A 55,239-nucleotide genomic window follows, 5' to 3' on the forward strand; every position below is an offset into this window, starting at 1 on the left:
CGCTGCGCGGGCCTTCCAGTCGATGCATAACTTGCTGGACGAAGTGTTCAAGGGCTAAATCTTCAGCGCCTGTTCCGGTTTCATCGGGGGCAAGCCCCCTCCCACATTTTGACCGTGTGAATCCAATCAAGTGTGGGAGGGGGCTTGCCCCCGATAGCTATCTCATAGGCAACTCAATTCTTTCAGTTTCACCCGGCACCGTCGGCCAATCCCCATCGGCCCAGCGCTGCCTGGCCTGCTCGATCTTCAGCGGATCGCTAGCGACAAAATTCCAGTTGATCCGCCGCGGTCCATCCAGTGGTGCCCCGCCAAACACCACCACGTGGCAATCGCTTTCGGCGAATAGGGTCATTTCCTGCCCGGCCGGCAATACCACCAGGCTGTGCACCTCAAGCCGCTCACCCTCCAGCTGTACTTCACCCTCCAGCACATACACCGCGCGTTCCTCGTGCTCGTCAGGAATCAGCAGGGTCGTGGCCGTTTGCATGTGCACATCTGCATACAACGTAGGCGACAGCACCGGCACCGGTGATTTGAGGCAGAAGCCACTGCCGGCGATCAGGCGAATCCGCACGCCCAGGTTGTCACTCACCGGCAGGCTCGCCGCAGGGTGATGGCTGTAATGCCCCGGCCCCTCTTCGTGGTCCTTGGGCGATGCCAGCCACACTTGCAGGCCATGCAGGGTGAAACCATTGGCCTTCAGTGCCTCGGGTGTGCGCTCGACATGGGCAATCGCGCTGCCGGCGGTCATCCAACTGACGTCCCCGGCCTCTACCACTTGGTCGGAACCCAGGCTGTCCTTGTGCTGCAGTACGCCTTCAAACAAGTAGGTGAGGGTGGACAGGCCAATATGCGGGTGCTGGCGGATATTCATGCCGCTCCCCGGTGCATAACGGGTGGGCAGCATATGATCGAAGAACACGAACGGCCCGACGCTGCGGCATTCGCGCGAAGGCAGCGGGCGCAGGATGGGTTGGCCTTCGACATCTTCAGGGCGTGGGCGGATCACGGTGAGGGTGTTCATGGTGCGTCCCAGTCTGAGCGGGTTAGATGGCGCTGAGCATAACCCGCCCGACGAGATGTTGCCGCTATTGGCTGAACGCGCCTTCAGAGAGGCGAGTTTCAATGGTGACCTCGGCGGTGGTCATCAGCTTGTGTACCGGGCAGCGATCGGCCACACGGTGCAACTCGTCGCGCTGTTCGTCGGTGAGTACGCCCTTGAGCGTCAGCTTGACGTTGAGCTTGTATTTGCCCTTTTGCTCTTCGGTGGCGTCGTGGGTGACTTCCACGGTGACACCGGTCAGCGGGATGTCTTTTTTCTGGGCATAGAGCTTGACGGTCAGCGCCTTGCATGATGCCAGCGCGGCGTCGAAATAATCATGGGGAGAGGGCGCCGAGTCGTCACCACCCAGGCTCTTGGGCAGGTCGGTAAACAGCTCGTGGTTATTGATATTGACGCTGTGGCGGAAGTTGTCTGCGTTCAGCGTATTGACGGTAACAGGCATGGCAAACCTCACGGGGTGGCAGAATGAAGGTCATGCAGTTATAGAGCATGCAGGCACTGGGGTGTTCCACATTTTTTGCTGGCTGAACCCCGGTATGGCGCGCAAGGTCTACCGGTATTCGCCCTTATCGAGGTTGTACCGTGCCCTGGACCCGCCTGAGTTTCGCCCTGTTGCTCGCCGTCAGCAGCCTTGTCGCACAGGCTCGCGACTATGCCTACAGCGATGCGCACCTGCATTACGTGGATTTCTTCCAGGAAACGGCGGGGATGGACAAGTTGCTCAAGGCGATGGCAGAAAATCGCATCGAGCATGTCATGATTTCCGGCATTCCCGTCGCAAAGAAATGGCACGAAGACGAACCCAAGCGCCCACGCTACTACGCCGGTGATGACGCGGATGCCTATTGGTACAGCGCCACTGACGTGATTGTTGCCGCAGCGGTAAATAGACTGACACCTGAACAACGCCAGCACTTTCATCCGTTTCTGTCCGGCTTCAACCCCAACGACAAGAACTCGGATGCCCATATCCAGCGCATGCTCGACCTCAACCCGGGGCTGTGGCAGGGCATCGGTGAAGTGTTTACCCGTCACGACGACCTTACCGCCCTCACATCGGGGGATACCCCGCGCGCCAATAACGAAGCCATGACACGCATCTATCATCTGGCGGCGGAAAACGACTTGCCGGTGATGCTGCACTCCAACATCACCTCCAAGCGCGAGCGTAACCCGCTGTATTTGGCCGAAATCGAAGAGCCGCTGCGCAACCATCCGCACACCCGCTTTATCTGGGCCCACGCTGGCACCAGCAAGGAAATTCATCGCCACCAGGTGCAGATGGACTTTTTGCTGCCCACCTTGAGCCGCATGCTCGAGGCTTACCCCAACCTGTATATCGACCTGTCGTGGAGCATGCTCACGCCGTACTTACTGGATGATGCGGGCAAGCCTCGGCCGGAGTGGGTAGCGCTGGTGGAACGCTTCCCGGAGCGCTTTATGCTGGGTTCGGACGTCGTCGGGCGTTTCAACAAGCTGGGTAAGGAAATGCACCGCTTTGACGTGTTCCTTGATGCATTGCCTGAAGACGTTGCCCACAAAGTGGCGAGGGACAACTTCCTGGCCATCCTGCCTAAACCTCGTCGCGATGAGGGTGCGCGTTGATATTTCGTTTTCGTCTTACGCCAATGCGGCGGAGCGCTGATAACTTCCAGGAGACCGGCTGCAGGGCGGGGGCATCCAGTCGCCCATAAAAAAGCCCCGAACCAGTCGGGGCTTTTTCATCTACTCAACCTGCGGGGCTTACTTACCCTGCCAGCGTTTCAGCACCAGGGTGGCGTTAGTGCCACCGAAGCCGAAGCTGTTGCTCATCACGGTGTCGACTTTTACGTTTTCAACCGTCTTGGTCAGGATCGGCATATCGGCGACGACCGGGTCGATCTCGTCGATGTTGGCCGAGCCGGCCATGAAGTTGCCTTCCATCATCAGCAGGCAGTAGATCGCTTCGTGAACGCCGGCGGCGCCCAGGGAGTGACCGGAGAGGCTCTTGGTGGAGCTGATTTTCGGAGCCTTGTCGCCGAATACCGCACGCACGCCTTCCATTTCCTTGGCGTCGCCGACCGGAGTCGAAGTGCCGTGGGTGTTCAGGTAGTCGATCGGGGTATCCACGGTGGACATGGCCATCTGCATGCAGCGGATGGCGCCTTCACCGCTTGGCGCAACCATGTCGTAGCCATCGGAAGTAGCGCCGTAGCCGACGATTTCCGCGTAGATTTTGGCACCACGGGCCAGGGCGTGTTCCAGCTCCTCGACCACCACCATGCCGCCACCGCCGGCGATGACGAAACCGTCACGCTTGGCGTCGTAGGCGCGGGAGGCCTTTTCCGGGGTTTCGTTGTACTGGGTGGACAGGGCACCCATGGCGTCGAACAGGAACGACTGGCTCCAATGTTCTTCTTCACCGCCGCCGGCGAACACGATGTCCTGCTTGCCCAGTTGGATCTGTTCAACGGCGGTGCCGATGCAGTGTGCACTGGTGGCGCATGCGGAGGAGATCGAGTAGTTCACGCCCTTGATCTGGAACGGCGTGGCCAGGCAGGCCGAAACGGTGCTGCCCATGGTCCGCGTGACACGGTACGGGCCAACGCGCTTCACGCCTTTTTCGCGCAGGATGTCCAGCGCTTCCATCTGGTTGAGGGTCGATGCGCCGCCGGAGCCGGCGATCAGGCCGGTGCGTACGTTCGATACCTGGTCTTCGCTCAGGCCGGAGTCGGCGATGGCGTCTTTCATGGCCAGGTAGGCGTAGGCGGCAGCGTGGCCCACGAAGCGATAGATCTTGCGATCGATCAGTTCTTCGAGGGGCAGGTCGATGGAGCCGGAAACCTGGCTACGCAGACCCATTTCGGCATATTCCGGGTTGAAGCGGATGCCAGGGCGACTTGCACGCAGGTTAGCGGTGACGGTCTCTTTGTCATTGCCCAGGCAAGAAACGATGCCCAGACCAGTGATAACGACGCGGCGCATGCGGATAACCCTTAAAAGTTGTCAGTGGAAGTAAATACGCCGACCCGAAGGCCTTCGGCAGTATAGATCTCGCGACCGTCGACAGTCACCGAACCGTCGGCGATGGCCAGGTTCAGCTTGCCCTTGAGGACGCGCTTGATTTGAATGTTGTAGGTGACTTTCTTGGCGGTCGGCAGGACCTGGCCAAAGAACTTCACTTCGCCCGAACCCAGGGCGCGGCCACGGCCTGGCAGGCCTTGCCAACCCAGGTAGAAGCCGACCAGTTGCCACATGGCGTCGAGGCCCAGGCAGCCCGGCATGACAGGGTCACCTTCGAAGTGACAGGCGAAGAACCACAGGTCCGGGGTGATATCCAGCTCGGCGACCAATTCACCTTTGCCGTACTTGCCACCCTCTTCGCTGATATGGGTGATGCGATCCACCATCAGCATGTTCGGGGCGGGCAGTTGCGCGTTACCTGGGCCGAACAGCTCACCGCGACTGCAGCGCAGCAGGTCTTCCCGAGTAAAGGCGTTTTGTTTGGTCATGCGAGCTCCTCAATAATCCCATGCGGCAGGGTAGGGCAAATCTTCCCGAACCGAATGAAGCGTTCATGCCTCATGTCGGCAGCCTACACATAGACTATTGCGTTGTAGTGAAAGTCACAGCGGCAAGGCACTGAATGTACACTTGTTCACTGAAATTTTAAACCGAGCCTGTTTAGGGGCCCGTTCGGGTGCCTAAGACTGCCGCACTTTCGTCTTTCACGCCAGTCGCAGTTGGCTGATGGCGCGTCGCTATTGCACCCAGCGCTGCAGGATTTGCTGCAAATCCGTGCGTTTGAACGGCTTGGCCAGGTAATCGTTCATTCCGGCCGCAAGGCACGCTTCCCGGTCGCCCTGCAAGGCGTTGGCCGTCAGGGCGATGATCGGCAGATCGGCGCAGCCGGGTAGTTGGCGAATCTGCCGGGTGGCTTCATAACCGTCGATCAAGGGCAAGCGACAATCCATCAGGATCGCGGTGAAAATCAGGCTCTCGGCACTGCGGATCGCCTCGGCGCCATCGGTGGCCAGGCTGACTTCAAAGCCCAGGCTGCGCAGCATGGCTTCGACCACGGTGCGATTGACCGGGTTGTCCTCCACCAGCAACACATGGCGACCTTCGCCTGCGCTGTGCTTGCGCTCGGCATCCAGGGCGATCGACGGCTGGCTGTGCTGGTCGATGGCCAGGGGGATCTCCAGGGTAAACACCGAGCCACGGCCTTCCTCGCTCTGCGCGCGCAGGGTGCCACCCATGCGTTCGGCGAGGGTGCGGGCGATGGGCAACCCGAGACCGGTACCGCCGTAACGTCTTGAAATGGAACTGTCGGCCTGCTGGAACGCATCGAACATCAATTCCAGGCGCTCGGCGGAAATCCCGATGCCGCTGTCACGCACGGTGCAGGTGAACCACACCAACTCATGGTCGAGCACCTGCCAGTGGGGCTCGACGCTGACGGTGCCGTGTTCGGTAAACTTCAAGGCATTGCCGATCAGGTTTACCAGGATCTGGCGGATCCGTGTCGGATCGCCCTGTACCCGCAGTGCGTCCATGCCGGGCGGGATCGGCAGCTTGAGCGCCAGCCCGCGCTGCTGGGCGCTGTGCTGGAAGGCCTGGGCGCAACTGTTGATCAGGTCGGCCAGGTTGAAGGGGATATGTTCCAGCTCCAGGGCCGCGCGTTCAATGCGCGAGAAGTCGAGAATATCGTTGATCACCTTGAGCAAATGCTCGGTGGATTCGGAGGCCAGCGCCGCGTATTCGGTCTGTTCCTCGGTCATTTCGGTGGTTTCCAGCAGTTGCAGCATGCCCAGTACGCCGTTCATCGGCGTACGCAGTTCGTGGCTCATCATGGCCAGGAAGTCTGACTTGGCGTTGTTGGCCCGTTCGGCCTCTTCGCGGGTCTGGATCAACTGGGCCATGGCCTGCTGTTGTTCGCGGCTGGCCTGGTTGAGGCCTTCGGCGAGGTTGTTGATATGCCGCGACAGGTCGCCCAGCTCCGAGTCATCCACAATCGGCAACTGCGTCTTGTAGTCGCCCTGTTGGATGGCCTTGACCGCATTGCCCATGGCGCTGATCGGTTGCGACAGGCTCGCCGCCAGGCGCCGGGCGAGCAGGAAAGTAAACAGCAGGGCGAACAGCGCGAGAATACCGGCCTTGAACAGGATCTCCTGCTGGCGCTGGCTGAAGGCGTCATTGGACATGCCGACGATCACCCGGCCCAGGTAGTCCGCGCGGGGGGCCTTGGGTTCGTTGAGGTTGTCCTGGAAAAAGTCGTTGCCCAGCTGGATATGCTGCAGGCGGATCGGCGCCTGGAACACTTTTACCGACAGCGCGCGGTCGTGCTTCTCCGAGGGTTGCTCAACGTACACCAGGATATTTTCGCTGCTGTCCTGAATCTCCAGGAAGCGCACATGGGGCGTGGCCAGCGTGGCGCGCAGCAGGCTGTCGAGCACATCGTTGTTGCCCGAGATCACCCCATATTCGGTGGCCGGTGCCAGTTGGTTGGCGATCAATTGGCCGGTGTGGTCCAGTTCCTGGCGCAGGTCCTGGATACGCACGAAGGTGAAGAAGCTGATCAACAGCAACGTCAGCAACAGCGCCGGGCCCAGGGTGATGAGCTGGGTGCGGGTATTGATGTCCCAACGACGACGCAAGGTCATGGGCGTTTTTCTCCTTCGGCCATTCGGGCGGCGACGTTGGTTTCGTCCACCTGTTCGATGCCCAGTGAGCGTGCGACCTGTGCGTTGCCCACGACTTTGAAGTGTTCGGGGTACAGCGCGCGTGGCCAACCGGCCGGCGACTGGTCCAGCAAACGATCGAGTACCGCCAGCCAATCGTCCTGGTCGCTGTAGGTGCTGGCGAGGCTGCCGGCGCGCACAAACCCTGCATTGGGTCCGAACAGCGGCAATTGCTGGGCATAGCTGCTCAGCAGCAGGTTCTTCGCGGTCTTTGGGTTGTACAGCTGCGGGTCATCGAGGCCGAGCAGCACGTCGCTGTTCCTGAACAGGGTTTGCAGCGGACGACTGTCGTTAGTGTTGTCCCAGCGCTGCGGCACGATCTCCAATTCCAGGGCCGCTGCATGCTGGCGCAGTTCGGGCAGCAGGAATTCACTGTCGACACCGTAGAGCACGCCGATGCGCCGTGCCTGGGGCATGACGCTGGTGATCAGGCGCAACTGCCGCTCCAGCGGTGGGTCGCTCCACAACAGGCTGACCCGCGCGTGCCGTGAGGCCTCCGGGCGCTGATGGGCTTGTAGCCGGCTGATGCGCAGTACCAGCGTCGGCGGCCCTTGGGTATCCCGCAGGCGCCAGTCGAGGCCGGGCAGGTCGAGCAGGATCAGACGCGTGCCGGCGGGCAGGTGGCTTGGTGCTGGCAAGTCGGCGAGGGACGTGAAGGTGACGCGGTCTTCGGGGCGTTGCTGGGCCAGCGCCTGGGTAAAGGCCTGCACCCCAGCACCGTCTTCGGCGGCGGTCAGCAGGATCTCGGCGCTCCACGCCGGTGCGCACAGCAACAGGCCGGCCAGCAGCACGGCAAGTCGCCGCAGCTTATAGATAAGGAAGAAGGTCATCCGTGACGAGTCGCTCATGTCAGAACTCTAACTCCGCGCTGAAGTAGAGTACGTGACGATGGTCGTAAGTGTTGTCGGCCCAGGTAGTGGGCTGGTTATCGAGGCGTTGTTGCAACATGCCGGCCAGCTCCACGTTGGCTTTGCCCAAGGCAATACGCTTGGCCACCCGCAGGTCGACCCGTTCGAAACGATATTGGTTGAGTGCGTCGTCGCCATAGTAGAACAGCGCGCTGGACCAACCTTGGCCCCATTCGCGCAACCAGCCGGCCGAGCCACTGTTACGCGCGGTCTGTGCTTTGTCCAGTGGGTTGCTGGTGGTGGCGTCGACATAAGCGTAAGTCAGCCGCAGGCGGTCGGCGTTGCTCACGCGCCAGTCGAACTGGGACTCGGCGCCGGTGAACCGTGAGCTGTTGGCGTTGCTGGCAATGTACTGGTTATTGCGCAGCGGCGAGCTGATCATATCGGTGATTTCGTCGTAGAACAGCTTCACGTCCATGTTCAGCCCGATGTCGGCAAAGAAGCCGTTGTAGCCCAGTTCCCGCGAGCGCATCAGTTCTTTGTCGAGGTTGCCCGGGCCCCGCGTCTTCACGAAGTACTGTCCGGAACTCTGCCCATAGGCCGGTGAGCTGAGGTTGGTAACGCGGTAGCTCCAGTTGACATTGTTCTCGAACATGTCCGGCGAACGGATGGCTTCCGAGTACACCGCGCGCAAGCCGTGGCGCGGGTTGATCAAATAGTTGACTGCCACCCTTGGCGTCAGCGAAGGGCCGCTCAGGTGCGTGTCTTCGAACATGGCGCCGCCTTGCAGCAGCCAATGCTCACTGGCGCGCCATTCCAACTGGCCGAACAGGCGCCAGGTGGTGTCGTCCAAGGTGCCGTTGAAGTAGGTGTCGGAGTCGGCGCGGTCGTAGCGGTAGTTCATGCCGCTGACCAGGCGCAGGCTGTCGGACAGGCTGAGGGTGTCTTGAATTTCCACGTCGTAGCGGCTTTCGCGGGTGCTCTGGTCGATGTCGCCGCATACGCTCTGGTTGGCGCCGTTGCGCCACTGGTCCAGTACCTGGTTGGCCAAGGCTTGTTCGGCAGCACTGCCCGGTGGCGCGGAGCCCTGGCTGTAGGTGTCCATATGCCGGGCCAGCCGTTCGGCGTAGTTGGGGTTGAGCTGCCACAACTGGGTCAGCTCGGGGCTGAACGAGACCTTGGCGTCACAGGCTTTCCAGATTTGCCGGCGGTCCCATTGCTGGGCCGAGCCTTGGATATACAGGCTGTGCTCTGGGTTGAAATCAAAGTTCCAGCGCAGGGAACCGGCGTAGTCCTTGGCCGTGACGTCGGAACTGTCGCCGCCTTCGGTAATCCCGGCGAATACCGGGGCGTAGGTGTAAGGGCGCTGGTTGGTGCCTTCCTTGGCATTCAGTTGCCAGTCGATACTCTGTTGCGCGTTCAAGGTCTGGCTCACTGCCAGGCTGAAGCGGTTGAGGCGACGGCTGTCTCGGCGGTCGGCGCCAACGGCATCGCTGTCAAAGCCATCGTCCTGTTGCCCTGACAGCGACAGGCGCAGATCGCCGGTTTCCCAGCCCACGCCCTGGCTGGCATAAAAGTCATTGATACCGCGCTCACCGCGAATCACCTTCACCCGTGAGCCATGGCTGTTGGCCGGTGAGCGCGTGAGGATATTGACCACCGCCATCAAGGCATTCGCCCCGTAGCTGACGGTGTTGGGGCCGCGGAAGACCTCGATGCGTTCGATGTCTTCCATCGCCACCGGAATGTCGCTCCAGTCCACCGTGGCCAGGCCGGCGCGGTACACCGAACGCCCGTCGATCAACACCTGCATGCGTCGCGCGTCGCTGGCGCTGGTGCCGTGGTAGTTCACCGCCGCCTGGTTGCCGGTGGTGTAACCGACCATCATCCCCGGCACCAGGCGCAGCAGCTCGCTGATGTCCCTTGCGCCGCTGGCCTTGATCAACTCGCTGTCGATCACGGTCATGCTGCCCGGCACGGCGGCGGCCGATTGCTTGAGGCGCGTGGCGGTCAAAACCTGCGGGAGCGGCTGGCTGTCGAGGAAGAGGTCGTCAGCCAGCACAGGTGCACTGCACAACAGCATAAGCAGTAGAGATGAACGGGAAGGAGGGCCCAAATACACGACATGGCCTTGATAGTGACGGATAGCCGCCCATGTTAACTGAGGTGAGGCTATTTGCCAGTCGTCGCCCTTGCAATTCCGTCGCACGGGCATGGCATTTCCCGATAGCCGCACGATTTGATACGGGGGCTGGCCGCAAGCGGGTCGCCCCGTATAATGCCGCCATCGCCACTGGTATGGATTAACGGATTGCATATGACTGAACAGCGCCCTATTGCGGTCCTGGGAGGCGGAAGTTTTGGTACCGCCGTGGCTAACCTGCTGGCCGAGAACGGTCATGCGGTGCGCCAGTGGATGCGCGATCCCGAGCAGGCCGAGGCCATTCGTGTACACCGCGAAAACCCGCGTTACCTTAAAGGCATCAAGATTCATCCGGCGGTCGAGCCGGTCACCGACTTGCTGGTCACCCTGACGGACTGCGACCTGTGCTTCGTTGCGCTGCCTTCCAGCGCCTTGCGCTCGGTGCTGGCGCCCCATGCCGAGCGCCTGGCGGGCAAGCTGTTGGTCAGCCTGACCAAGGGCATTGAGGCGCAGACCTTCAAGCTGATGAGCGAAATCCTCGCAGAAATCGCCCCCCAGGCGCGCATTGGCGTGCTGTCCGGGCCGAACTTGGCGCGGGAAGTCGCCGAGCACGCGCTGACCGCCACGGTGATCGCCAGCGAGGATGAGGAACTGTGCGAGCGTGTCCAGGCGGTGCTGCATGGCCGGACCTTCCGCGTATACGCCAGTGGCGACCGTTTTGGCGTGGAACTGGGCGGGGCGCTGAAAAACGTCTACGCGATCATCGCCGGCATGGCGGTGGCCCTGGGCATGGGCGAAAACACCAAGAGCATGTTGATTACCCGCGCCCTGGCGGAAATGACCCGCTTCGCGGTAAACCAGGGCGCCAATCCCATGACCTTCCTGGGCCTGGCCGGCGTGGGCGACTTGATCGTCACCTGTTCGTCGCCGAAAAGCCGCAACTACCAAGTGGGGTTCGCCCTGGGCCAGGGCCTGAGCCTGGAAGACGCGGTGACGCGCCTGGGCGAAGTGGCCGAAGGGGTCAACACCCTCAAGGTGCTCAAGGCCAAGGCCCAGGAAGTCGGCGTGTATATGCCGCTGGTCGCCGGGCTGCACGCCATCCTGTTTGAAGGGCGCACCTTGAATCAGGTCATCGAGTTGCTGATGCGGGCCGAACCCAAAACCGACGTCGACTTTATTTCCACCAGTGGTTTCAACTGAGGAACGCGCCATGAACGATCCGAAAGCAGCCCCCAAGTACGAGTCCATCCTCCTGCGCATCCTGTGGATGCTGGTGTTTGCCCTGGTGTGGCAGGTGGCGCAGTTCCTGCTAGGCGCATTGGTGGTGGTGCAGTTGATCTACCGTCTGGTCTACAGCGCGCCGAATCTGGGCCTGATGAACTTCGGCGACAGCCTCAGCCAGTTTCTTGCCCAGATCGGCCGCTTTGGCAGCTTCCACACTGAACAGAAGCCCTGGCCGTTCGCCGACTGGCCAACCCCGCGCGCTCCCGAGGGCGAAGCCGCCCACAGCGTGCCGCCGGCGCCGCATCCAGCGCGTGATGAGGAACCGAAGCTATGAAGGTGTGGGTCTTGCGTCACGGTGAGGCCGAGGGGCATGCCCGCACGGATGCCGAGCGCAACCTCACCGAGCATGGCCGCGCCGAGGTGTTGCGCAGTGCTGCGCACCTGATCGGCCAGCCGCTCAGCGCGATCATTGCCAGCCCGTACGTACGGGCGCAGCAAACTGCACAGTTGGTGCGGGACTCGCTGGGTTTTGAGCCGGACATCCGCACGGTGCCTTGGCTCGCGCCGGAGGGCAATCCGCTGGAGGTTCTGAACAAGCTCGACAGCGATGACAATGTGCTGCTGGTCAGCCATCAGCCCCTGGTCGGCAGCTTGATCAGCTTTTTGCAGCATGGCCATCAGCGCCAGCCGCAGCCGATGTACACCGCCAGCCTGGCGGAACTGGAGGGCGACTTCCCGCTGGCGGGACTGATGAGCCTGGTCAGCGTGAAGAATCCGTAGGCTATCGTCGGGCCACAAAGGCGCGCGTCCCATGCCCGCCGCTTTTCGTTTGCCGTTACAGGTGTTCTTCGAACGTGAAGCGCGGCACCCGCGCCAAACCTTTCTGGTGCAGCCCGTCGGCGCAGCTGAGGTGCAGACCCTCACCACGCCCGCTGCACCGCACAACGGTGCTCAGTTTCAGGCGTGGAGCGAGCGCAGCGAGGCAGTTGTGTGGCAGGATTAGGGCCGTAATAAAACCAATAAGGACAATTCCATGAGCTTGTGGCGCACCCAACCGAATATCGAACAACTCAATGCCGGCCAGAAGAACACCATCGGTGAACTGCTGGACATCCGTTTTGAAAGCTTCGACGACGAATCCCTCACCGCCAGCATGGTGGTCGACCACCGCACTCACCAGCCCTACGGCCTGCTGCATGGCGGCGCGTCAGTGGTACTGGCCGAGAGCGTCGGCTCCGTGGCGGCTTACTTGTGCATCGACCCGAGCAAGTTCTATTGCGTGGGCCTGGAGGTCAACGCCAACCACCTGCGCGGTGTGCGCAGCGGGCGGGTGACGGCGGTGGCCAAGGCGATCCATATCGGCCGCACCACCCAGGTCTGGGACATCCGCCTGACCACCGATGACGGCAAGTGCAACTGTGTTTCACGGCTGACCATGGCCGTGGTGCCTTTGGGCGAAACCCCTCCGGCGCGATAGGTGTGGCGTGAGTGTCATCATTCCTGGCGGTTACAGTCATTGCTGTGGGGCTTGAGGCTGGTGACAATCAATCTCGGTTTTTGCAGATGGATCCGCTATGTCGCAGCACGTGTTTTTTGCCCACGCCAATGGCTTCCCCTCGGCCACCTACGGCAAGCTGTTTGCCGCCCTTGCCCCGGAGTATGCGGTAGCTCACTTGCCGCAGCACGGTCACGACCCCAGGTTTCCAGTGGACGATAACTGGCAGAACCTGGTGGACGAGTTGATCCATCATCTGGAACAGCAACCGGAGCCTGTGTGGGGTGTGGGCCACTCCCTGGGTGGCGTGCTGCATTTGCACGCGGCCATGCGCTGCCCGCAGCTGTATCGTGGGGTGGTGATGCTCGATTCGCCGGTATTGACCCGCGCCGACCGCTGGGTGATCCGCGCCGCCAAGCGCTTCGGTTTTATCGACCGACTCACGCCGGCCGGACGCACCCTGGGCCGTCGTGAAGAGTTCAGCGACCTGGACGCCGCGCGCAGCTACTTCGCCGGCAAGACCCTATTCCGAGGCTTCGACCCGGAATGCTTCGACGCCTACCTGCAACACGGCCTGTACCAGGCGGGTGATCGCCTGCGCCTGCGCTTCGACCCGGCGACCGAAATCAGCATCTACCGGGGCGTGCCTCACACCAGCCCCGGCCAGGTGCGCCAATTGAAAGTGCCGCTGGCGGTGGTGCGCGGTCGACAGAGTCGTGTGGTGATGCGTCACCACGCCAGCGGTGTCGACCGTCTGCCCATGGGCGAAATGCTCACTATGCCCGGCGGTCATATGTTTCCCCTCGAACGCCCTCAGGACACCGCGACCTTGATCAAGACCCTGTTCGCCCGCTGGCAAGCCCGCGAGCGCAGTTGCGCATGAGTACGCCGGTCGAAGAAGTGCGCCTGAGCCTGCCGCACATCGAGTTGGCGGCCCATCTGTTTGGCCCCGAGGACGGTTTGCCGGTGATCGCCCTGCATGGCTGGCTGGACAATGCCAACAGCTTTGCACGCCTGGCGCCGAAGCTTGCGGGTTTGCGTATCGTGGCGCTGGACATGGCCGGCCATGGGCATTCGGCGCATCGTCCTGCAGGTGCCGGTTATACCTTGTGGGATTACGTCCACGACGTGCTGCACGTCGCCGAGCAACTGGGCTGGAAACGTTTTGCATTACTTGGCCACTCCCTCGGCGCCATCGTTTCCCTGGTGCTGGCCGGCGCTTTGCCGGAACGGGTGACGCACCTGGGTTTAATTGACGGCGTGATCCCGCCCACTGCCAGCGGTGAGAACGCAGCCGAGCGCTTGGGCATGGCCTTGCAGGCCCAATTGAACCTGCAGGATAAGCGCAAACCGGTCTACACCACCTTGGACCGGGCGGTTGAGGCGCGTATGAAAGGTTTGGTTGCCGTGAGCCGTGAAGCCGCAGAACTGCTGGCCCAACGTGGTTTGATGCCGGTGCCGGGCGGCTATACCTGGCGCTCGGACAGTCGCCTGACCCTGGCTTCGCCGATCCGTCTGACCGATGAGCAGGCGATGGCTTTCGTGCGCCGCGTGGGTTGCCCTACGCAGTTGGTGGTCGCCGCCGATGGCATGTTGGCGAAACATCCCGAATTGCTTTCCCAGCTACCCTTTACGGTAACCACGTTGCCAGGTGGCCATCATTTACACCTGAATGATGAGCCCGGTGCGGTCCTTGTTGCAGACTGTTTCAATCGGTTCTTCTCCGCGCCTTGACTTGGGGCGGTCAACTGCCGAGGCTGGGCGGATTGAAAGGGAGTCAACCATGAACCAACTCAACACCGCTGCGACCTCCGATGGCCAGGGCTCACCGATCCGATGAGCCTGCGTAAAGGATGTATACGTGCCCTCGGACTGTGCTGTTTCAGCCCCTTGGTGTTCGCCGCCGATGTGCCGGGAAGCCATGACCTGCCTGCCGTGGCCCGTCAGGTCGACGCGCAGATCGTCGATTACCGCCCCGCTGAAGAAAAGGAACGCATCTACCCCATGGGGGCGATCCGCAAGATCAGTGGCCAGTTGCGTTACGAAAGCCAGGCCACCGCCCGTGGGCAAACCACAGCGATTACCTATGAACTGCCTGCCGAACACACCTCCAGTGCTGCATTTACGTCGACGCGCGAAGCGTTGCAGGCCAACGGCGCGCAGTTGTTGTTCTGGTGCCAGGCCCGCGACTGCGGGGAAAGCAGCCTGTGGGCCAACGAAGTCTTCGGTAATGCCAAGCTGGTCGGTGCCGATGGCCAGCAGGAATACCTGCTGCTGCGTCTGGCCGCCCCGCAGGAAAACGCCCTGGTGGCCATGTACGGCATCACCCGGGGCAACCGCCGCGGCTATCTGCATGTGGAGCAGCTGGATTCGAGCGCACCGTTGGGCGACTTGTTGCCCACCTCGGCCACCTTGTTGCGCGAGCTGAAAAGCACCGGCGAGCTGGACTTCCCCGCGCTGGGCGGCGACCCTGACGACACCTGGCTGACCCTGATTTCCCGCGGATTGAACCTCGATGCCACCTTGCGCGTCAGTTTGACCGGCCCGAAAGCCGAAGCCTGGCGCCAGGCCTTGGTCGACAAGGGCGTGCGTGCCGCACGCCTGGAAACCGGCACCACTGAAACCAAAGGCCTGCATCTGCATCTGATACGCTGACCGTAACAGGGCGAACGGACCCGTGCCGTTTGCCTAAGCTCTCTCCTACAGCCTTCTTCTAGAGATACTCCATGCTCAATAACGATCGCCTGCTGGTGCAAATCCTGCTGCTGGTGCTGTTTGGTGCCAGCTTCTGGGTGATGGCGCCGTTCTGGTCGGCGCTGTTCTGGGGCGCAGTGCTGGCGTTCGCCAGTTGGCCGTTGATGGTGCTGTTGACCCGCTGGCTGGGCGGCCGTGAATCCCTGGCCGCCGGCATCCTGACCTTGGGCTGGATGTTGCTGGTGGCAGTGCCCCTGGTGTGGCTGGGGTTCAACCTGGCGGACCATGTGCGCGATGCCGTCGCGCTGATCAAGGATATTCAGGTTGATGGCTTGCCCGAGGCGCCCACCTGGCTGGGCTCGATCCCATTTATCGGCGAGCGGCTGGTGGCGACCTGGGACACTATCGATCAGCAAGGCGCGGCGTTGATGGTCAGCATCAAGCCCTACCTTGGGCAGGTCGGTAACTGGTTGCTGGCGCGCAGCGCGCAGATCGGTGGCGGCATCCTCGAGCTGACCCTGAGCCTGGTGTTCGTGTTTTTCTTCTATCGTGATGGCCCACGTTTGGCGATGTTCGTCCATCGCCTGCTGGAGCGTCTGATCGGTGATCGCGCCGGTTACTACATCGAACTGGTGGCGGGCACCGTGCAACGGGTGGTCAACGGCGTGATCGGCACTGCTGCCGCCCAGGCCCTGCTGGCACTGATTGGCTTCCTGATCGCCGGCGTACCGGGCGCGCTGGTGCTGGGGATCGTGACGTTCCTGCTCAGCCTGATCCCGATGGGCCCGCCGCTGGTGTGGATCCCGGCCACGGCCTGGCTGGCGTGGAAAGGCGATTACACCTACGCGGTGTTCCTTGGCGTGTGGGGTACGTTCATCATCAGCGGCGTGGACAACGTGCTCAAGCCCTACCTGATCAGCCGTGGCGGCAATTTGCCGCTGGTGATCGTGTTGCTTGGGGTATTTGGCGGGTTGATCGCCTTTGGCTTTATCGGCCTGTTTATCGGTCCGACCCTGCTGGCCGTGGCCTACAGCCTGCTGATGGATTGGAGCGCAACCCAGGCCCAGGTTCGGCGCGAAGACAAGCCTCTTTAAGCCCTGGGTAACCACATCACTGCGGTCAAGCCGCCGCCTGGCGTCTCTTCCAGGCTCAGGCGGCCGCCCAGGCGCTCCGCGGCTTCCTTGGAAATGGTCATGCCCAGGCCGACGCCGCCGGAATTGCGGTTACGGGAACCTTCCAGACGATAGAACGGCTCGAATACCGCCTCGCGCATATCTGCCGCAATCCCCGGCCCGTGGTCTATCACGCGGATGATCAGCGCCTCACGGCTGTCCCTCAACTCCACGCGGGCTGTGCCGGCATAACGCAAGGCATTGTCGATCAGGTTGTTGAGGCATGAACGCAAGGCCATCGGTTGCACCAGCAAGGGCACGCAGGTGCCCGAACATTGCACATCGGAACCCTGGTCCTGGGCGTTTTCACTCATTGACTCCACCAGCGCCTGTACATCCAGCCAATGCCGGGTTTCACTGGTGCGCTGTTCGTGGAGGTAGCTCAGGGTGGCGTCGAGCATGCCGATCATGTCGTTCAGGTCCTGGCGCATCTGGCCCTGCAACCGGATGTCTTCAACTTGTTCCAGACGCAGCTTGAGGCGTGACAGCGGGGTGCGCAGGTCATGGGAGACGGCGCCGAGCATGCGCGCGCGTTGGCTGACCTGCTCGCGAATGCGCCTTTGCATCAGGTTGAAGGTCGAGGCGGCCTGCCGCGCTTCCCACGGGCCGGATTCATCGAGGGGGGGGCTGTCGAGGTCCAGACTCAAGCGTTCCGCCGCTTCACTCAGGCGCTGTATTGGCCGGCTCAGCAGTTTGGCACCGTACCAGGCCGCGATAATCAACGAGACGAATTGAAAGGTCAGGGGCACCACCGGGCCGCCAAACCAGGGGCGTGGGTGCTTATCGCGCATTGGCACCATGGTCCCGTCCGGCTGCTCGATAAATCGCTCAGGAGGGGGTGGGGGCGGTTGGCCGTAGTGGTGAAACCAGAAGAACGCCAGCGCATGGGCCAGCACAATCGCCACCAGCAACACGCCGAACAGCCGACCGAACAGCGTATTGAAGGGGGCGCGCATCAGCCAATATCCCGGGCGTCGAACAGGTAGCCTTCGCCGCGCACGGTCTTGATCAACTGCGGTGCCTTGGGGTCATCCCCGAGTTTTTGCCGCAGGCGTGACACCAGCAAGTCGATACTGCGATCAAAGGCTTCAATGGAGCGGCCACGGGCGGCATCGAGCAGCTGCTCACGGCTCAGCACTCGGCGCGGGCGTTCGATAAACACCCATAACAGGCGGAATTCAGCGTTGGACAGCGGCACCACCAAGCCATCGTCGGCCACCAATTGACGCAACACGCTGTTGAGGCGCCAGTTGTCGAAGCGGATATTCGCGCGCTGTTCGGTGCGGTCATCGCGTACCCGGCGCAGGATGGTCTGGATGCGGGCTACCAGTTCACGCGGTTCGAAGGGCTTGGACATGTAGTCGTCGGCCCCCAGTTCCAGGCCGATGATGCGGTCGGTGGGCTCGCAGCGGGCGGTGAGCATCAGGATCGGGATGTCCGATTCGGCGCGCAGCCAGCGGCACAGCGTCAGGCCGTCTTCGCCCGGCAGCATCAGGTCGAGTACCACCACATCATAGGTTTCGGCTTGCATGGCCAGGCGCATTGCGGCGCCGTCGGTCACACCGGTTGCGAGAATATTGAAGCGTGCCAGGTAGTCGATCAGCAACTCGCGGATCGGCACATCGTCGTCGACGATCAGTGCGCGGGTATTCCAGCGCTTGTCATCGGCGATCACTGCGCCTTTTTGCTCTTCGTTCACAGGGACGGAAGGGGTATGCATAGTGCGATCATCTGCCTGGTTATTGCGGTCAGCATAGGCGCCCAGCCCCATGGCTGGTAGTGCTGGTCGGTGAGTCGTGCGGGCGAGACTAGCGACGGGGCGTGTTGTGGGCATGTCGTGAATGTATCAGCCTTGAAATAATTACCCGAAATGCCCGCCTGATGGCGGTTGGTCAGTATTTACCGATCATCGGATCCCGCAACGGCGCTGCTTGCGCTACAATCCGCGCCGATTTCGACTTGCCTGAGAGCCCATTCCAATGTCCGTCTGCCAGACTCCTATCATCGTCGCCCTGGATTACCCCACCCGTGACGCCGCACTGAAGCTGGCTGACCAGTTGGACCCCAAGCTTTGCCGGGTCAAGGTCGGCAAGGAACTGTTCACCAGCTGTGCCGCTGAAATTGTCGGCACCCTGCGTGACAAAGGCTTCGAGGTGTTCCTCGACCTGAAATTCCACGACATCCCCAACACCACCGCCATGGCGGTCAAGGCTGCGGCCGAGATGGGCGTGTGGATGGTCAACGTGCACTGCTCCGGCGGCCTGCGCATGATGACCGCCTGCCGCGAAGTGCTGGAACAGCGCAGCGGCCCCAAGCCCTTGCTGATCGGCGTGACCGTGCTGACCAGCATGGAGCGCGAAGACCTGGCGGGCGTGGGCCTGGACATCGAGCCTCAGGAACAGGTGCTGCGCCTGGCAGCCCTGGCGCAGAAAGCCGGCCTTGATGGCCTGGTGTGCTCGGCGCTGGAAGCACAGGCCTTGAAGACCGCCCATCCGTCGTTGCAATTGGTCACTCCGGGGATTCGCCCGGCGGGCAGCGCCCAGGACGACCAGCGCCGCATCCTGACCCCGCGCCAGGCACTGGACGCGGGCTCCGACTACCTGGTGATCGGCCGTCCGATCAGCCAGGCGGCGGATCCGGCCAAGGCGTTGGCAGCGGTAGTCGCCGAGATCGCCTGATCGATGCTCGTTCCCACGCGTGTGGGAACGAGCGGATCTGCCGTGTATCAGCTGACCTTGAGCACCAATTTCCCAAAGTTCTCGCCGTTGAACAGCTTCATCAGTGTCTCCGGGAACGTCTCCAGCCCCTCGACAATATCCTCCTTGCTCTTGAGCTTGCCCTGGGCCATCCAGCCGGCCATTTCCTGCCCGGCGGCGGCAAAGTTCGCCGCGTGATCCATCACCACAAAGCCTTCCATCCTTGCGCGGTTGACCAGCAGTGACAGGTAGTTGGCCGGACCTTTCACCGCTTCCTTGTTGTTGTACTGGCTGATGGCCCCGCAAATCACCACGCGGGCTTTCAACGCCAGCCGGCTGAGCACCGCGTCAAGAATGTCGCCGCCGACGTTATCGAAATACACATCCACGCCTTTAGGGCACTCGCGCTTGAGGGCGGCGGGCACGTCTTCGTTCTTGTAGTCGATGGCGGCGTCGAAGCCCAGTTCATCCACCAGGAACTTGCACTTGTCGGCACCGCCGGCAATGCCGACCACGCGGCAGCCTTTGAGCTTGGCGATCTGCCCGGCAATGCTGCCCACGGCACCGGCCGCGCCGGAGATCACCACGGTTTCACCGGCCTTGGGCGCGCCGGTGTCCAGCAGCGCGAAGTAGGCGGTCATGCCGGTCATGCCCAGTGCAGAAAGGTAGCGGGGCAGGGGTGCCAGCTTGGGGTCGACCTTGTAGAAGCCGCGCGGTTCGCCCAGGAAGTAATCCTGCACGCCCAGGGCGCCATTCACGTAGTCCCCGACTGCGAATTTCGGGTTGTTCGAGGCAATCACCTTGCCCACACCCAGTGCGCGCATTACCTCGCCGAGGCCTACTGGCGGAATGTAGGATTTGCCTTCATTCATCCAGCCACGCATGGCCGGGTCGAGGGACAGGTATTCGTTGTGCACCAGCACCTGCCCGTCCTCGGGCGTGCCCACCGGCACTACCTGGTAAGTGAAGGTTTCCCGCGTGGCCGCGCCGACCGGGCGTTTGGCGAGCAGGAATTGGCGGTTGGTCTGGGCGGTCATGGCAAGGACTCTTTAGAAGTGAAGCATGATTGATAGACCTTGAACTGCCCCGGGGCAAGGTTAGCCGAGGGCGCGAATGCTCATCGATAGGTGCCATTGATAGCGAACCCGGTTGCCTTATCACTATGACTCATACGGCGCTAACCGGCCTTCTGATAGTGCTGACGTGTCCGTCTCGGCGGTGGCTAGACTCGCGCCACAGCCATTAATCCCAATAGGACATCTTCCATGAGCATGACGTTTTCCGGTCAGGTCGCCCTGGTGACCGGCGCAGCCGCCGGTATTGGTCGCGCCACTGCGCTGGCGTTCGCCGCCGAAGGTTTGAAGGTCGTGGTCGCCGATCTCGACGTCGCAGGCGGTGAGGGTACGGTCGGGCTGATCCACCAGGCCGGTGGCGAGGCGCTGTTCGTGCGCTGTAACGTCACCCAGGAGGCGGAGGTGCAGCAGTTGATGGCAAAGACCATCAGTGCCTATGGTCGCCTGGACTATGCCTTCAATAACGCTGGCATCGAGATCGAGAAGGGCAAGCTGGCGGACGGCAGCCTGGATGAGTTCGACGCGATCATGGGCGTCAATGTCAAGGGGGTGTGGTTGTGCATGAAGTACCAGTTGCCGCTGCTGCTGGCCCAGGGCGGTGGGGCCATCGTCAACACCGCGTCGGTGGCGGGGTTGGGCGCGGCGCCGAAGATGAGTATCTATGCGGCCTCCAAGCACGCGGTGATCGGCCTGACCAAGTCCGCAGCCATCGAGTACGCGAAGAAGAAAATCCGCGTCAATGCCGTCTGCCCGGCGGTGATCGATACCGATATGTTCCGGCGCGCCTATGAAGCCGACCCCCGCAAGGCGGAATTCGCCGCCGCCATGCACCCGGTCGGGCGTATCGGCAAGGTGGAGGAAATCGCCAGCGCAGTGCTGTACCTGTGCAGCGACGCAGCGGCGTTCACCACCGGCCACGCCTTGGCCGTGGACGGTGGCGCGACGGCTATCTAGGACCTTTGGCCGCCCCCTTGTTCGAAAACGTCTGGGGGGGGCGTGGGGCTTTTCCAAAGCTGGCAAAACGCCGTGACCGAATATGTGTCATTAGGTAAATAAGTCAATAAAATCAATACTTTAATAAAATTATGCGGCCGGTAATTCGCTGCTTCTGTGCTTAACTCTCCGGGTTGATAACAGACAGTTGAAGTGAGTGGCTCATGGATTTAGGGATCGATCGACAAGCCCTTGTACCGGTCGTGCAGCAAATCGTCAGTGCAGTGGCGCAATGGATTCGCAAGGACGGGGTGAGCCCCGGAACGCGCTTGCCGTCCGTCCGCCAGTTGGCCCTGGATAATCTGCTCAGCCAATCCAGCGTGATCGAAGCATTCGAAAGGATGGTCGCCCAAGGGGTGCTGGCGCCCCGGCAGGGCTCGGGATTTGTGGTGGCCCAGCCGGCGGTCTGCCACGAAGGTAATTGGTATGAGGGGGCGGAGCGCGAGTGGGGCGCCTTTGCCGACAATCCGTTGGGAGAGTTGAAACTGGGCTGCGGCTGGTTGCCCGATGCCTGGCGCGAAAGCGATGACATCAGTTACGCGATTCGTGAAGTCACCCGCACCGACACCGCCGGCCTGTTCAACTACAGCACCTCTCTGGGGTTGCCCGCGCTGCGCGAGCAACTGCTCAAGCGCCTGACTCAGATTCACATCGCCACCAGCCTGGACCGTATTCTTACCACCGCAGGTGCCAGCCATGCCCTGGACCTGCTGATACGTACACTACTCAAGGCCGGCGACAGCGTGGTGGTCGAAACCCCCGGGTATGCCAACCTCTATCGGCAACTGGCGTTCCAGGGCGTGCAACTGCTGGAAGTACCGCGTACCCGAGGCGGCCCCGACCTCCCGGCGCTTGAAGCGCTGCTACAGCGCCATCATCCCAAGTGCCTGTTCATCCACAGCCTTTATCACAATCCCACCGGCACCAGCCTGTGCCGGGTGGTGGCCGAGCGTTTGCTGGAACTGGCGCACCGCGAAAACTTCCTGATCATTGAGGAAGACGTCTACGGCGACCTGCAACATGCCGGTTGCACGCGGCTTTCGGCATTGCCCCATGATGATCGGGTGATCTACGTCGCGAGTTTTTCCAAGACCCTGAGCAGCGCCTTGCGTGTGGGCTACCTCTGCGCCAGTAGCGCAATCATCACGCAACTGGCCAGCCTCAAGACCTTGACCGGTTTCGGCACCTCCCGGTTTGCTGAAGCGGTGGTCGCCACGTTGCTGGCCAATGGTACGTATCGTAAGTGGGTGCAGCGCCTGCGCAAGCGGTTGAGTAGTGAAATGGCCGTGACCCTGCAAGTGCTGGAGGACGAAGAGTGGGAGGTGTTCGCCGTACCCACCGGCGGTATGTTCCTGTGGGCACGCCCGGGCACGGCGCAGCCTTCGCGGTTGCAGGCGTGCGCCCGGAAGTTGGGGGTGTTGTTGTCGCCTGGGGCGTTGTTCAGTCCAACCGGCAGTCACAGTGAGTGGCTACGCCTCAATGTCGCCTATGCTACTGATCAACGTGCCTTGGCGTTGTTCCGTGCGATGGGGCCCGCCAGATCGACCTCGACCATTCTGAAAACGACGAGCGTGTAGCTTTTTGCCATTATTGTGGCGCCAGTGCCTTGTGCTCGGTGCCTTTTGGTTGCGAATCTCGTCGCTTGTCCATCGGACTTGATGGCGTTCGCCATTGCAAGAGGATTCAAGTGCAATGATTTCAGGCGTGCAACGACGTTTCGCCAACCTCGGTATGGCGAAAAAACTGGGTTTGGGCTTTACCCTGGTGCTGCTGCTGACGGCGTTGGTCGCAGCTATCGGCGTGTGGTCCCTGCAAACCGTTGGCCATCGTTTTGAAGGCCTCAAGGCCATGTCGTCGCTCAACAGCGGCTTGCTCAAGGTGCGCCTGATCGAACAGGACTACGCGCTGCACGCCGACCCCAAGGCTGTCGACGCCCTGCATGAAAATCTCGATGCCCTGGCGGTCCAGGTGGCCAGTCTCAAGGCCCGGTCTGCGGCGAATGTTTCGGTGATGGCCGAGGTCGAGCAGGCCCTTGCCGCTTACCGTAAGGCGTTCGATGAATTTGTCGAGCTGACACAGACCAAGGATCTGGCGCTGGAAATGGCCAGTTGGTCGGTGTCCAGCGTGGCGAATAACCTGGATGTATTGCAGTCCGGGCTGTCGGACGACGGGGCCTATGGTCTCAAGGAAAGCCAAGGTAAGGAGGGGGCCGAGTTTATCGAGCAGGCAGGCCAGATCAGTCAGGTTTCACGTTTGATGTTGCAGGCCATGAACGAAGCTCATGTGCGCCTGGACCAGAGCCGCAGGGTGGATGCAGACGACGCCGAGCAAGGCAAGATCGAGCAGGCCGACCAGGCCCTGGCCCAGGTCGAGCAACTGAAAACTTCAGTCAAGGACCCTGGTTATCAGACGGTGCTCAACGAAGTTTCCGGGCATATCGCCGCGTTCAGCGAGAAACTGGGGGAATACACCGGCCTGCTGGCCCAGGAAAAAATCGTCTACAAACAACTGCATGATCGTGCTGACCAAGTCGTCAGCCGGGTCAACCAGGCCTATGACGCTGAAGACCTGTCGATGCAGGCGCAACTGAAGAAAAGCGCGATGCTGATCGTCGGTTCGTCGGCCCTGGCCTTGCTGGTGGGCCTGATTGCAGCCTGGGTGATTACCCGCTTGATCGTTGCACCGCTGCGCAGTGTGATCGCGGTGGCCCAACAGATTGCCGCCGGGGATTTGAGCGGGCGCATGGAGGTCAGCCGTCGTGATGAAATCGGCCAGTTGATGCAGGCGATGCAACAGATGGGCAGCGGCCTCAGCCAGATGGTCAGCGGCCTGCAGGCCGGTATCGAACAATTGGCCAGCTCGGCGCATTCGCTGTCCAGCGTGACCGAGCAGACCAACGTCGAGGTCAGCAGCCAGAAGGAAGAAACCGAGCAGGTTGCTACCGCGATGAATCAGATGACCGCCACCGTGCACGATGTGGCGCGCAACGCCGAACAGGCCGCGCAAGCCGCGCAGACGGCGGATGAGAAGGTCGATAGCGGCCAGTTGGTGGTGCGCCAGAGTTTGCAGCGCATTGAGTTGCTGGCCACGTCCAGTACCCGTGCGAGCACCAGCATCGAGAGCCTCAGTGCCGAAATCCAGAATATCGGCGCCGTGCTGAGTGTGATCAAAAGCGTTGCCGAACAGACCAACCTGCTGGCCCTGAATGCGGCCATCGAGGCCGCGCGCGCAGGCGAACAGGGCCGGGGTTTTGCGGTGGTGGCCGATGAAGTACGGGCACTGGCCAAGCGCACCCAGCAATCGACCGAAGAAATCGAGCGGCTGGTCAGTACCCTGCGCAGCGCTGCGCAATCATCGGTGCAGCAGATCCAGCAAAGTGGCGAGCTGGTCAAGCTGGCGGTCAGCGATGCGCTGGAAACCGAGAGTGCCCTGGGCAGCATTGCGGTAGCGGTGTCGTTGATCCAGCAGATGAACCAGCAGATTGCCGCTGCGGCTGAGGAGCAGAGCTCGGTGGCCGAAGAGATCAACCGTAGCGTCACCAGTATTCGTGCGAGTGCCGATCAATCGGCGTTGAGCATGCAGGGCAATGCGGCGTCGAGCATCCAACTGGCGCAGTTGGGGGCGGAACTCAAAGGGATGGTAGGGCACTTCCGTCTTTGATCGCCGCCCGGAGGCGGCGATCAAAAGGGAGGGCGATCAGGCGTGGTTGGCGAGGAAGGTCAGCAGCGCTTCGTTGACGAAATCCGGGTTCTCCCGGCTGGAGATATGCCCGGCGTCTGGAATCAGGATCAGGGCACAGCCAATCAGTTCGGCCATTTCCTCGGATTCGGCGGGTGGGCGAGGTTGGTCCTGTTCGCCACACATCACCAAGGTGGTGTCGGCGTCCAGGTGCGGTAGTTGTTCCAGCACATCTTCGCGGCTGAAGATCAATCGACCCAGGGGCACGATGCTGTTCAGCAGGCGTTCCCGGGGAAAGTCCAGCAGTGACTTGCGAAAATCCTGATAGAGCGCTGATTCGCGGTCGATGTCCGGGCGAAAGAAGATCGGCGCGATCACATCGAGCAACGGCTCAGGAATGGCGCCGGCGTCTTCAATCATCTTGAACAACGAGAAGTAATACTGGCGCGTGGCCTCTGGCTCGGCACCGAGGTAGGTGTCCATCAGCACCAGGCTGTTGATCCGCTCGGGGGCCTGCAACGCCAGGCGTGCGCCCCACATGCCACCCACCGACAGGCCTACCAGGTTGATCTGTGCGATCTCCAGGTGGTCAAGCAGGGCCAGGGCCTGGCGCGCGAGGTCGTCGAGGGAGTGGGTGGGTGCGGGGAGTTGGCCCGATTCGCCGTGGCCCCATAGTTCGGGCACGATCACCCGGTACTGTTGTGACAGGGCTTCGATCTGCGGAGCCCACATGTTGCGGTCCCACAGGTAGCTTGAGCCGAGCAGGACGACAGGACCGATGCCCTGGTCGACGTAATGCAGCGGTTGTCCATCAATGACGGCGATAGGCATAACGGGCCTCTGACTTCACGGAGTGAGGGGCACTTTTTTACGCTAGTCGGGGGCGTGGCGATAGATGCAAAGTGATGGCATGTTGTGGTGAGCGGGCAGCCCGCTCACCACAGGGGAGTGGGCAGATCAGTCGTAGATGACTTTCTTTTTCCACTCGGCGTCGGCGTCGACTTCTTTCATGCCTTGGGTCAATTCGTTGACTTCCTCTGCCGCCTGTTTGCTGTTAGCCAGCACGGTAGAGTTGGCGCGGGCCAGTTGGCCTTCCAGCAATTGCAGCTGTGCACTGTAGAGCACCGGTTCAGGCTGCTTGCGCAGGTACTGCACGCCACGCTCGAAGGCCAGGCGCGCCTGGCCAGGCTGACCCTGCTGCAAGGCGTGCTGGCCGAGGTTGTTGAAGAATTCGATGTGCAACAGCACCAGGATATGACGGATTTCCTTGATCCAGTGCTTGGCTTCGTTGGTCGGCAGGAAACCGTCCTGGGCGGCGCGGGTGACTTGGCCGTGCAGGGCTTCCAGCAGGAAGCGCACGTCCTTGGCCTTGGCTTCGGTCTGGATCGGCGCCGGCGGGTTGTTCACCGGAAGGGATTCGCCCTGGGCCACCAGCGTGTTCAGCTCAGCGATACGTGCCTTGATCGGTGCACTGGTCTTGTTGAGGTTCAACAGGCGCTGGTTGACGTTGAGCTCCAGGCGGGTCAGTAACAGCTTGAGCGCCGGGGTCATCAGTTGGCCAGGGAATGTCTCGGTGATCTCACCGCAACGGCGCAGGCGATCGTTAAGCTCGATTTCGGTGCGCTGCTTTTCCAGCTTGTTGTTTTCCACCACGTGGTTCATGTAGCCAATGGCGATCAGTATTACGATCCCGGCTATTACCAGCAGGGTGATCATGAGTGGTGTCACCGGTGTGACCTCTTTAATAGGGTTTACAGTAGAGTGTAGTGACTGGGCTTGTCGGCGGATAGGACTGATCGACCAGTTACCCAGGTAGTTTCTCCTATATAGCTATATAGGTAGCCGCTTCCTGTATAGATGCACATTGCCATCATTTGCTGGAGCAAACTATAGCGCCTTGTCGGGCGCCAGAATATAGGCGCCAAGGCCCGGGCGGTCAGAATGCCCGTGCAGGCCGGTAAACGCGGGCGAAGTCATTGATTTAAATAAATTTATCCTTGGGGGTTGACGACCTTTCAATCCATCCATAGAATGCGCGCCACTTACAGCGTAAAGCACACAGCGAAACGCGGTAGGGAGTGAATGTTGTACGTGTGTCCCCTTCGTCTAGTGGCCTAGGACACCGCCCTTTCACGGCGGTAACAGGGGTTCGAGTCCCCTAGGGGACGCCATATGCGGGAATAGCTCAGTTGGTAGAGCACGACCTTGCCAAGGTCGGGGTCGCGAGTTCGAGTCTCGTTTCCCGCTCCAATTTACAAGCAGTGTGGCTCTCGGGCGGCACTGAGTGAAACCAGGACCAAGTCTTCGGATGAGGCCTCTGGGCACTGAAATACACACCATGTGTTTCAGTAGCGTGTCCCCTTCGTCTAGTGGCCTAGGACACCGCCCTTTCACGGCGGTAACAGGGGTTCGAGTCCCCTAGGGGACGCCATTTGCGGGAATAGCTCAGTTGGTAGAGCACGACCTTGCCAAGGTCGGGGTCGCGAGTTCGAGTCTCGTTTCCCGCTCCATATTCAACAAAAACGCCGATCAGTGATGATCGGCGTTTTTGTTTGTGCGTTATTTGTTTATCTGTCTGAAACTGCCATCTTCCTGGCTCAGATCCTGGCGTCTTCGAGATATAGTCGGGCGTTTCAGTTCAAGGAGCGCCCGTGATGGCAGAAACCTCTCAATCGTCCGGTGAAACCAAGGTCGCCCCATTGGGGATCAGCGCCTTGGAAAAAGCATGGGATTTCCATTGGGCAATGCGCTTTGTCAGCGTTGTGCTGTTTCTCGATATCGCTTTGCTAATCCGTACCGGTACGCCCTTGGTGGAGTGGACGACCAGCAGCGATGCATTGCTCGCTGACTTGGGGTTCCTGACGGTCGCCGCGGCCTCTTTTGCGCTGGTGGTGTCTTTCGTTCTGCCGCTGTTGACGGAAATCGTTCGTGGGATCGGCACAAGGTTGCGAATGGCCTTTCCAAAGCTCTTGGGTGATGCCTATACACCTCCTTCAAGGGGGATCGGTTATGTGTGGGCCAACGACCTTCTGGATCTGGCACTGAAGGAAAACAGTGATTTCCTGCTTAGCTGGTATCAGCGGCATGTGCAGTTGCGAGAACAGCACCGGTTGATGATGAACAAAGTCGCGCACCTGGTGTTTGGTTGTTTGGTGCTGTCCGTCGTGGATTGGGCGGTGCCATATTTTGGATTCGGCACTGGTTCGCTGATTTTCTCGGCAATGCATGTACTGGGTGATACGGGGCTGTTTTTGGCCAGTATGGTCGTGGTAGCTGGCGGGGTAATGTTGGCGTCGGCATGGTTTGCCATCGAGTCTTCCCTGTATATCTACTACCCACCTCTGGACATGTTGCAGCGGGAACAGGAGCGCAAGCGATACCTGGGCGCATGAAGAACCTGAATAAAAACGCCGATCATCACTGATCGGCGTTTTTTTGCGCACACTTCAATCGCTGTCAGAGTTTCGGCAACTGCCCGATACGCCCCATCATTTCGGTGACGATCTGCAGATCCAGCAAGAACTGATCGACCGTCTTGAACTCATTGTCGGTGTGCCCGGTGTATTTCACTTCCGGCCGCGCCAGGCCGAATTGCACGCCATTGGGCAGTTCATGCACAGAGGTCGCGCCGGCCGAAGTGCCGAACTTATGCTCCATGCCCAGGTTTTCGCTGGCCACTGCCAACAAGGCCTTCACCCACTCACCTTCCGGGTTGCGGTACATCGGTTCGGCGATCGAGTAAGTGAAGTCCACATTGACCTTGGTTTGCTTGTCCCAGGCGCTCAACTTGTTGGAAATCTCGGCTTTCAGTTTCTCCGGCGATTTGCCCTTTGGTACACGCAGGTTCACCGCCAGCTTGAAGGCTTTGTCATCCAGGCCGACAAAGGTCAGCGAGGTGGTCAGCGGCCCCATGAAATCATCGGAGAAACCCACGCCCAATTTGCCGCCCAGATAATCCAGGCCCCAGTTATCCGAGGCATAACGGGCGGCGTCGGTGATGTGGTTATGCTTGAGGGCGATCTTGCCGTCGACAGTGTGGATCAGCTCCAGCATGCGCGACACCGGGTTGATACCGGATTGCGGTTCGGAGGAGTGCGCGGAAACCCCGGTCACCGTCAGCTTGACCTCTTTGCCGACCACCTTGGCTGCCACCTCGAAGTCACCGCCGTTGCGCTTGGCATACTCCGCGCCGGCTTTTTGCAGGCTGGCGGCCAGTTCGGCAGGCTTGTCGCTGATAAACGTGGCAACCGAGGCCGAGGGAATCTGGTTGGTGGCCATGCCGCCGGTCATCGAGATGATTTCGGCACCTTTGCCTTCGCCTTTGCGACGCGGGAAGGTGGCCATGACAGTGCCATAACCTTTTTCGGCAATCACCACCGGGTAGCCGCCATCCAGCGCCAAGTTGTACTGCGGCGTCGGGTTGCGTTCGAAGTAATAGGGTATCGCGTCGCCGGAAGTTTCTTCGGTGGTGTCCACCAGCAGCTTGAAATTGCGCGCCAGCGGCAGCTTCTCTTCCTTGATCACCTTCATGGCGTACATCGCCACCACGATGCCGTTTTTGTCATCCTCGGTGCCCCGGCCATACATGCGGTCGCCGATCAGCGTGACCTTGAACGGGTCGAGCCTGGTGCCGTCTTTCAACACCCAGTTCTCCGGCGTCACCGGCACCACGTCGGCGTGGGCGTGGATGCCCACCACTTCGTCGCCGCTGCCTTCCAGGGAAATCTCGTACACGCGGTTGTCGACGTTACGGAAGTTGAGGTTGAAGGTCTTGGCCAGGGCCTGGATCTTGTCAGCAATCCGGATGAATTCCGGGTTTTTGTACTGCGGTATGCCGTCCACGTTGAAGGTCGGGATTTCCACCAGTTCGCGCAAGGTATCGAGGGCGGCCTTGCCGTACTTCACTCGGGTGTAAATCCCCAGCAGGCGATGGATCTCGTTCTGCTGGTCGGCGGTCAGGGTTTTGTTATCGAGGAAGGCACTGATCGCCGGACCCACGTCGTCAGCCTTGCCCAAGTCGCCCTTGGCCAGGCTGCCGAGGAAACCACGGAAATCCGTAACCGACGTTTCGCTGAAACTCTGCAGAATCGCCGTGCTTTGCTCTGGGGTGATGTTGGCAAAGGCGGGCGTGGTCATCACCGAAAGACCGGCCGCGAACAGGGTGGCAGCCGCTAATTGCTTGAGTCGAAAGTGCATGGTCAGAGGCATTCCTTTGCAAAGGGAAATAGGGGATTCCTGATCGATATGTCAGAAATATTTCGACACACTACCACTGCCAAGGTGTGCCTGGGAGGCCACTGGGAGGCTTATCTAAAAACTCGATAGCACCCTCGACTCCGCGCTCTAGTCCAGGCTGTACCGCACCGACAACGCGCCCTTTTTCTCCGAAAGCGCCAAGATCGTCACGTGGCCCAGCTCGCCCAGCGTTTGCACATGGGTACCGCCGCAAGCGTAGGGCGGCAAATCACCGAAGCCCACTTCGCGGGTGCCGTCCTCCAAGGCCATGCGGCGCGGGTAGTCGGCGGCGATCCATTGGTTGATCCGCTGTTGAATGATCTCGGCGTCCATGGCTTGTGCGGTTTCGCCACGGATAAAAGTGATCTTGCCTTCGCCTGGCCAGTGATGGGCCTTGATCGGCATCCAGCCCAGGGTCTCGCCGGCGTTGCCGATCAAATGTCCGGCGGAATGCAGGCGGGTGTGCAGGGCGCGGCGTGGTTCGTCGACCCGTGCGGTGATGGGGCCCGGTTCCACAGGTTGGTTGACATAGTGCACCACGCGATCGGTTTCCTGGGTGACTCGCAGCACCTGGCTGTCGCCCAGCCAGCCGGTATCGAATGGCTGGCCACCGCCTTGGGGATGGAAAATCGTCGACCGCAAAACGACTGCAAACTGGCCCTCGCAGGGGGTGCAGCTCAGCACTTCAAGCTCGGCGGTCAGGTGGTCGTGGGTGAAAAACAGGCGCTCGGTCATTTTCTACATCCGCATCAGGGTTCTGCGGGCAGTATAAATAGTGCGTCGATAGGTGATAATCCGCTCAAATATCAATGGACCTGTGCGTCATGAGCATCAATCTTCCTTTGTCGCTGCTGGGTGAAATGGCGATTTTCGTCAAGGTAGTAGAAACCGGCAGCTTCTCCGGAGCGGCTCGGCAGTTGAGCGTTTCGCCGTCGGCGGTGAGCCGTAGCATCTCGCGCCTGGAAAAGGCCCTGGCTACCCGTTTGATGCAACGCACCACACGCAAATTGCGCCTGAGTGAAGCCGGTGAGGAGGTTTTCAAGCGCTGCCAGGAGATGGTCAGCGCGGCGCGCTCAGTGATGGAAATCAGCGGCCAGTTCACCCATGAGGCCGAAGGCCTGGTGCGGGTCAGTGTGCCGAAGGCGGTGGGGCGGTTTGTGGTGCACCCGCATATGCCGGAGTTTCTGCGGCGTTATCCCAAGGTGGATGTGCAATTGATCCTTGAGGACCGGCATGTGGACATGATCGACGACAATGTCGACCTCAGCATCCGTATCACCGACAGCCCGCCGCCGGGCCTGGTGGGGCGGCAGTTATTGCCAATTGAGCATTTACTCTGTGCCACGCCGCAGTATCTAGCCGAGCATGGTGCGCCGGAGCATCCCCACGATTTGCTGGCGCACAGTTGCATCTATCTCGGTGAAACCCCGGGGGATTCGCGCTGGAAATTCCGCCAGGGCGGCAAGGCGGTGACGGTCGGCGTGCGTGGACGTTATGCGGCGAACCATACCGGCGTACGGCTGGATGCGGTGTTGCAGCATGTGGGGATTGGCAGCTTGCCATATTTCACCGCGCGTCATGCGTTGGAGGAGGGGCGGTTGGTACAGGTGTTGCCCGCGTGGGATTTTATTGCGTCCTACCATGGCGAGGCGTGGTTGTTGCATTCGCCCACGCGCTACTTGCCGCCGAAGCTGCGGGTGTTTATCGATTATCTGGTGGAGTGCATGGCGAGGGAGCCGACATTGCGCCGTCGATAGGCGCGCCGTCGAAAATGTGGGAGGAGGGCCTGCTCCCTCCCGCATTCAGTTGTGCAGTGTCTTGAGCAATCAGTGTTTGCTTTGGTCTTGCGGCATGGCCAGCAGTTGCTTTTCCTGGTTCCAGTCGAACGGTTCCTCGTTCTGTTCGGCTTCAAAGCGACGCTCTTCCAGGGCCTGGTACAGGTCCAGTTCTTCATCAGGCATGAAGTGCAGGCAATCGCCGCCGAAGAACCACAGCAGGTCGCGCGGGACGAGGTGGGCGATCTGCGGGTAGCGCAGGATGACCTGGCTCATCAGGTCCTGGCCCAGGTACTGGCTTTCGATCGGGTCGATTGGCAGCAGGGCGCGCAGTTCGTCGAAGCGCTCCAGGAACAGGGTGTGGCTTTCCTCGGGCACCTGTTCGGCTTCGCCGACGGCAACCAGGATGCTGCGCAGGTGGTCGAGCAAGACGAGATGATCGGCAACGACGTTGGACACGAGATAAGTCCTCTAAAGCAAAAACGGGCGCGAGAGTATATGCCTCTCGCGCCCGTTTTTATATGACCGCCGGACTCAGCGGACTTTACCTTCAGCGTGTACCAGCTCTTCCTTGCTGAAATCATCCACGTCGATCACCTTGCGCCGTGCCGCTTCAGCGTCACGCAAGGTTTGCGCTTCTGCAGGTTGCAGCACACCGGCATGCAGCGCGGCGTCGATGGCATGTTCGCCGGCAGCCGGTTTGACCTGGCCGCTTTTGAGCGCGGCGTGCAGTTTTTTCTGCAGCGGGTGGCTGGCACCCAGCAGGTCGTAGGCATGTTGCAGTGCGCCCACCGGATCTTCTGCCGCTTGCGGGCGGTAGCAGCCGGCAAGCAGTTCTTCCAGGGTCGGGTCGCCTTTGGCGCGACCAATCACCGCGGCCACTTCGGCATCCAGTGCATCGGACGGGCCGGTATGGCGGCGCCCGAACGGGAACACAATCACCCGCAGCAGGCAGCCCAGCACTTTATTCGGGAAGTTGGTCAGCAGTTCATCCAGCGCACGCTCGGACTCGCCGAGGCTTTCTTCCATGGCCCAGGCGAACAGCGGTTCCAGGTGATCCGGCGAATCCAGGTCGTGGTAACGCTTGAGTGCCGCCGATGCCAGGTACATATGGCTCAGCACGTCACCGAGGCGTGCCGACAGGCGTTCGCGGCGTTTCAACTCGCCACCCAGCAGCATCATGCTCAGGTCCGCCAGCAGCGCGAATGCGGCAGCCTGGCGGTTCAAGGCGCGGAAATAACCCTGGCTCAAACGGTTGCCCGGGGCTTTCTCGAAGTGCCCCACGCCGAGGTTCAGCACCAGGGTGCTGGCGGCATTGCTCACGGCAAAACCAATGTGTTGCATCAGCAGCCCGTCGAACTCCTTCAGTGCCTGATCGTGGTCTTCACGACCGGCCAGCGCCATTTCCTTGAGCACGAACGGATGGCAGCGGATGGCACCCTGGCCGAAGATCATCAGGTTGCGCGAGAGAATATTTGCGCCTTCCACGGTGATGAAGATCGGCGCGCCCTGCCAGCTGCGGCCCAGGTAGTTGTTCGGGCCCATGATGATGCCCTTGCCGCCATGCACGTCCATGGCGTGGCTGATGCACTCGCGGCCGCGTTCGGTCAGGTGGTACTTGAGGATCGCCGACAGCACCGAGGGTTTTTCGCCGAGGTCCACGGCATTGGCGGTGAGCATGCGCGCGCTGTCCATCAGCCAGGCGTTGCCGCCGATGCGGGCCAGGGCTTCCTGGATACCTTCGAAAGCCGACAGCGGTACGTTGAACTGTTCGCGTACCTGGGCATATTGGCCGGTCACCAGGCTGGTGAACTTGGCCGCGCCGGTGCCCACGGCGGGCAGGGAGATCGAACGGCCTACCGACAGGCAGTTCATCAGCATCATCCAGCCTTTGCCGAGCATTTCCTGGCCGCCGATGAGGTACTCCAGGGGGATGAACACGTCCTTGCCGGAGTTCGGGCCGTTCATGAACGCGGCGCCGAGGGGCAGGTGGCGACGGCCGATTTCCACGCCGGGGGTGTCGGTAGGGATCAGCGCAAGGCTGATGCCCAGGTCTTCTTCTTCACCCAGCAGGTGGTCGGGGTCGTGGGCCTTGAAGGCCAGGCCCAGCAGGGTCGCGACCGGGCCAAGGGTGATGTAGCGTTTTTCCCAGTTCAGGCGCAGGCCGAGGGTTTCCTTGCCTTCCCATTCGCCTTTGCAGATCACGCCTGTGTCAGGCATGGCGCCTGCATCGGAGCCGGCCAGCGGGCCGGTGAGGGCGAAGCAGGGAATGTCATCGCCACGCGCCAGGCGCGGCAGGTAGTGGTTGCGTTGTTCGTCGGTGCCGTAGTGCAGCAGCAGTTCGGCCGGACCGAGGGAGTTAGGCACCATCACGGTGGAGGCCAGGTCGCCGCTGCGGGTGGCGAGTTTCATCGCGACCTGGGAGTGAGCATAAGCTGAGAAGCCTTTGCCGCCATATTCCTTGGGAATGATCAGGGCGAAGAAACCGTGGGTCTTGATGTGCTCCCACGCGGCAGGCGGCAAGTCCATGGCCTGGCCGATTTCCCAGTCGCTGACCATGGCGCAGAGTTCTTCGGTGGGGCCGTCGATAAATGCCTGTTCTTCTTCGGTCAGTTTGACCTTGGGATAGGCCAGCAACTTGTCCCAGTCGGGGCGACCGCTGAAGAGTTCGCCGTCCCACCACACGGTGCCGGCGTCGATCGCGTCGCGCTCGGTCTCGGACATCGGCGGCAAGACTTTCTGGAACCAGCTGAACAGCGGCTTGGTGAAGTATTGGCGGCGCAGGTCCGGCAACAGCAGGGGCGCGGCCACGACAGCGATCAACACCCAGAAAATCAGCAGCAGCCAACCCGGTGCGTGGCTCCAGGCACCCATCGCCAGCAGGTAAACGGCGACCACGCCCAGGGCGGGCAGGGGGGCGACGCGGCGATGTGCCAGGTAGGCAATGCCGACCACCAGAACCAGTATCCACAACAACAGCATATTCAATCCTCCGTGAAACCAGGGGCGAAACCACCAGGAAGCTTAGTCGGCATCCGAACAAGCGAGGTGATCAGGGTGTTACAAGTTGTACTGGGGACACCTGGCATCAGGCGCCGACATTTGGCCGATTCGTCGTTATCTCTATGGCAGACCTGTCGTTAAACTCCAGGCTTCCCTCGGAGATCAAGCTCATGGATACGTACCTGAGTCCCAGCCGCTTCATCGATAGTGACCACCCAGCGGTGGTGGAGTTCGCCGAAAAACATCGTGGTCCCAGCGCGGACTTATGTGACCAGGCGGTCAGTCTCTATTACGCCGTGCGTGAGGCGATTCGCTACAACCCCTACACCTTCAGCCGTGACCCCGACACCCTGAGCGCCAGCTTTGCCCTGGCCGCTGGCGAAAGCTATTGCGTGCCCAAGGCCACCTTGCTCGCCGCCTGCGCCCGCCACTGTGGCATCCCGGCGCGCATCGGCCTGGCGGATGTGCGCAACCACCTGTCGACGCCGCGCCTGGTCGCGTTGCTCAAGAGTGATGTGTTCGCCATGCATGGATACACGGAGTTGTACCTGCGGGGCCGCTGGGTCAAAGCCACTCCGGCGTTCAACCAGCAGTTGTGCGAAATGTTCGACGTACCGCCGCTGGACTTTGATGGGATTAACGACAGCGTATTCCACGCGTTCAACCGTCAGGGGCAGCGCTCGATGGAATACGTGGTGGACCACGGGCAGTTCCCCGATGTGCCCGAGGATTTCTTCTTCGCCCACCTGGAGAAATGTTACCCCCACCTGTTTGCCGAACAGATGCCGACCCTGTTGGGCGACCTGCAGAGCGATTTAAGCCGCGCGTGAACCGGCGTATGCTGCTGCGTTCATCCAGCCATGTTCATCAATAAAAAGGCGCGGTCATGCTGAAAATCTGGGGTCGTAAAAATTCATCAAACGTCAGGAAAGCACTGTGGTGCGCCGAGGAACTCGGCCTGGACTATGAGGCAATTGATGCGGGCGGGGCTTTTGGTGTGGTCGATACGCCGCAATACCGGGCATTGAACCCGAATGGCCGGGTGCCGATGATCGAGGACGGCGACTTTGTGTTGTGGGAGTCCAACACCATCGTGCGCTACCTCTGCGCCAAGCACGCGTCGGCGTTTTACCCGAGCGACCTGCAAGTGCGTGCCAGCGCCGAGAAATGGATGGACTGGACCACCTCGACCCTCGCCGAACCGTTCAAGGCTGTGTTCTGGGGCGTTGTGCGCACCCCGGAGGAAAAGCGGAACTGGGACAGCATCAACGCTGGGCGTCAGGCCTGTATCGATGCACTGAGCACCGTGGACAGCGCATTGGCCCACCAGCCTTACCTGTCGGGCGACACCTTCGGCATCGGTGATATTCCCCTGGGCTGCTTTATCTACGCCTGGTTCGAGATGCCCATCGAACGCCCTTCGATGCCCCATCTGGAGGCCTGGTACCAGCGCCTGCAACAACGCCCGGCCTACCGCAAAGCGGTCATGACCGCGTTGACTTAATACTGACTATTAATACAGGTGACTGTACTTGTGCGGCGCGGGCAAGCACCATGCCCGTCATGCGCCGCCGTTGAACTACGTGCGCTGCGCCCTCATCTACTCTTTCTATTCCCTTCTTTGGTGCGTATTCCGATATGAGTTCTGCTCTGTCCATCCGGCAGCTAACCAAAACCTACGGCAACGGTTTCCAGGCCCTGAGCGGTATCGATCTGGACGTTGCCGAAGGTGACTTCTTCGCCTTGCTCGGCCCCAACGGCGCTGGCAAATCCACCACCATCGGTATCCTCTCCACCTTGGTCAATAAGACCAGCGGCACGGTGAATATCTTCGGCCACGACCTGGACAAATCCCCGGCGGCGCTCAAGCGTTCCATCGGTGTGGTGCCCCAGGAATTCAACTTCAACCAGTTTGAAAAGACTTTCGACATCGTCGTGACCCAGGCTGGTTACTACGGCATCCCGGCGAAAATCGCCAAGGAGCGCGCCGAGCAGTACCTGACTCAGCTGGGCCTGTGGGACAAGCGCGACGTACCGTCCCGCTCGCTGTCCGGCGGCATGAAGCGTCGCCTGATGATTGCCCGCGCACTGGTGCATGAGCCGCGCCTGTTGATCCTCGATGAACCCACCGCTGGCGTGGACATCGAACTGCGTCGCTCGATGTGGACCTTCCTCACCGAGCTGAACGAGAAGGGCATCACCATCATCCTCACCACCCACTACCTGGAAGAGGCTGAGCAGTTGTGCCGCAATATCGGCATCATCGACCACGGCACCATCGTCGAGAACACCAGCATGCGTAACCTGCTGGGCCAGTTGCATGTGGAGACCTTCCTGCTTGACCTGAAGAACAACCTGTCGGCAGCGCCGCAACTGCTTGGCTACCCCAGCCGCCTGGTGGACAGCCACACTCTGGAGGTCCAGGTGGATAAAGCCATGGGCATCACTGCGTTGTTCACCCAGTTGGCGACCCAGAACATCGAAGTGCTGAGCCTGCGTAATAAAACCAATCGCCTTGAGGAGTTGTTCGTGTCCCTGGTGGAGAAAAATCTGACGAAGGTGGCGGTATGAGTTCTGAGCTGCAACCCAACCTCGTCGCGCTGCAGACCATCGTCTACCGCGAAGTGAAGCGCTTTACCCGGATCTGGCCGCAGACCCTGCTGCCGCCGGCGATCACCATGGTGTTGTACTTCGTGATCTTCGGTAACCTGATCGGCCGCCAGATCGGCGATATGGGTGGTTTCACCTATATGGAGTACATCGTGCCGGGCCTGATCATGATGTCAGTGATCACCAACTCCTACGGCAACGTGGTCTCCAGTTTCTTCGGCAGCAAGTTCCAGCGCTCCATCGAAGAGCTGATGGTCTCGCCGGTGTCGCCGCACACCATCCTGATCGGCTACACCTTGGGTGGCGTATTGCGCGGCTTGATGGTGGGCGTGATCGTGACGCTGCTGTCGCTGTTCTTCACCCACCTGCAGGTGCATCACCTCGGGGTCACCATTCTGGTGGTGGTGCTGACGGCGACGATCTTCTCGCTGTTGGGGTTTATCAACGCCGTGTTCGCACGCAACTTCGATGATATTTCGATCATCCCGACCTTCGTACTGACGCCGCTGACCTACCTGGGCGGGGTGTTCTACTCCATCACCTTGCTGCCGCCGTTCTGGCAGACCGTGTCGCTGGCCAACCCGGTGCTGCACATGGTCAACGCCTTCCGCTACGGCATCCTGGGTGTGTCGGATATCAAGATCAGCGTGGCGATCACCTTCATGCTGGTGGCGACGGTGGTGTTGTATATCGGTTGCGCGAAGCTGCTGGTGAGCGGGCGCGGGATGCGTACCTGATAAGCGCGGTAGAAAAATGTGGGAGGGGGCTTGCTCCCGATTGCGATGTGTCAGCTACAGATAAGCTGACTGACATACCGCAATCGGGAGCAAGCCCCCTCCCACATTTGGTTTTGTGTCAGGTCTTCAGGCCTTCAGTGCCAGCTCGATCAGCGCGTGCAGTTCTTCAACTTGCAGTGGCTCGGTTGAGAACAGAATACGAAACACCGTCGGCGCCGCGAGCAGATTGATCAAGTGGTCCACGCTCGGTGGTGCCTGGTCCGGATAACGATCGACAATCGCCTGAAACTGCCCACTCAAGATGCTCACGCAGTAGCCCGGCGTCACGCTGCATTGCAGATCGCGCATCATGTTGCGGCCCGGCTCCGAACTCATCTCATCCAGATATTGCTCGGCCCACGCCCGTAAGTCGCCACGCAGGCTGCCGGTGTTGGCGGGTTCGCTGTCGGGGCGCATCCGCGCCAGGGCCACATCCGCGAGCAGCACCGAGAGGTCGCCCCAGCGCCGGTAGATGGTCGAGGGCGTGACGCCTGCGCGCGCGGCAATCATCGGCACCGTGACACTGGAGCGCTCATGGGCGTCGAGCAAATCACGTACGGCCGAATGGACCGATTCTTGTACCCGGGCACTGCGGCCCCCCGGGCGGAGGCCTTCTTTTATCGCCATGCGGCGACCTTAACACAAAGAATTTGCTTTAAGCGCTGGCGGGTAGCACACTCCGCAAAAGCAAAATATTAGCTTTAGCGGAGCGTGCCCATGTCTAGCCTCACTTCTCATCGGTCCAGCCTGGTGTTCCTCGCGGTCACGTTGCTGACGTTTCTCGCGGCTTCCAGTGCGCCGACACCGTTGTATCACCTGTATCAGGAGGGGCTGCATTTTTCGGCAGGCATGCTCACGTTGATTTTTGGCGTGTACGCCTTGAGCCTGTTGGCGGCGCTGTTGACCGTGGGCTCGCTGTCGGACCACCTGGGACGCAAGCCAGTGATTTTTACTGCGTTGGTCCTGAATATGCTGGCGATGCTGCTGTTCATCAATGAAGGCAGCGTGGCTTGGCTGATCGCCGCGCGTACCGTGCAAGGGTTTGCCACCGGCATGGCCACGGCGGTGCTGGGCGCGGCATTGCTCGACACCGACCGCCAACAGGGCCCGCTGGTCAACAGTGTGGCGCCTCTGCTGGGCATGGCGTGCGGTGCGATGGGCAGCAGTGTGCTGGCGGAGTTCGCGCCGCTGCCGACGCAGTTGATCTACTGGACGCTGCTGGCGCTGATGCTGGTGCAGGCGCTGTATGTATGGCGCCTGCCGGAATCCGTTGTTCGCATTCCCGGTGCAGTGGCATCGCTGCGCCCAACGCTGCATGTGCCGCCCCAGGCGCGTCGAGCGTTGTGGTTGTCGCTGCCGGTGGACGTGGCGGTGTGGGCGATGGGGGGCTTTTACTTGTCCCTGGCGCCGTCGCTGGTGCGAGCGGCCACAGGCTCTACGTCGAACCTTATCGGCGGCGGCCTGGTGGCGGTGCTGACGTTGAGCGGGGCGCTGATGATCTTCACCCTGCGCAACCGCCCGGCCAGTAAGGTCCTGCGCCTGGGCGCGACGCTGTTGGCTGTGGGGGTGGCGCTGATCCTCACGGCAGTGCACAGCGCCAGCCTGCCGCTGTTTTTTATCGCCACGTTGATCGCCGGCAGCGGCTTCGGCGCCGGCTTTCTCGGCGCATTGCGCAGTGTGGTGCCACTGGCCTTGCCCCATGAACGGGCAGGCTTGATGTCGGCATTCTATGTGCTGAGTTATTTGGCGTTTTGCTTGCCTTCGCTGCTGGCGGGCAACCTGATTCGCAGCTTTGGCCTGATCGCCACCACCGACGGGTACGGCGCAGTCCTCATCCTGCTGGCCCTCGGGGCGTTGGTCGCTTTGCTGCTGCAGGATTCGGCAAAGTCCAAGGCGGCCTGTATATCTGCAAAGTAGATAACAGTTAGAGATATTACCCGTTATATAGATATTCGATCAGGTTCTACCATGGTCTTAACCTCATGCGAGGAAGAGGATTGCCATCATGACCTGCTCGACGAGCATCAGTTACAAACCCTTCAGTCACCTGACCCGCCCTCGGGAAGTGATTCGTCAGTTCACCCCCAACTGGTTCGCCGCGACCATGGGCACCGGTGTACTGGCGTTGGCCCTGGCGCAATGGCCGGTCAACCTGCCAGGTTTGCATGCCATTGCCGAAGGGCTGTGGTGGTTCACCATCGGCCTGTTTATCCTGTTCAGTGCCTTGTATGCCGCGCGTTGGTTGATGTTTTTCCACGAGGCGCGGCGGATCTTCGGGCACTCCACGGTCTCTATGTTCTTCGGTACCATTCCCATGGGCCTGGCGACCATTCTCAATGGCTTGCTGCTGTTTGGCCTGCCGCGTTGGGGCGGCGACGTGATCCCGCTGGCCGAAGCCCTGTGGTGGCTGGATGTGGCGATGGCCCTGGCCTGCGGTGTGCTCATCCCCTTCATGATGTTCACCCGCCAGGAACACAGCATCGACCAGATGACCGCCGTGTGGCTGCTGCCGGTGGTTGCAGCAGAAGTTGCGGCAGCCAGCGGTGGCTTGCTCGCGCCGCACCTGGCGGACGCTCACTCGCAATTGGTGATGCTGGTGACCAGCTACGTGTTGTGGGCGTTTTCGCTGCCGGTGGCGTTCAGTATCCTGACGATCCTGATGTTGCGCATGGCCCTGCACAAACTGCCCCATGCCAATATGGCCGCGTCGAGCTGGCTGGCGCTGGGTCCGATCGGTACCGGTGCCCTGGGCATGTTGTTGCTGGGCGGCGATGCACCAGCGATCTTTGCCGCCAATGGCTTGCCTGGCGTGGGGGAAATGGCCAATGGTCTCGGCCTGGTTGCAGGTATCACCCTGTGGGGCTTCGGCTTATGGTGGATGCTGATCGCGGTATTGATCACCCTGCGTTACCTGCGCGGCGGTATTCCGTTCAACCTGGGCTGGTGGGGCTTTACCTTCCCGTTGGGCGTTTACGCCCTGGCCACGCTGAAGCTGGCGAGCCTGTTGCATCTGGGTTTCTTTAATGTGTTTGGTAGCGTGCTGGTGGCGGCGTTGGCGCTGATGTGGCTGATCGTGGCCAAGCGCACTGTGCAGGGCGCCTATAAAGGTGAGCTTTTTGTTTCGCCGTGCATTGCAGGACTAGGGAATAAGTAGGCGGAGTTAGGTAAAGTCGTGGCCTGATAACTATTAGGCCACGCAGGAACACGGACGATGAGCCACCCCTCACAATTCACCTTGCTGCGCACACGGCGCTTCCTGCCGTTTTTCATCACCCAGTTGCTGGGCGCTTTCAACGACAACATCTTCAAGCAATCGCTGATCCTGGCGATTCTCTACAAGCTCACCATCGACGGTGACCGCACCATTTGGGTCAACCTGTGCGCCTTGCTGTTTATCCTGCCGTTCTTCCTGTTCTCGGCGCTGGCCGGACAGTTTGGCGAAAAATTCAACAAGGATGCGTTGATCCGCGCGATCAAGATCGGCGAGATCTTGATCATGGCCGTCGGTGCCACAGGCTTCCTGTTCAACCATTTGGAATTGATGCTGCTGGCGTTGTTTGCCATGGGTACCCACTCGGCACTGTTCGGTCCGGTGAAGTACTCGATCATGCCCCAGGCCCTGCACGAAGACGAGCTGGTAGGTGGCAACGGCTTGGTGGAGATGGGCACGTTCCTGGCCATCCTCGCCGGCACCATTGGCGCCGGAATCATGATGTCGTCCACCCATTACGCGCCGATCGTGGCGGTGGCGATTGTCGGCGTGGCAGTGCTGGGGTACCTGGCCAGCCGCAGTATTCCACGGGCGGCGGCATCGACGCCGCAGCTGCGCCTGGATTGGAATATCTTCACGCAGTCCTGGGCCACGCTGCGCATGGGCCTGGGGCAGACGCCGGCGGTGTCGCGCTCGATTGTCGGCAACTCATGGTTCTGGTTTGTCGGCGCGATCTACCTGACACAGATCCCGGCCTACGCCAAGGAGTGGTTGTACGGCGATGAAACCGTGGTCACCCTGATCCTCACGGTGTTTTCGGTGGGCATCGCCCTGGGCTCGATGCTCTGTGAAAAACTCTCCGGGCGTAAGGTGGAAATCGGCCTGGTGCCGTTTGGCTCGTTCGGCCTGACGGTGTTCGGCCTGCTGCTGTGGTGGCATTCCGGCGGCTTTCCACAGAACGTTCAAGCGAATGATTGGCTCGCGGTGCTCAGCTATGGCCAAGCCTGGTGGGTGTTGTTCGATATCCTTGGCCTGGGTGTGTTCGGCGGTTTCTATATCGTGCCTCTGTACGCGCTGATCCAGTCGCGTACCGCCGAGAACGAGCGGGCGCGTGTGATCGCCGCCAACAACATTCTCAACGCGCTGTTCATGGTGGTGTCGGCGATTGTGTCGATCCTGCTGCTGAGCGTGGCCAAGTTGTCGATCCCCGAGCTGTTCCTGGTGGTCTCGCTGCTCAACATCGCCGTCAACACCTACATCTTCCGGATCGTCCCCGAGTTCACCATGCGCTTCATGATCTGGCTGCTCAGCCACTCCATGTACCGCGTGGAGCATCGCAACCTCGACCTGATTCCGGACGAAGGCGCAGCCTTGCTGGTGTGCAACCATGTTTCGTTTGTCGATGCACTGTTGATTGGTGGCGCGGTGCGTCGGCCGATTCGTTTTGTCATGTACTACAAGATCTACCGGTTGCCGGTGCTGAACTTTATCTTCCGCACCGCCGGGGCGATTCCGATTGCCGGGCGCAACGAAGATATTCAGATCTACGAAAAGGCCTTCACGCGCATTGCCCAATACCTGAAGGACGGGGAGTTGGTGTGCATCTTCCCGGAAGGCAAGCTGACCAGTGATGGCGAGATGAACGAGTTCCGCGGTGGCGTGACGCGCATTCTGGAAGAGACGCCGGTGCCGGTGATTCCGATGGCGTTGCAGGGGTTGTGGGGGAGTTTCTTCAGCCGCGATCCGAATAAGGGCTTCCTTCATCGAATCTGGTCGCGGGTGGTGTTGGTGGCGGGCGAGCCTGTTGCTGTGGACGCGGCTACGCCTGCGCAGTTGCAGGCGGTGGTTGGTGTTTTGCGGGGGAGTGTCAGGTAGTTCTGTGCTGGATGTACTGGCCTCATCGGGGGCAAGCTTCCTTCCACACTAGACAGCTCGGTCAAATGTGGGAGGGGGCTTGCCCCCGATGGCGGTAGCGGCCTAAGCGCTGATCTTAAGCCCAACAAGCCCGCAAATGATCAACGCCACACTGGCCAACCGAAACAACGCCATGGACTCCCCGAACAGGACAATCCCGGCGATCACGGTGCCCACGGCACCCACGCCGGTCCAGATGGCATAGGCGGTGCCCAGGGGCAGTTCTTTCATGGCCAGTCCCAGCAGGCCGAGGCTGATGGCCATGGCGGCAATCGTCAGGACAGTGGGCAGTGGCTTGCTGAAACCGTCGGTGTACTTCAAGCCGACGGCCCAGCCGACTTCGAACAGGCCGGCAAAAAACAGAATGATCCAGGACATGATGACCTCGCTTTTTCAGGCGGGGTCGTCCCCGGGTTGTGCGCCTCGACAGCGTCGCGAGGTCGTCCCCGCGAAGCTCGGTAGAGTGCCGAAAATTGATCATTCGATCAAGTTTGCGGCGTGTTCTCCAATACGCGGCGGTCTTCCTTCTCGCTCATGCGACGGAAATACGTCGACAGCAGTGCCCCGGAAATATTGTGCCAGACACTGAACAACGCACTGGGCACTGCCGCCAACGGTGAAAAGTGCGCGCTGGCCAACGCGGCACCCAGCCCTGAGTTCTGCATGCCTACTTCCAGCGCCAACGACTTGCGTTGGGCCAATGGCAACTTGAACAAGCGGCCGGTGAAGTAGCCCAGCAAGTAGCCAAAGCTGTTGTGCAGCATCACCACGGCCATGATCAGCAGGCCCGACTCGGCGATTTTCGCCTGGCTGGCCGCCACTACTGCAGCGACGATGATCACGATGCTGACCACCGACACCAGGGGCAGCACGTCCACCGCGTGGCGGACCCGCTCGCCGAGCAGGCGTTGCGCGACCACGCCGAGCACGATCGGCAGCAGCACCACTTGCAGGATCGACCAGAACAACTCCATGAACGACACCGGCAACCAGGCCGATGCCAACAGCCAGATCAGTGCCGGGGTGAGCAGCGGGGCGAGGAGGGTGGTGACGGCGGCGATGGCCACCGACAGCGCCAGGTCGCCACGGGCCAGCCAGGTCATCACGTTGGAGGAGGTGCCGCTTGGGCAGCAACCGACCAGGATCACGCCGACGGCAATTTCCGGCGGCAGGTGAAAGGCCTGGCACAGCAGCCAGGCCACCCCAGGCATGATCACAAAATGCGCGACTACACCCAGGGCCACACGCCACGGGTGGCGAGCGACTTCGGCGAAGTCTTCAAGTTTGAGGGTCAGCCCCATGCCGAACATCACCAGGCCCAGCAGCGGCACGATGGCGCTTTTCAGGCCGATGAACCAGCTGGGTTCGAAGAACGCGACGACGGCGAAGATCAACACCCAGTAGGCGAAGGTATTGCCGACGAAGCGGCTCAAGGCGGCGAGTGCGCGCATGGGGGCGTCCTTGTTGTTAGATTCTGGAAGTGCAAATGCAGTCAAAAGTGGGAGAGGGCAAGCCCTCCCACATTTTGATCTTCACATGGCTTAAATGCCCTGTGGGGTTTCTTCGCCGCCGAGGGCTTCGATCAACGCTGGCAGGAAGTCGCCGAAGGTCAGCATCATCAGGGTAAAGCTGGCGTCCAGTTGGCCCAGCGCCTCTTCACCACCGTCCTGTTCTGCCTGGTCTTGCAGCAGGTCTTCGAACTTCAGGCGCTTGACGGTCATCTTGTCGTCGAGCATGAAGGACAGCTTGTCCTGCCAGGCCAGGGACAATTGGGTCACGACTTTGCCGGTGGTCAGGTGCAACTGGATTTCTTCGCCGGTCAGGTCCTGACGCTTGCAACGCACAATGCCGCCGTCTTCGTGGGTGTCGCGCAGTTCGCATTCGTCGAGGACGAAGAAATCATCGGCCGGTTTCTGGGTGGTGACCCAGTCGGTCATGATGGCGGTTGGCGCGGTTTTCACGGTGAGCGGGCGAACCGGCAGGGTGCCGATCACTTCACGCAGGGTGGAGAGCAGGTCTTCGGCGCGTTTCGGGCTGGCCGAGTTCACCAGGATCAGGCCCTGTTTCGGCGCGATGGCGGCAAAGGTCGACGAACGACGAATAAAGGCGCGAGGCAGGAAGGCCTGGATGATTTCATCCTTGATCTGGTCGCGTTCCTTTTTATAGACCTTGCGCATTTGCTCGGCTTCGATCTCTTCGACTTTCTCTTTCAGTGCATCACGCACCACGCTACCTGGCAGGATGCGTTCTTCCTTGCGGGCGGCGATCAGCAGGAAGTCACCGCTGACGTGAACCAGGGGAGCGTCCTCGCCTTTACCGAAAGGCGCGACGAAACCGTAAGTGGTCAACTCCTGGCTTGCACAAGGGCGCGCCAGTTTGGTGGCCATGGCCGCTTCCAACGCCTCGGCATCAACAGGCAGATCTTGGGTCAGGCGATAGATAAGCAGGTTCTTGAACCACATGGGGTGAGTCTCTCCTTTATACAAAGGGGGGCATTATTCTCTTGATAGCGCCTCAGGCCAACCCTGCCTAAGCCATTGGAAGGCCTCAAAAAAAAGATTTAAGAAAGTGCTTGCCAGACCCAAGGTCGCTCCGTAGAATGCGCGCCACACCGAGACGAAGGGTGATTAGCTCAGCTGGGAGAGCATCTGCCTTACAAGCAGAGGGTCGGCGGTTCGATCCCGTCATCACCCACCATTCGCTTCAAGTGTTACGCGCAGCGGTAGTTCAGTCGGTTAGAATACCGGCCTGTCACGCCGGGGGTCGCGGGTTCGAGTCCCGTCCGCTGCGCCATATTCGGTAACTTGGAACGCTGAACGCCAGGTCACCACAGAAAGCCCGCTTAATCGCGGGCTTTTTGCTGTCCGGAATATGGCAAAAAATCGTACGGCGAACTTTTTTTGAATAAATTGCATTTAAATCAAGACATTACGATTTTTTGGTGTATGATGCGCCCACACCGAAACGAAGGGTGATTAGCTCAGCTGGGAGAGCATCTGCCTTACAAGCAGAGGGTCGGCGGTTCGATCCCGTCATCACCCACCATTCGCTTCAAGTGTTACGCGCAGCGGTAGTTCAGTCGGTTAGAATACCGGCCTGTCACGCCGGGGGTCGCGGGTTCGAGTCCCGTCCGCTGCGCCATATTTGCTTCCGCCAAGGCCCATTGAGCGCCTGGAAGCCACGGAAATAGCGGCCTTGTGCCGCTATTTTTCGTTTCTGGATTCCACTGGAATCCACCTCCAGCCACTTGAAAATTGACCCAAGGCGGATTGCTGATTGTTGTCCCAGCAATTGTGGATAAGCACAGCAGCAGTGTCTTGGTGAAGGCTCATCAGGCCCCACGGCATGCAGGCGTTGCAATCTGAACGCAAGCCGGCGTCTCGGTTAAATCTTGAATTGCCTCAACAGGCCTTCCAGGCGATGACCGATGGCGTACAGCTCATCGACCGTGTGTACGCCGCTTTGCGTCTGGTCTGCGACGTTTTCAATCGCGCGGGCTATCTGATGGACGCTGCGATTGATTTCTTCGGCGACCGACGTCTGCTCTTGCGCGGCGCTGGCGATGTGCGCGTTCATCGTATTGATGGTGACGATCAACTCGACCGCTTTGCCCAGCGATTGCCCGGCTTGTTCCGCGTGCTGGCTGGCACCATGACCTGCTGCGCCGGAATGACTCATCGCTGTGACGACCTTCGTGGTGGCCTGGTTAAGGCGCTCGATCATCGCTTGAATTTCCTGGGTGCTGAGTTGCGTCCGGCTTGCCAGCGCACGTACTTCGTCGGCAACCACGGCAAATCCGCGACCCGCGTCCCCGGCTCGTGCCGCTTCGATCGCGGCATTGAGTGCCAGGAGGTTGGTTTGCTCGGCGATCGAGCGGATGACATCCAGCACTGTGACAATGCCTTCTACATCGCCTTGCAGGCTTTTCAACGAGACACCTCCCGCGGACAGGTCCTCGGTCAGGGTGCCCAACCGGCCGATGCTTTCATTGACGACCTGCCTGGCGTGCTGGGCCTGCAAGTCGGTTTCGCCAGCTGCATCCGAAGCGCTCTGGGCGCTGATGGCTACCTCTTGCGCCGCGGATGACATCTGATTAATTGCTGCGGCGACCTGATCGGTTTCCTGGCGTTGCTGTTCCATGACCTGATCGATGCATTTGCTCTGTTCGGCCACCTGGGTGACCGATGTATTCAGCTCTCGGGCCATGCCGACGATCTGGCTGACCAGCCCGTGAATCTTATCGACGAAGGCATTGAACGACACGGCCACCTGGCCGAACTCGTCGCGGCTGATGGGTAAGCGCCGCGTCAGATCGCCTTCGCCCGCTGCGATTTCATCAAGGTGCTCGCGAATCCGCGACAGCGGACGCAGGCTGCTTTTAACCAATAACAATGCGAGCACGCCGGTGATCCCGAGCGCAATCAGGGCAATGACGGTTATCCCATAGACGAGGCTGCGCACACGCTGATGGATTTCTCCACGCACCTGGGCAACCTCGCTTTCAATACTATCGAGGTTAATCGCGGTGACCACCACCATGTCCCAGGCGGGCAGGTAAAAGCTGTAAGCCAGCTTGGGAACGACTTTATCCGTATTGATCAGGGCTCCCGAATAGTTGACGAAGTGGGTGTCGTTTTTCGCTGCGGCAACCATTTCCCGATTCAAGTAAATCCCGTTCTTGTCTTTGCGGTCGCTCATGTCAGTGCCGACGCCTTCGCGGCTGTCGCCCCGAAACAGGCGCACGACCTGACTGTCGTAACCGATAAAATAGCCGTCGTCCCCATACTTCATTTGCGACAGTCGCGCGATCGCCAGCGCACGCGTTGCTTTGTTCCCCGTCTCTGCCTGCACATACAGGTCCGCTACTGAGGTTCGGGCAAGGTTGGCGTAGTCTTTCAAGCGCTCCCGGCTTTCATCAAGCAGGCGTTCCCGAGTCACCGTGACTTCCTGCTCGGCGCTCGACAGCAAGGTGGTGCTCGTTGTCAGCGCCAGCACCGTGGATAACAGCACCACCGGGGCCAGCACCAGCATCAGTACTCTATTTTTAAACAGCATGCTTGGGGTTCCTCACCTGAATCTGTATGAACGCGGCCGCTAGGGCCGCGATCGTCGACTTACCAAAGGGCGATGTCATAGGTGAGGTAGAGGCGGTTGCTGTCGCGGCCTCGGGAAAATTCAGAGCGGTAGACATAGTTGCGCATGCGCACACCCAGCCCCTTGAACGTGCCGGCCTGCACAACGTAGGCCAGCTCGGCATCACGCTCCCATTCCTTGACCGTGGTCGTGGACTTGCCGTCATTGCCGCTCAGGTAGCGCGCACTGAAGGTCAGGCCGGGTACGCCGACGGCGGCGAAGTTGTAACCGTAGTTGAGCATCCAGGTCTTTTCGTCTTCTTCGATGAACTTGCCGATGCCGGCGTTGCTGAACGAGTACACGGTTGCGCCGCTGATGTAGGGCAGGCCGGCGTCACCGCGCAGGGTCTGATAGCCCCCGCCGACGGTATGCCCGGCGATGGCGTAGGACAGTTGGCCGCTGAGCATGTCATTGTCGATTTTGCCGGCGTAGGCCGAGCCGCTGTCAACGCTGTTGAAGTAGCGCAGGTCGCTGGTCAGCACGCCACCGGCCAACGGTAGGTCGTGCTGGATACCGGCGAAGTTCTGTCGGTAAAAGTTCTCCAGCTCCCCGTAGAAATAGCTCAGGCGAACATTCTTGCCCCATTTGTACTCGGCCCCGGCGTAATTGAAATCGCCCGACTTTTCCCCGCTGTAGCCGTCAGGCACGATCGGCACGCTGTCGGTGGAGTCGCGCAGTTTGAAATGGTCCAGATGCCCGCCGGTGACGGTCAGGTTCTCAATGTCGCTGCTGCTGACCTGGGTGCCCTGGTAGGTCTGGGGCAATAAGCGTGCATCGTTGTAAATCAGCACCGGCGTCTTGGGCAGCAAGGTGCCGTACTTGACGGTGGTTTTGGCGAACCTGGCTTTTGCGGTAGCGCCGGCGCTGGCAAACTCGTCGGCCGCTCGCCCGTCATCATGCACCGGCATGAGCCCGGTGCCGCTGCGACCACGGCCGGAGTCGAGCTTTACGCCATACAGCCCCAGGGCATCCACGCCGAAGCCGAGGGTGCCGGCGGTAAATCCGGACTGATAGTCCAGCAGAAATCCCTGGGCCCATTCGGTGCGTTCACTTTTTGCGGTGCGCGCAGCCCGTGCGCTCAAGCCGTGCTCGTCGCGAAAGTTCTCGTTGAAATACACGTTACGCAGTTGCAGCTTGAGTTTGCTGTCATCAATAAAACCTTCGGCGTTGGCCCCTGCGACGGGTACCAGGCCTAACGCGCAAAACAAAGCCCGACGGGTATACACATGGTTCATGGCAAATGACTCGTTGTTGTTATTTGGGGTACAGGGCGATACGCGCCTCGTGAGTGAGGCGCGTTGGAAGGCAGCAGAGGTTATGGGTGAATCAGGTGAACAGGCTGATGGCCCCGGTCAACAAGGCCAGCGCGGTGACGACCAGAGAGGTCAGTACGGCCCATTTGACGGTGGCTTTCTGGAAGTCGCCGATATCGCGATCGACCATGCCCACCAGCAACAGGGTTGAGGCCACCAGCGGACTCATGAGGTGCACGGGCTGCCCCAGGATCGAGGCGCGCGCGATTTCCACAGGGTCGATGCCATAAGCGGCGGCGGCATTGGCAAGGATCGGCACCACACCGAAGTAGTAGGCGTCGTTGGACAGCACGAAGGTCAGCGGCATGCTGGTGATCGCAACCACCAGTGGGAACAGATGACCCCAGGACGGCGGGATCCAGTCGACCAGGGTCTGCGCGAGGGCGTCGACCATCTTGGTGCCGGAAAAAATCCCGGCAAAGATCCCGGCGGCGAATACCAGCAATACCACGGTCATGGCATTGCCCGAGTGCGCCAGGATGCGTTCTTTCTGAATGTCCAATTGGGGGTAGTTGATCATCAGCGCGAGTACAAAACCGATCAGGAACAGGATCGCGGAATGCATCAGCCCCATCACCAGGGCCGCCATCACCGCAATCACCAGCACCAGATTGACGTAGGCCAGCTTCGGACGTTTGTGGGGTGTGTCCTCGAGAATCGCGTTGATGTAGCAATCGCCGCCGCCGCTCTGCAGTTGCACGTTACCGATACGTTTGCGCTCTGCGCGCCCCAGGATGAAGGCGGTGAAGACCACCCACGCGGCTCCGCCGATCATGGTCGGCAGCAGCGGCACGAAGTATTCGCCGGCATCCAGGCCCAGCGCGGCAATAGCGCGCGTCGCGGGGCCGCCCCAGGGCGTCATGCCGCTCATGATGCTCAAGGACAGCATGGAGATGGTCGCCAGGATCATCGGGTTCATGCCGATACGTTTATACAGCGGCAGCATCGCTGCGCAGGTAATCATGTAGGTCGTTGTCCCGTCGCCGTCGAGTGCGACCAGCAGCGACAGCAGGGCGGTGCCCACCGCGATCTTCATCGGGTCGCCATTGACCCGCTTGAGAATTTTGCGGATCAGTGGGTCGAACAGGCCCGCGTCGATCATCAGGCCAAAGAACAGGATCGCAAACAGCAGCAGCGCGGCAGACGGAGCGACCATTTTCAGGCCGTCGAGCATCATCTTGCCTGTGGTGCCGCCAAAGCCGCCAATCACCGCGAAGACGATGGGGACCACGGTGAGCGCGACGATCGGCGATAAGCGCTTCGTCATGATGAGGAAGGTGAATACGACCACCATGGCCAAGCCAAGGAAAGCGAGCATAGGACGATTCTCTTGTTGTTATCGTAATAATGGCTGGCGCCGAGGCGCACGAGCCCTGACCCGCCGGGCGGCAAGCGGCGCCGAGCGGGGAGGGGGTTCAGTCAGGGGTAAGCGTTATCCGGTTGTTGCTAGACGTGTTTGGTGACCGTCAGGTCTTGCCAGGCTTTCTCCGGTGCCGCGCAAGATTTGCCATCGAGCACCCGGTTCAGCGTTTCGCGGTGGCAGGCGTTTTCAGACATCGAAATAACCACCGTCGCAACCGCGTTGCTGGCCAGGCTGGTCAGGGCGCGCGCTTCAGACATGAAGCGGTCAACGCCGATCAGCAGTGCCAGGCCGGCCAATGGGATGTCGTGAATGACCGTCAGGGTCGAGGCCAGTGCCACGAAACCGCTTCCGGTCACACCGGCGGCGCCCTTGGAGGACAGCAGCATGATCGCCAGCATGGTGATGATTTGCGTCAGGCTCAGGTCAATGTTGCAGGCCTGGGCAATGAAAATCGCTGCCAAAGACAGGTAGATCGCCGTGCCGTCCAAGTTGAACGAGTAGCCGGTAGGCAGTACCAGGCCGACGATGCCTTTTTTGCAACCCAGCGCTTCGAGTTTCTCCAACATGCGCGGCATCACCGGTTCCGTGGAGGAGGTACCGAGTACCACCAGGAATTCTTCGCGCAAGTAGCGCAGCAGCTTCCACAGGCTGAAGCCATTGGCGCGGCAAATGCTGCCCAGTACCACGAACACGAAAAAGCCGCAGGCGATATACAAGGTCATGATCAGCTTGGCCAGCGAACCCAGCGACGTGATGCCGTACTGACCGACGGTGAACGCCAGGGCCCCGAATGCACCGATCGGCGCAAAACGCATCAGGTAAGCGAAGATCTTGAAGACCATTTGCGAGGCGGACTCGAGTACATCGAGCACCGGCTTGCCACGTTCGCCCAGTGACGACAAGGCAAAGCCGGACAGCACGGCAATAAACAGGACCGGCAGCACTTCGCCTTTACTGAAGGCACCGATAAAGGTCTCGGGAATGATGTGCATGAAAAACTCCACAACCCCAAGCTTTGCGGCCGACTCCGTGTACTGGGCCAATCCTTTGGTGCTCAGTTGGTTCGGATCAATGTTCATGCCGGCGCCCGGCTGGAATACATACACCGCCACCAGGCCAATCACCAGGCTGATCACCGTCAGTCCGAAGAACAGCAGCATGGTCTTGCTGAGCAGGCGCCCAAGCGAGCGTTTGTCATTCATCCCGGCAATGCCGGTGACGATGGTGCAGAACACCACGGGGGCAATCATCATCTTGATCAGCTTGATGAACGCATCGCCCAGCGGCTTGAGTGCAATGGCCTGCTGGGCCCAGAAATGCCCGACCACGACACCGAGCACCACGGCGCAGAGGATCTGGAAGTAGAGCGATTTAACAACTTTCATGGCATCACCCATTTTTAGAATTGTGTGGATGCAAAAAATGCCAACGACCGCCGTGATTATCCGGCGAGGCGCTGAGAGTCCGAGGCGTAGACGTAACCTGAAAAAAGCCTGCGTGCGGTGCGTACGACAGACGCCTGAATTGTCTCACTGTTGCCGCCGGTGTAGGACAATACGACATCAATCCCGCCGCTCGGGTGTTCGATACGCACCGCTTCAAGGCGCGGCGTACTGATCCCGCCGAGCATCTGCGCAACGATACTGCCGTCGATGACGCACGCGGTGGCCAACCCAATCGAGCCAGTGATGGCCAGCGCGCGGTGGCAGTTTTGCGGCATGAAATAGCGAACCTGGATCGTGCCGCCGGCTTTCGCGGGGGAGACCAGCACCGGCTTGGGAATCACTTTGTCGCTGACATCGCCCAGGCCCATGGCCAGGCCTGCCTGAAGCCGCAATGACTCAAGGCGCCGCAGGAAGTCTTTATCGGCGTCCAGCTCCGCCGGGCTTTCATCGCCACGCTTGCCCAGTTGACTGGCTTCGACGAGCACCATGGGCATCGCCATGTCGATGCAGGTCACGGCAATGCCGTCGATCACGTCGTGTGTATTGCCGGTGGGGAAGAGTTTGCCAGTCTTGCTGCCGGCTGCATCGAGGAAGGTCAGTTGCACGGGCGCCGCGGTACCGGGCACGCCATCGATGGCGGTATCGCCCTCGTAACTGACCTTGCCATCGGGTGTGTAGACGTCGGAATGGATGAAGGTGCCGGTGTTTACGTTGCGAATGCGGACGCGGGTGTGTCCCGGCGAGCCTTTGACCAGACCCTGCTCAATGGCGAACGGGCCGACGGCACACAGCATGTTGCCGCAGTTGGGGGCACTGTCCACCCGACGCTGCGAGACCATCACCTGGACGAACAGGTAATCGACGTCCGCGTCCGGGTGCAGGGAAGGGCTGACAATCGCGACCTTGCTGGTTTGCGGGCTGCCACCGCCGATACCATCGATCTCCAGTTCATGGCCGGAGCCCATTACGTTGAGCAGCAGCTCGTCACGTTCCTCGATGGCGGCCGGCAAGTCCCAATCCAGAAATACCGGACCCTTGGAGGTACCACCGCGCATCAGCACACAGGGAATTCTTTGCATGACACTGACTCTTGTTGATCAATCGATGTAATTGATGTTCTGGGGGCAAGAGTCTCAAGCTTTAAAAAATGTTTCAAATGCAAAAATTGAAGAGATTGTTGCGTTTTACGAATGATAAATTTACGCTGAATTTCCTTTCGACGCCTTCTTCTGATGAGATAAGACATGGAATATGAGCTGAACGACATTCGATCCTTCGTGAAAATCGCCGAACTTGGCAGCTTTCATGAAGCAGCCGATGCGTTGCACCTGTCTCAGCCTGCCCTCAGTCGCCGAATAAAAAAACTGGAAGAGGGGTTGGGCACCTCTTTGCTTGATCGCACCACGCGGAAGGTCAGCCTCACGAGCGTGGGTCGGGACTTTCTTCCAAAGGCACGTCGGTTGCTGGATGACTTCGATGAGTCGATTCTCAATATCCGTGAACTGGCCGAACGCCAGATTGGCCGGGTGACCCTGGCGTGTATCCCGACTGCGGCTTTCTATTTCTTGCCTTCAGTCATTCGCCTGTATAACGAGCGCTACCCGAAAATTCGGATCCGCCTGCTGGATTTGAGTGCCAATGAGGGGCTTGAAGCGGTGCTGCGGGGGGAAGCCGACTTCGGTATCAACATGATGAGTGGGCAGCATCCGGACATTGAGTTCGTGCCCTTGGTCAGCGAACCTTTTGTATTAGCGTGCCGGCGAGATCATGAACTGGCTGGGCGCAGTTCGGTCACCTGGTCTGAATTGAGCGATTACCGCCTTATTGGGGTAGGGCGCCTGAGCGGGAACCGCATGCTGCTCGATCACGCGTTGTCGGGCTTGAGTTGGCGGCCGCAATGGTTCTACGAAGTCCAGCACCTCTCTACTTCGCTGGGCCTGGTGGAGGCCGGCCTGGGGGTTTCGGCGATGCCGAGCCTGGCCATGCCGGCTCAAGATCATCCAACCTTGGTCAGCGTTCCGTTGATCGAACCGGTAGTGAACCGCTCCTTGGGCTTGGTCTACCGTCGGGGATCATCGCTTTCGCCAGCGGCGGAAAAATTTGTTTCGATACTGCTTGAGCAGTGGCCGCAATGAGCCATACGGCTGGTTTTTTCTCAAACACGACGCGGCTCGCCCTCGACAATCTTGCGCATCAGGCTCAGGTAGCGACTCGCTGCCAGCCCCAGGGGGCGGTTCTTTACCCAGATGATATCGACCCATAGCCGCATCTGACTCGGCATGTTGTCAAACACCACCTCCGTCAATGCGCCCGAAGTGATGAGAGGTTGTACCAGCGGTTGCGGAAGATACGCCCAGCCCAATCCTTGCTGCACCAGATCCAGCGTTGCCAGATAATTGTCGCTGTGCCAAATCCGCCGTGACAGCACAACACGTGGATCAGAGTCTGTAGGTCCTCCAGTAGCCACGATGATCTGCCGAACGTTGACCAGTTGCTCTTCACTTAAGGGGCTTTTCTTGCCGGCGGCCGCAGGATGATCAGGAGAGGCAACGGCGACTAACAATTGGCTCCCTGCTTCAAGAAACGTTTCCCGCTCGTCAAGCCCTGGTCGTTCAAATCCAAGTGCCAATTGCACACGCCCTTCATGGAGCATGCGCATCGC

51 protein-coding genes, 8 tRNA genes and 2 pseudogenes (2 of these 61 running past the window's edge) are annotated in these 55,239 nt (G+C 60.5%); 34 read left to right on the forward strand and 27 right to left on the reverse strand.

The genetic code is table 11. The features are described from left to right. Window positions 1-58, forward strand: partial view of a dienelactone hydrolase family protein gene (locus M2397_RS05890; protein WP_167656183.1) — the final stretch only. 671 nt of this gene lie to the left of the window's left edge; only the last 58 of its 729 coding nucleotides appear in the window; the start codon falls outside the window, past its left edge; the stop codon is at window positions 56-58. A 99-nt stretch (window positions 59-157) separates the two neighbouring features. On the opposite strand, the gene M2397_RS05895 is transcribed toward M2397_RS05890, so the two are convergent. Both M2397_RS05895 and M2397_RS05900 read right to left on the reverse strand, forming a co-directional pair. Further along, the gene (locus tag M2397_RS05895) at window positions 158-1,024 is read right to left on the reverse strand and encodes a pirin family protein (protein WP_259242419.1); all 867 of its coding nucleotides are present in this window, start codon (window positions 1,022-1,024) and stop codon (window positions 158-160) included. Between the two features lie 64 nt (window positions 1,025-1,088). Continuing rightward, window positions 1,089-1,505, reverse strand: a complete 417-nt coding sequence (locus M2397_RS05900) for an OsmC family protein (RefSeq protein WP_092490338.1) — start codon at window positions 1,503-1,505, stop codon at window positions 1,089-1,091. 140 nt (window positions 1,506-1,645) lie between these two features. On the opposite strand from M2397_RS05900, the gene M2397_RS05905 reads away from it, so the two are divergent. Next, the gene (locus M2397_RS05905; protein WP_259242421.1) at window positions 1,646-2,668 is read left to right on the forward strand and encodes an amidohydrolase family protein; all 1,023 of its coding nucleotides are present in this window, start codon (window positions 1,646-1,648) and stop codon (window positions 2,666-2,668) included. A 138-nt stretch (window positions 2,669-2,806) separates the two neighbouring features. Here the strand turns inward: M2397_RS05905 and fabB are convergent, their stop codons facing one another. From fabB to M2397_RS05930, 5 genes are all read right to left on the reverse strand, one after another. Beyond that, complete coding sequence (fabB, locus tag M2397_RS05910; RefSeq protein WP_074844724.1) at window positions 2,807-4,027, reverse strand: beta-ketoacyl-ACP synthase I; 1,221 nt, start codon at window positions 4,025-4,027, stop codon at window positions 2,807-2,809. Window positions 4,028-4,038: 11 nt separating this feature from the next. Beyond that, on the reverse strand, window positions 4,039-4,554 hold the full coding sequence (fabA, locus tag M2397_RS05915) for a 3-hydroxyacyl-[acyl-carrier-protein] dehydratase FabA (RefSeq protein WP_003210552.1): 516 nt from the start codon (window positions 4,552-4,554) through the stop codon (window positions 4,039-4,041). A 249-nt stretch (window positions 4,555-4,803) separates the two neighbouring features. Continuing rightward, window positions 4,804-6,705 carry an ATP-binding protein gene (locus M2397_RS05920; protein ID WP_259242422.1) on the reverse strand — a complete coding sequence of 634 codons (1,902 nt, stop codon included), beginning with the start codon at window positions 6,703-6,705 and terminating at the stop codon, window positions 4,804-4,806. Continuing rightward, complete coding sequence (locus M2397_RS05925; protein WP_131699455.1) at window positions 6,702-7,631, reverse strand: ABC transporter substrate-binding protein; 930 nt, start codon at window positions 7,629-7,631, stop codon at window positions 6,702-6,704. Before M2397_RS05925 ends, M2397_RS05920 begins: the two co-directional genes overlap by 4 nt. A gap of 1 nt (window position 7,632) precedes the next feature. Beyond that, window positions 7,633-9,753, reverse strand: a complete 2,121-nt coding sequence (locus M2397_RS05930; protein WP_337782131.1) for a TonB-dependent receptor — start codon at window positions 9,751-9,753, stop codon at window positions 7,633-7,635. Window positions 9,754-9,948: 195 nt separating this feature from the next. On the opposite strand from M2397_RS05930, the gene M2397_RS05935 reads away from it, so the two are divergent. From M2397_RS05935 to M2397_RS05975, 9 genes are all read left to right on the forward strand, one after another. Beyond that, the gene (locus M2397_RS05935) at window positions 9,949-10,974 is read left to right on the forward strand and encodes an NAD(P)H-dependent glycerol-3-phosphate dehydrogenase (RefSeq protein WP_259242423.1); all 1,026 of its coding nucleotides are present in this window, start codon (window positions 9,949-9,951) and stop codon (window positions 10,972-10,974) included. Between the two features lie 10 nt (window positions 10,975-10,984). Beyond that, on the forward strand, window positions 10,985-11,332 hold the full coding sequence (locus tag M2397_RS05940) for a DUF4389 domain-containing protein (protein ID WP_131699452.1): 348 nt from the start codon (window positions 10,985-10,987) through the stop codon (window positions 11,330-11,332). After that, on the forward strand, window positions 11,329-11,778 hold the full coding sequence (gene sixA / locus M2397_RS05945; RefSeq protein WP_145338001.1) for a phosphohistidine phosphatase SixA: 450 nt from the start codon (window positions 11,329-11,331) through the stop codon (window positions 11,776-11,778). Before M2397_RS05940 ends, sixA begins: the two co-directional genes overlap by 4 nt. Window positions 11,779-11,809: 31 nt before the next feature. Further along, on the forward strand, window positions 11,810-12,001 hold the full coding sequence (locus M2397_RS05950; RefSeq protein ID WP_131699450.1) for a hypothetical protein: 192 nt from the start codon (window positions 11,810-11,812) through the stop codon (window positions 11,999-12,001). A gap of 30 nt (window positions 12,002-12,031) precedes the next feature. Next, window positions 12,032-12,475, forward strand: coding sequence for a hotdog fold thioesterase (locus M2397_RS05955; protein ID WP_027607077.1), 444 nt, complete (start codon window positions 12,032-12,034; stop codon window positions 12,473-12,475). A gap of 97 nt (window positions 12,476-12,572) precedes the next feature. Next, window positions 12,573-13,376, forward strand: a complete 804-nt coding sequence (locus tag M2397_RS05960; protein WP_131699449.1) for an alpha/beta fold hydrolase — start codon at window positions 12,573-12,575, stop codon at window positions 13,374-13,376. Then, entirely contained in the window at window positions 13,373-14,227 is an 855-nt protein-coding gene (locus M2397_RS05965) for an alpha/beta hydrolase (protein WP_145337999.1), read from the forward strand. Before M2397_RS05960 ends, M2397_RS05965 begins: the two co-directional genes overlap by 4 nt. A gap of 102 nt (window positions 14,228-14,329) precedes the next feature. Beyond that, window positions 14,330-15,148, forward strand: coding sequence for a DUF4892 domain-containing protein (locus M2397_RS05970; protein WP_259242424.1), 819 nt, complete (start codon window positions 14,330-14,332; stop codon window positions 15,146-15,148). A gap of 71 nt (window positions 15,149-15,219) precedes the next feature. Then, complete coding sequence (locus tag M2397_RS05975; RefSeq protein ID WP_131699446.1) at window positions 15,220-16,281, forward strand: AI-2E family transporter; 1,062 nt, start codon at window positions 15,220-15,222, stop codon at window positions 16,279-16,281. Here M2397_RS05975 and M2397_RS05980 read toward each other — a convergent pair. Together M2397_RS05980 and M2397_RS05985 are read right to left on the reverse strand one after the other, a co-directional pair. After that, complete coding sequence (locus M2397_RS05980; protein ID WP_184746444.1) at window positions 16,278-17,315, reverse strand: cell wall metabolism sensor histidine kinase WalK; 1,038 nt, start codon at window positions 17,313-17,315, stop codon at window positions 16,278-16,280. The genes M2397_RS05975 and M2397_RS05980 overlap by 4 nt on opposite strands. Continuing rightward, a complete protein-coding gene (locus M2397_RS05985; RefSeq protein ID WP_131699444.1) occupies window positions 17,315-18,130 on the reverse strand; it encodes a response regulator in 816 nt (271 codons plus the stop codon). Before M2397_RS05985 ends, M2397_RS05980 begins: the two co-directional genes overlap by 1 nt. A gap of 208 nt (window positions 18,131-18,338) precedes the next feature. Between M2397_RS05985 and pyrF the strand changes: the two genes are divergently transcribed. Further along, a complete protein-coding gene (gene pyrF / locus M2397_RS05990; RefSeq protein ID WP_131699443.1) occupies window positions 18,339-19,037 on the forward strand; it encodes an orotidine-5'-phosphate decarboxylase in 699 nt (232 codons plus the stop codon). Window positions 19,038-19,084: 47 nt separating this feature from the next. Here pyrF and M2397_RS05995 read toward each other — a convergent pair whose 3' ends face one another. Further along, window positions 19,085-20,092 (reverse strand): NADP-dependent oxidoreductase, encoded by a 1,008-nt coding sequence (locus tag M2397_RS05995; protein ID WP_131699442.1) that lies wholly within the window; start codon window positions 20,090-20,092, stop codon window positions 19,085-19,087. 228 nt (window positions 20,093-20,320) lie between these two features. On the opposite strand from M2397_RS05995, the gene M2397_RS06000 reads away from it, so the two are divergent. The 4 genes and pseudogenes from M2397_RS06000 to M2397_RS30375 all read left to right on the forward strand — a co-directional run bounded on the left by M2397_RS06000 (window position 20,321) and on the right by M2397_RS30375 (window position 24,781). Next, window positions 20,321-21,082: an SDR family oxidoreductase gene (locus M2397_RS06000; protein WP_131699441.1), complete on the forward strand. Its 762-nt coding sequence runs from the start codon at window positions 20,321-20,323 to the stop codon at window positions 21,080-21,082. Window positions 21,083-21,285: 203 nt separating this feature from the next. Next, window positions 21,286-22,698 (forward strand): PLP-dependent aminotransferase family protein, encoded by a 1,413-nt coding sequence (locus M2397_RS06005; RefSeq protein ID WP_259242425.1) that lies wholly within the window; start codon window positions 21,286-21,288, stop codon window positions 22,696-22,698. 1,024 nt (window positions 22,699-23,722) lie between these two features. After that, window positions 23,723-23,920 (forward strand): annotated as a pseudogene (locus M2397_RS30370) (HAMP domain-containing protein); the annotation flags it as partial. A gap of 18 nt (window positions 23,921-23,938) precedes the next feature. Then, window positions 23,939-24,781 carry a methyl-accepting chemotaxis protein gene (locus M2397_RS30375; RefSeq protein WP_405046406.1) on the forward strand — a complete coding sequence of 281 codons (843 nt, stop codon included), beginning with the start codon at window positions 23,939-23,941 and terminating at the stop codon, window positions 24,779-24,781. Window positions 24,782-24,817: 36 nt separating this feature from the next. On the opposite strand, the gene M2397_RS06015 is transcribed toward M2397_RS30375, so the two are convergent. Both M2397_RS06015 and M2397_RS06020 read right to left on the reverse strand, forming a co-directional pair. Further along, the gene (locus tag M2397_RS06015; RefSeq protein WP_145337990.1) at window positions 24,818-25,630 is read right to left on the reverse strand and encodes an alpha/beta fold hydrolase; all 813 of its coding nucleotides are present in this window, start codon (window positions 25,628-25,630) and stop codon (window positions 24,818-24,820) included. A 126-nt stretch (window positions 25,631-25,756) separates the two neighbouring features. Beyond that, window positions 25,757-26,527: a hypothetical protein gene (locus tag M2397_RS06020; protein ID WP_131699437.1), complete on the reverse strand. Its 771-nt coding sequence runs from the start codon at window positions 26,525-26,527 to the stop codon at window positions 25,757-25,759. A gap of 367 nt (window positions 26,528-26,894) precedes the next feature. Between M2397_RS06020 and M2397_RS06025 the strand changes: the two genes are divergently transcribed. The 5 genes from M2397_RS06025 to M2397_RS06045 all read left to right on the forward strand — a co-directional run bounded on the left by M2397_RS06025 (window position 26,895) and on the right by M2397_RS06045 (window position 28,191). Then, window positions 26,895-26,970 (forward strand) — tRNA-Glu (locus M2397_RS06025). A gap of 3 nt (window positions 26,971-26,973) precedes the next feature. Next, a tRNA-Gly gene (locus M2397_RS06030) sits at window positions 26,974-27,049 on the forward strand. 105 nt (window positions 27,050-27,154) lie between these two features. After that, window positions 27,155-27,230, forward strand: a tRNA-Glu gene (locus M2397_RS06035). A gap of 3 nt (window positions 27,231-27,233) precedes the next feature. Continuing rightward, window positions 27,234-27,309, forward strand: a tRNA-Gly gene (locus M2397_RS06040). Window positions 27,310-27,453: 144 nt separating this feature from the next. Then, a complete protein-coding gene (locus M2397_RS06045) occupies window positions 27,454-28,191 on the forward strand; it encodes a hypothetical protein (protein WP_131699155.1) in 738 nt (245 codons plus the stop codon). A gap of 64 nt (window positions 28,192-28,255) precedes the next feature. Here M2397_RS06045 and M2397_RS06050 read toward each other — a convergent pair whose 3' ends face one another. Both M2397_RS06050 and M2397_RS06055 read right to left on the reverse strand, forming a co-directional pair. Continuing rightward, complete coding sequence (locus M2397_RS06050; protein ID WP_259242427.1) at window positions 28,256-29,995, reverse strand: dipeptidase; 1,740 nt, start codon at window positions 29,993-29,995, stop codon at window positions 28,256-28,258. A gap of 147 nt (window positions 29,996-30,142) precedes the next feature. Continuing rightward, on the reverse strand, window positions 30,143-30,769 hold the full coding sequence (locus tag M2397_RS06055; protein ID WP_167656172.1) for an alanyl-tRNA editing protein: 627 nt from the start codon (window positions 30,767-30,769) through the stop codon (window positions 30,143-30,145). A gap of 89 nt (window positions 30,770-30,858) precedes the next feature. On the opposite strand from M2397_RS06055, the gene M2397_RS06060 reads away from it, so the two are divergent. Continuing rightward, a complete protein-coding gene (locus tag M2397_RS06060) occupies window positions 30,859-31,791 on the forward strand; it encodes a LysR family transcriptional regulator (protein ID WP_145337986.1) in 933 nt (310 codons plus the stop codon). A 69-nt stretch (window positions 31,792-31,860) separates the two neighbouring features. Here M2397_RS06060 and M2397_RS06065 read toward each other — a convergent pair whose 3' ends face one another. Beyond that, window positions 31,861-32,268, reverse strand: coding sequence for a PA2817 family protein (locus tag M2397_RS06065; RefSeq protein ID WP_053128652.1), 408 nt, complete (start codon window positions 32,266-32,268; stop codon window positions 31,861-31,863). Between the two features lie 75 nt (window positions 32,269-32,343). Then, the gene (locus tag M2397_RS06070) at window positions 32,344-34,791 is read right to left on the reverse strand and encodes an acyl-CoA dehydrogenase (protein WP_259242428.1); all 2,448 of its coding nucleotides are present in this window, start codon (window positions 34,789-34,791) and stop codon (window positions 32,344-32,346) included. A gap of 191 nt (window positions 34,792-34,982) precedes the next feature. On the opposite strand from M2397_RS06070, the gene M2397_RS06075 reads away from it, so the two are divergent. The 4 genes from M2397_RS06075 (at window position 34,983) to M2397_RS06090 (ending at window position 38,159) form a co-directional block, all read left to right on the forward strand. After that, entirely contained in the window at window positions 34,983-35,642 is a 660-nt protein-coding gene (locus M2397_RS06075) for a transglutaminase family protein (protein WP_131699160.1), read from the forward strand. A 56-nt stretch (window positions 35,643-35,698) separates the two neighbouring features. Next, complete coding sequence (locus M2397_RS06080) at window positions 35,699-36,316, forward strand: glutathione S-transferase family protein (RefSeq protein ID WP_167656170.1); 618 nt, start codon at window positions 35,699-35,701, stop codon at window positions 36,314-36,316. Window positions 36,317-36,450: 134 nt separating this feature from the next. Beyond that, window positions 36,451-37,383 carry an ABC transporter ATP-binding protein gene (locus M2397_RS06085; RefSeq protein WP_131699162.1) on the forward strand — a complete coding sequence of 311 codons (933 nt, stop codon included), beginning with the start codon at window positions 36,451-36,453 and terminating at the stop codon, window positions 37,381-37,383. Then, the gene (locus M2397_RS06090; protein ID WP_012723134.1) at window positions 37,380-38,159 is read left to right on the forward strand and encodes an ABC transporter permease; all 780 of its coding nucleotides are present in this window, start codon (window positions 37,380-37,382) and stop codon (window positions 38,157-38,159) included. The genes M2397_RS06085 and M2397_RS06090 overlap by 4 nt, the downstream gene beginning before the upstream one ends. Window positions 38,160-38,285: 126 nt before the next feature. On the opposite strand, the gene M2397_RS06095 is transcribed toward M2397_RS06090, so the two are convergent. Next, entirely contained in the window at window positions 38,286-38,825 is a 540-nt protein-coding gene (locus M2397_RS06095) for a TetR/AcrR family transcriptional regulator (RefSeq protein WP_131699163.1), read from the reverse strand. Window positions 38,826-38,915: 90 nt separating this feature from the next. On the opposite strand from M2397_RS06095, the gene M2397_RS06100 reads away from it, so the two are divergent. The 3 genes from M2397_RS06100 (at window position 38,916) to M2397_RS06110 (ending at window position 43,284) form a co-directional block, all read left to right on the forward strand. Further along, a complete protein-coding gene (locus tag M2397_RS06100; RefSeq protein WP_259242429.1) occupies window positions 38,916-40,115 on the forward strand; it encodes an MFS transporter in 1,200 nt (399 codons plus the stop codon). Between the two features lie 88 nt (window positions 40,116-40,203). Then, window positions 40,204-41,352: a TDT family transporter gene (locus tag M2397_RS06105; protein ID WP_259242430.1), complete on the forward strand. Its 1,149-nt coding sequence runs from the start codon at window positions 40,204-40,206 to the stop codon at window positions 41,350-41,352. 57 nt (window positions 41,353-41,409) lie between these two features. Beyond that, the gene (locus M2397_RS06110; RefSeq protein WP_259242431.1) at window positions 41,410-43,284 is read left to right on the forward strand and encodes an MFS transporter; all 1,875 of its coding nucleotides are present in this window, start codon (window positions 41,410-41,412) and stop codon (window positions 43,282-43,284) included. A gap of 102 nt (window positions 43,285-43,386) precedes the next feature. Here M2397_RS06110 and sugE read toward each other — a convergent pair whose 3' ends face one another. From sugE to rdgC, 3 genes are all read right to left on the reverse strand, one after another. Then, window positions 43,387-43,701: a quaternary ammonium compound efflux SMR transporter SugE gene (sugE, locus tag M2397_RS06115; protein ID WP_131699167.1), complete on the reverse strand. Its 315-nt coding sequence runs from the start codon at window positions 43,699-43,701 to the stop codon at window positions 43,387-43,389. 107 nt (window positions 43,702-43,808) lie between these two features. Next, window positions 43,809-44,774, reverse strand: a complete 966-nt coding sequence (locus M2397_RS06120) for a bile acid:sodium symporter family protein (protein WP_131699168.1) — start codon at window positions 44,772-44,774, stop codon at window positions 43,809-43,811. Window positions 44,775-44,864: 90 nt separating this feature from the next. Beyond that, the gene (rdgC, locus tag M2397_RS06125) at window positions 44,865-45,785 is read right to left on the reverse strand and encodes a recombination-associated protein RdgC (protein WP_027607105.1); all 921 of its coding nucleotides are present in this window, start codon (window positions 45,783-45,785) and stop codon (window positions 44,865-44,867) included. A 159-nt stretch (window positions 45,786-45,944) separates the two neighbouring features. Here rdgC and M2397_RS06130 point away from each other — a divergent pair. From M2397_RS06130 to M2397_RS06145, 4 genes are all read left to right on the forward strand, one after another. Next, window positions 45,945-46,020 (forward strand) — tRNA-Val (locus tag M2397_RS06130). 19 nt (window positions 46,021-46,039) lie between these two features. Continuing rightward, window positions 46,040-46,116 (forward strand) — tRNA-Asp (locus M2397_RS06135). A 176-nt stretch (window positions 46,117-46,292) separates the two neighbouring features. Beyond that, window positions 46,293-46,368, forward strand: a tRNA-Val gene (locus tag M2397_RS06140). A 19-nt stretch (window positions 46,369-46,387) separates the two neighbouring features. Continuing rightward, a tRNA-Asp gene (locus M2397_RS06145) sits at window positions 46,388-46,464 on the forward strand. 243 nt (window positions 46,465-46,707) lie between these two features. Here the strand turns inward: M2397_RS06145 and M2397_RS30380 are convergent. The 6 genes and pseudogenes from M2397_RS30380 to M2397_RS06170 all read right to left on the reverse strand — a co-directional run bounded on the left by M2397_RS30380 (window position 46,708) and on the right by M2397_RS06170 (window position 53,656). Continuing rightward, the gene (locus M2397_RS30380; RefSeq protein WP_405046407.1) at window positions 46,708-47,529 is read right to left on the reverse strand and encodes a methyl-accepting chemotaxis protein; all 822 of its coding nucleotides are present in this window, start codon (window positions 47,527-47,529) and stop codon (window positions 46,708-46,710) included. 36 nt (window positions 47,530-47,565) lie between these two features. Then, window positions 47,566-48,378 (reverse strand): annotated as a pseudogene (locus M2397_RS30385) (cache domain-containing protein); the annotation flags it as partial. 59 nt (window positions 48,379-48,437) lie between these two features. Then, entirely contained in the window at window positions 48,438-49,691 is a 1,254-nt protein-coding gene (locus tag M2397_RS06155) for an OprD family porin (RefSeq protein WP_259242433.1), read from the reverse strand. 91 nt (window positions 49,692-49,782) lie between these two features. After that, window positions 49,783-51,087, reverse strand: a complete 1,305-nt coding sequence (locus M2397_RS06160) for a CitMHS family transporter (RefSeq protein WP_131699171.1) — start codon at window positions 51,085-51,087, stop codon at window positions 49,783-49,785. A 128-nt stretch (window positions 51,088-51,215) separates the two neighbouring features. Next, a complete protein-coding gene (locus M2397_RS06165; protein WP_310521557.1) occupies window positions 51,216-52,529 on the reverse strand; it encodes a dicarboxylate/amino acid:cation symporter in 1,314 nt (437 codons plus the stop codon). Between the two features lie 44 nt (window positions 52,530-52,573). Next, on the reverse strand, window positions 52,574-53,656 hold the full coding sequence (locus tag M2397_RS06170; protein WP_259242435.1) for a 4-oxalomesaconate tautomerase: 1,083 nt from the start codon (window positions 53,654-53,656) through the stop codon (window positions 52,574-52,576). A 165-nt stretch (window positions 53,657-53,821) separates the two neighbouring features. On the opposite strand from M2397_RS06170, the gene M2397_RS06175 reads away from it, so the two are divergent. Then, the gene (locus M2397_RS06175) at window positions 53,822-54,712 is read left to right on the forward strand and encodes a LysR family transcriptional regulator (protein WP_131699174.1); all 891 of its coding nucleotides are present in this window, start codon (window positions 53,822-53,824) and stop codon (window positions 54,710-54,712) included. 20 nt (window positions 54,713-54,732) lie between these two features. On the opposite strand, the gene M2397_RS06180 is transcribed toward M2397_RS06175, so the two are convergent. Next, window positions 54,733-55,239, reverse strand: partial view of a LysR family transcriptional regulator gene (locus M2397_RS06180; RefSeq protein ID WP_131699175.1) — the 3' portion only. It continues 399 nt past the right edge of the window; the window shows 507 of its 906 coding nt (coding positions 400-906); its start codon lies off the right edge, out of view; the stop codon is at window positions 54,733-54,735.

The sequence above is a fragment of the Pseudomonas sp. BIGb0381 genome, from assembly GCF_024809815.1.
GTDB lineage: Bacteria > Pseudomonadota > Gammaproteobacteria > Pseudomonadales > Pseudomonadaceae > Aquipseudomonas.

What these genes read in the sequence shown, in the direction of transcription:
- M2397_RS05895 (WP_259242419.1), bottom strand. Translation starts at nt 1,024, where the DNA reads ATGAACACCCTCACCGTGATCCGCCCACGCCCTGAAGATGTCGAAGGC.
- M2397_RS05900 (WP_092490338.1), bottom strand. Translation starts at nt 1,505, where the DNA reads ATGCCTGTTACCGTCAATACGCTGAACGCAGACAACTTCCGCCACAGC.
- fabB (WP_074844724.1), bottom strand. Translation starts at nt 4,027, where the DNA reads ATGCGCCGCGTCGTTATCACTGGTCTGGGCATCGTTTCTTGCCTGGGC.
- fabA (WP_003210552.1), bottom strand. Translation starts at nt 4,554, where the DNA reads ATGACCAAACAAAACGCCTTTACTCGGGAAGACCTGCTGCGCTGCAGT.
- M2397_RS05920 (WP_259242422.1), bottom strand. Translation starts at nt 6,705, where the DNA reads ATGACCTTGCGTCGTCGTTGGGACATCAATACCCGCACCCAGCTCATC.
- M2397_RS05925 (WP_131699455.1), bottom strand. Translation starts at nt 7,631, where the DNA reads ATGAGCGACTCGTCACGGATGACCTTCTTCCTTATCTATAAGCTGCGG.
- M2397_RS05935 (WP_259242423.1), top strand. Translation starts at nt 9,949, where the DNA reads ATGACTGAACAGCGCCCTATTGCGGTCCTGGGAGGCGGAAGTTTTGGT.
- M2397_RS05940 (WP_131699452.1), top strand. Translation starts at nt 10,985, where the DNA reads ATGAACGATCCGAAAGCAGCCCCCAAGTACGAGTCCATCCTCCTGCGC.
- sixA (WP_145338001.1), top strand. Translation starts at nt 11,329, where the DNA reads ATGAAGGTGTGGGTCTTGCGTCACGGTGAGGCCGAGGGGCATGCCCGC.
- M2397_RS05950 (WP_131699450.1), top strand. Translation starts at nt 11,810, where the DNA reads ATGCCCGCCGCTTTTCGTTTGCCGTTACAGGTGTTCTTCGAACGTGAA.
- M2397_RS05955 (WP_027607077.1), top strand. Translation starts at nt 12,032, where the DNA reads ATGAGCTTGTGGCGCACCCAACCGAATATCGAACAACTCAATGCCGGC.
- M2397_RS05960 (WP_131699449.1), top strand. Translation starts at nt 12,573, where the DNA reads ATGTCGCAGCACGTGTTTTTTGCCCACGCCAATGGCTTCCCCTCGGCC.
- M2397_RS05965 (WP_145337999.1), top strand. Translation starts at nt 13,373, where the DNA reads ATGAGTACGCCGGTCGAAGAAGTGCGCCTGAGCCTGCCGCACATCGAG.
- M2397_RS05970 (WP_259242424.1), top strand. Translation starts at nt 14,330, where the DNA reads ATGAGCCTGCGTAAAGGATGTATACGTGCCCTCGGACTGTGCTGTTTC.
- M2397_RS05975 (WP_131699446.1), top strand. Translation starts at nt 15,220, where the DNA reads ATGCTCAATAACGATCGCCTGCTGGTGCAAATCCTGCTGCTGGTGCTG.
- M2397_RS05980 (WP_184746444.1), bottom strand. Translation starts at nt 17,315, where the DNA reads ATGCGCGCCCCCTTCAATACGCTGTTCGGTCGGCTGTTCGGCGTGTTG.
- M2397_RS05985 (WP_131699444.1), bottom strand. Translation starts at nt 18,130, where the DNA reads ATGGGGCTGGGCGCCTATGCTGACCGCAATAACCAGGCAGATGATCGC.
- pyrF (WP_131699443.1), top strand. Translation starts at nt 18,339, where the DNA reads ATGTCCGTCTGCCAGACTCCTATCATCGTCGCCCTGGATTACCCCACC.
- M2397_RS05995 (WP_131699442.1), bottom strand. Translation starts at nt 20,092, where the DNA reads ATGACCGCCCAGACCAACCGCCAATTCCTGCTCGCCAAACGCCCGGTC.
- M2397_RS06000 (WP_131699441.1), top strand. Translation starts at nt 20,321, where the DNA reads ATGAGCATGACGTTTTCCGGTCAGGTCGCCCTGGTGACCGGCGCAGCC.
- M2397_RS06005 (WP_259242425.1), top strand. Translation starts at nt 21,286, where the DNA reads ATGGATTTAGGGATCGATCGACAAGCCCTTGTACCGGTCGTGCAGCAA.
- M2397_RS30375 (WP_405046406.1), top strand. Translation starts at nt 23,939, where the DNA reads ATGGTCAGCGGCCTGCAGGCCGGTATCGAACAATTGGCCAGCTCGGCG.
- M2397_RS06015 (WP_145337990.1), bottom strand. Translation starts at nt 25,630, where the DNA reads ATGCCTATCGCCGTCATTGATGGACAACCGCTGCATTACGTCGACCAG.
- M2397_RS06045 (WP_131699155.1), top strand. Translation starts at nt 27,454, where the DNA reads ATGGCAGAAACCTCTCAATCGTCCGGTGAAACCAAGGTCGCCCCATTG.
- M2397_RS06050 (WP_259242427.1), bottom strand. Translation starts at nt 29,995, where the DNA reads ATGCACTTTCGACTCAAGCAATTAGCGGCTGCCACCCTGTTCGCGGCC.
- M2397_RS06055 (WP_167656172.1), bottom strand. Translation starts at nt 30,769, where the DNA reads ATGACCGAGCGCCTGTTTTTCACCCACGACCACCTGACCGCCGAGCTT.
- M2397_RS06060 (WP_145337986.1), top strand. Translation starts at nt 30,859, where the DNA reads ATGAGCATCAATCTTCCTTTGTCGCTGCTGGGTGAAATGGCGATTTTC.
- M2397_RS06070 (WP_259242428.1), bottom strand. Translation starts at nt 34,791, where the DNA reads ATGCTGTTGTTGTGGATACTGGTTCTGGTGGTCGGCATTGCCTACCTG.
- M2397_RS06075 (WP_131699160.1), top strand. Translation starts at nt 34,983, where the DNA reads ATGGATACGTACCTGAGTCCCAGCCGCTTCATCGATAGTGACCACCCA.
- M2397_RS06080 (WP_167656170.1), top strand. Translation starts at nt 35,699, where the DNA reads ATGCTGAAAATCTGGGGTCGTAAAAATTCATCAAACGTCAGGAAAGCA.
- M2397_RS06085 (WP_131699162.1), top strand. Translation starts at nt 36,451, where the DNA reads ATGAGTTCTGCTCTGTCCATCCGGCAGCTAACCAAAACCTACGGCAAC.
- M2397_RS06090 (WP_012723134.1), top strand. Translation starts at nt 37,380, where the DNA reads ATGAGTTCTGAGCTGCAACCCAACCTCGTCGCGCTGCAGACCATCGTC.
- M2397_RS06095 (WP_131699163.1), bottom strand. Translation starts at nt 38,825, where the DNA reads ATGGCGATAAAAGAAGGCCTCCGCCCGGGGGGCCGCAGTGCCCGGGTA.
- M2397_RS06100 (WP_259242429.1), top strand. Translation starts at nt 38,916, where the DNA reads ATGTCTAGCCTCACTTCTCATCGGTCCAGCCTGGTGTTCCTCGCGGTC.
- M2397_RS06105 (WP_259242430.1), top strand. Translation starts at nt 40,204, where the DNA reads ATGACCTGCTCGACGAGCATCAGTTACAAACCCTTCAGTCACCTGACC.
- M2397_RS06110 (WP_259242431.1), top strand. Translation starts at nt 41,410, where the DNA reads ATGAGCCACCCCTCACAATTCACCTTGCTGCGCACACGGCGCTTCCTG.
- sugE (WP_131699167.1), bottom strand. Translation starts at nt 43,701, where the DNA reads ATGTCCTGGATCATTCTGTTTTTTGCCGGCCTGTTCGAAGTCGGCTGG.
- M2397_RS06120 (WP_131699168.1), bottom strand. Translation starts at nt 44,774, where the DNA reads ATGCGCGCACTCGCCGCCTTGAGCCGCTTCGTCGGCAATACCTTCGCC.
- rdgC (WP_027607105.1), bottom strand. Translation starts at nt 45,785, where the DNA reads ATGTGGTTCAAGAACCTGCTTATCTATCGCCTGACCCAAGATCTGCCT.
- M2397_RS30380 (WP_405046407.1), bottom strand. Translation starts at nt 47,529, where the DNA reads ATGGCCCGAGAGCTGAATACATCGGTCACCCAGGTGGCCGAACAGAGC.
- M2397_RS06155 (WP_259242433.1), bottom strand. Translation starts at nt 49,691, where the DNA reads ATGAACCATGTGTATACCCGTCGGGCTTTGTTTTGCGCGTTAGGCCTG.
- M2397_RS06160 (WP_131699171.1), bottom strand. Translation starts at nt 51,087, where the DNA reads ATGCTCGCTTTCCTTGGCTTGGCCATGGTGGTCGTATTCACCTTCCTC.
- M2397_RS06165 (WP_310521557.1), bottom strand. Translation starts at nt 52,529, where the DNA reads ATGGGTGATGCCATGAAAGTTGTTAAATCGCTCTACTTCCAGATCCTC.
- M2397_RS06170 (WP_259242435.1), bottom strand. Translation starts at nt 53,656, where the DNA reads ATGCAAAGAATTCCCTGTGTGCTGATGCGCGGTGGTACCTCCAAGGGT.
- M2397_RS06175 (WP_131699174.1), top strand. Translation starts at nt 53,822, where the DNA reads ATGGAATATGAGCTGAACGACATTCGATCCTTCGTGAAAATCGCCGAA.